The organism is Nocardioides pacificus (assembly GCF_054775955.1).
Genome location: NZ_BAAHCI010000003.1, coordinates 76,808 through 134,478, shown reverse-complemented (window position 1 = coordinate 134,478; position 57,671 = coordinate 76,808). Strand labels below are relative to the sequence as shown.

Genomic DNA, 57,671 nt, shown 5'->3' with positions numbered 1-57,671 from the left:
TCTGCCAGCGCGAGTGCCTCGACGAGTCCTCGCTCGGCGGGGGAGAGGCGCGAGGGGACGAAGAGGACCACGGTGGTTTCGGGTGCCGTCCCCTCGCGCACCGCCTTCGCCGCGAGCCGGGCGATGTCGGCAGGAGTCTGCAGGCCTGCGCACGCCTGGCGGAAGTCGGCGTGGAGCCCCGCAACCTCGGCCGCCCTGGCGCCGGTGCCGGCCAACTCGTCGTGCCGCGCGTGAGCGTCGACCTCGTCTAGCTCTGCCAACAGGGCGGTGATCAGCGAGGCCGTGGCGGGGTGGGCGGCCGCTGCGGCCAGTGACCCGGGTTGGTGCGGTTGACGGCTGACCGCCTGTCGCGCCGCTAACACCCGGGCCGGCTCGGTCAGCGGACGCAGGTGAGCCAGGGCCATGGCACGCCGCGCCAGCCGGTTGGCGACCTGCGGTAGGGAGCCGAAACGCACGTTGGCAGTCGCCGGCTCGGCCAGGGTGCGGCGCAGCGTCACCCCCGCCAAGGCGCTGGGGACGACGACATCCACCGGTCGCAGCGGGTCGTCGCGCTGCAGGTCTGCGACGATGCGACTCAACGCCTCGGTTGCTGACGGTCCGACCTGTGTGACGACAAACTTCGTCATGTCCCCCATGTGGCAACCGTATGTCCTGAGGAGGAGAATTTTCTTGGCCGTCATCCCAGAGCCGAACCAGGCCGCGCCGATCGGCGAGTTCGTGCGCAGGCACCTGCCGCAGATCCTCGAGCTTTGCCGCCGGGAGCCGGGGGAGCTGATCAACCTGCAGGACAAGGCCTACTGCCTGGCGACCTTCAGACAAAGCTACCCCGTATTGCTGGCGAAGGTCTCGAACCAGAAGCCCGCCAAGTATTGGAGCGCGAAATTGTCGGCTCCCTTCTCAGGGGCGGGGTTCTGGGTCACGTCAGAGTGGGTAGCGCCCCTTCACACGGCGCACTTCGTCGCCTACCTGGTGGCGAAGGGCATCGAGCCGCTCGGCGTGGACGAGGACTTCATCGTGTGGGCCCAGGAAACGGTCGACAAGACCGGAACCACGGGCACCGCGCCGGGCGGAGCCCGGTATCGGGCAACTCCCATAGGGACCGTCCAAAACGCTCTTGTCCGCCACCTCCTGGGCAGCCTGTCGTTCGAGACCTTCAGCAAGGCCGACTGGGAGCGGATCAAGGTCGAGGACTTCGCCGGGGGGTGCGCCTACTGCGGTCTGCTCGGGAAGACCGAGATGGACCACGCCGTGCCGATCAGCCGTGTGCGCCAGGGAGAACACCGGCTGGGCAACTTGGTGCCTGCCTGCGCAGCCTGCAACGCCAAGAAGAGCCAGCAGCACTACGTCGCTTTCCTACGCATGAAGTTCCGCGACGACCCGGAGCAAGGAGAAGCACGGATCGCCGCGGTCCAGAGGCACGCTGACAGGTATGGCTACCGGCCGATCGAGGACCGGGAAGGCGTACGCCCCCTGCTCGAGGAGGCCCGCGCTGCGGTGAAGGCACTCGCGGAGGAGTACCGCGTCCGGATCAACAAGCAACTGGGCCACTCGCGTGACGAGTAGTCGCGCCGCCGTACCGCTCACGCGGAGGGCCGGGAAGCGTAGACGCCAAGACCCGCGCGCCGGGACGGGACGCCCCTAGCGTGAGCGGTGTGGAAGAGCGTCTGTTCGAGGGCAGGGTCTCTCTCAAGATCGCGGACGTCGTGCGCGGGACATGGGCGCTGCCTCCGTGGGAGCCCGCCTCGGCTGGCCGCATGCCCTCCGCGGGGCTGCACATCCCGGAGAAGTGGGTGCCGAGCAGGCTATGCCGCTTCATCCCCTACGACCGTGGGTGGGTCGTGCAACTCGGCCGGCCGAGGGCCACGGTGGCCAGCCGCTACATCGGCAAGCACACCTTCGGGTCACGGGCGATGGTGGCGCTGCAGCCCGGGCGCGCGCTGATGTCCTTCCCGGAGCTCGACGACCACCTCTACCTCCACGTCGTCATCGGTGCTGGCGAGGCCGAAGGGCTCGACGTTCTGCAAGACGTGCCGGGACCGCGCGAGGAGGGCCAGCGCACTGCGTACGCCGTCAGCCATGTCGATATCCCGGAGGCGCACCGTCAGGTGCTGGCCGTCGCCTACCTCCACCTGCTGACCCGGCAGCCCAAGCCGACGAACGTCGCCCTATCTGCGAGCCAGCGGCTCGGCAAGAGCGAGCAGGCGGTGAAGAACGTCATCATCAAGACCCGGGACCGGGTCAACCGGGAGCGGTGGCTCGACCTCCGCGACACCGACCACCTCGGCCACTACCTGGTGCGTCTGACCCGCACCATCACCCTCGACGACCTGCCGCCGGGGTTCCTCGAGGGGTTACCCGGGTAACCGGGCCAAATCGGCCCTCTTCGGCACAGTCCTCCTTGTCGATCCGAACGGATCGAGGAGAAGGAGAAGTGATGATGCAGGACCTGCACATCGGCCGCGGTCACACCCGCGGCGCCATGACGGTGTTCCCCCTGTGGAGCGCCACCAGCGGTCCCGGCCGCTACACGCTCTCGACGCGGCAGCTCGAGGTGTCCGAGATGGACGACGGCCCCGACGTGGGCTCGCTGATGGTTGGCAACGTCGGCGACCGACCCGCCCTGGTCCTCGAGGGTCAGCTCTTCGAGGGCGGCTGGCAGCACCGGATGGCCACCCGGCCCATGCTCATCGGCGTCCACCAACGCATCCCTGTCGAGGTCGCCTGCGTCGAGCAGGGACGCTGGTCGGGAGGAAGTCGGCAGGAGACCCGTGGGCGGCGCGCGACGCCGTACATCCGTGAGGCGGTCCGCGGCGACGTCGACGTCCAGGGCGAGGTGTGGACCCGGGTCGCCCGACACACGGCCGGCAGCGACAACCCGACCGGGTCGTTCGTACGGCGTCTCGACGAATCCGACGCCACCAGGAGCGACTGGTCCGACTACCGACTCCTGCCGGGACAGTCCGGCGTTCTGATCGGTGTCGGTGGCCAGCCGTACGTTGCTGAGGTGTTCTCCCATCAGCTCAGCCTCCGTCGCCAACTGCAGCCCATCCTCGAGGCCGCTGCTCTCGACGCCCTGCACGCACCGGTCGAGGCAACGCCCGGCCGTCGCGCGAGGCGCTTCATCGACCGCTTCGGGCGCACGCCCCTCGTGGTCCCGCGTCCGGCTGGGCTGGGGATGGAGCACTCGGGACGGACGCAGTACGTCGACGCCTCGGTCCTGCGTTGGCAGGACGACATCGTCCACACCCGCATGTCCAATGTCCGCCACCCGATGCTGGTGGCGGGATGAAGGGGGAAAGCATGAGCACCGTGCAGGAGTTGTTGCGGCAGGTCCGCGACGGAGAGGGCCAGGCGGAGGAGGTGGCGCCCGAGATCGCGCACCTGGTCCTTGCCGCCGGCGCCCGCAAGGCCGCTGAGGTAGAGGGCCTGACCCGGTCCGAGATCATCCACATGAAGATGGTGGGGATACTCGACGACGACCCCTCCGACACCTTCACCGAGGTGGAAGCGGCGTACTTCAGCGATCAGCTGACGGACGAGCAGTACGCCACCATCCGAAACGCCGTGACTGGGGAGGAATCCCGATGAGGCTGACCAGTGCACAGACTGACCGCGCCTGCGGGGCCCTTCTCGCCTCTGCGGTGGGCGACGCTCTTGGCGCCGGCTACGAGTTCGGCTCCGCGCCGTATGAGGGCTGGCCGGCGATGATCGGCGGTGGGCTCGGTGGATTCGCGCCGGGGGAGTGGACCGATGACACCGCCCAGGCCGTCGCCATCGCCCGTGTTGCCGCCACCGGCGCCGACCTGCGAAGCGAGGAGGCACTCGATGCGATCGCCCAGGGCTTCGCGGACTGGTACGCGGGCCACCCACCGGACGTCGGCATCCAGACCTCCCAGGTGCTGTGGGCCGCCGGGCCGACCCCGACGGGGGTCGAGATGACGGCCGCGGCCAGCGAGCTGCACGCGAGATCGGGCCGGAGCGCCGGCAACGGGTCGCTCATGCGGACCGCACCCGTCGCGCTCGCCCACCTCGACGACCCAGAGGCCTTGGTCGAGGCCGCCATGGCGGTCTCCGCGCTGACCCACCACGACTCGCTGGCTGGGGAGGGCGCCGCGCTGTGGTGCCTGATGATCCGCCACGCCGTCCTCACGGGCGAGATGCCGACCGCCGACGACGTCCTGCCCCACCTCCCGAACGCTGAGCGGTGGGCCGGGATCCTCCGGGAGGCCGAGGAGTTGGACCCGTCGCGCTTCTCAGAGAACGGCTGGGTCGTCGGAGCCCTCCAGGCCGCGTGGTCGGCGATCGTCCACACCCCGGTTCCGGAGACCATGGCGTGCCGACACCTCCAGCAGGCGCTGGCCACCGCGATCGGGATCGGCCACGACACCGACACCGTCGCGGCCATCGCCGGGGCACTGCTCGGGGCCCGCTGGGGAGCCAGCGCCGTGCCCCAGGAGTGGCAGGCTCCGCTGCACGGCTGGGGCGTCCCCGGTCGCCGCGGCGCAGCCGCCCTGGTCTCGATGGCCACGCTCACCGTGCACGGCGGGAGAGCGCCGTGTGGCAGCCAGTGGCCGCAATGCGAGCGGATGGACTACCGCGGCTACGGCGGCGAGGACACCTTCGTGGTCCACCCGCTCGTCGACGGCGTGTGGATCGGCGGGGCCCTGGCGCTCGACGACCTGCCCGAGGAGATCGACGCCGTGGTCAGCCTCTGCCGCATCGGCACCGCGCAGATCCCCGAACACGTCGACAGCCACGCCGTACGGCTCCTCGACACGGTCGCCGACGACAACCCCAACCTGGACTTCGTCATCGACGACGCGGCGCGAACTGCCCTTCGGCTGCGGAGCGAAGGGCGCAAGGTGTACCTGCACTGCGTCGCGAGCCACAGCCGTACGCCGACGGTCGCGGCCTGGGTCGGTGTTCTTGATGGGCACTCGCTGGAGGAGTCGCTGGACGCCGTCCTGGCGGTGCTGCCTTCGGCGCGTCCGCAGCGGTTCCTGGTGGAGGCCCTGAAGAGGATGGCCGGAGCCTCGCCCGGTCAGACCACGTAGACAGATACTCGTGCAGGTCCACGCCAAATAGCGACAGAGAAGGATGAGTACATGGACGACGATGCGGGACCGATGCCCCCGGACCCGAGCATCACTGAGCGTTTGGCCCAGACCCTCGCCGTGCCGGTTGTGGATTTCGTTGACGCGTTCGGAGCCGGATGGTTGCCGTTGCCAGACGAGGGCGCAAACTCAGATGCTCTGCCGGAGGAATGGGGGAGCGCCTTCGGTCCTTGGCACGTGTCCGGGGAGCCGTACCAGCTGACCCTTCGGACACTGGATGACGGAGTGGAACTGGGTGTCCCGGTGGGCTCGTGGGGCGGAAGTCATGGCCTTCGCTGGGAGTCCAGCGACCGCCGCACCGTCAACGGGATGGGTCCTGAGTTCGTTGACGCGGCCCGGCCTGTCATCGCGGCGCTGCTCAAGCGTCGCCGAGCACGGTTTCGATACTGCCGATACTGCCGTCGTCTCACCCCGCCAGAAGAGCGACTCGAGGTGGACGTTTGCTATGGCTGTGGCAGCACCTGGCGAGGAGTCATCTACTAGGCGTGCAATCTGGTATTGAGTTCGCAAAGCGCGAACGTATTGACGAGGTGCTAGAACTTCGGCACGGTGAACGTCCTTCCAACAGCACCTCTTGGCACCACAGATCAATTGTCACCTATTTTGCAGCAGTCCCCAGAGCGGGTCGTCGCGTTTCAGCTTTATGTCCTTTGGGTGGGAGGTGAGGAGACGTTTGAGCACCGAAGAGCCGATCTTGAGCGTGCTGGCCGTGCCCGCCGGCGTGAACCCGTAGGCCAGTAGGGCCCGGCCGGCGGTCGCGTACCGTCGCTCGCGGGACTTGGTCCGCTCGACGCGTTCCTTGTCGATGATGTAGTCGCCTGCCAGTCGGCGGATCTCCTCGGGCAGCTCGGCCAGCGTGTCGACCAGGAGCGCATGCCGCTCCTCGCGACGTGAGGTGAACCCGACCCTGTCCAGCACGGACGGGTGAATGCGCTGGTAGAGGTCGTGGGCGAGCAGCCGCGCCGCGCTGGCACGACGCCGAAGCAGGCGGCTGATCTCCCAGATGATCTCCTGAACGAGGCGCGGATCCGCGCCGGTGCCCAGCTGGTTGTCGACCCATCGCTCCAGGTCGGCGGTGCGCCACTCCGGTCGCACGTCGGGGTGGGCCGCCAGGTGCCTTGCCCACGGCAGTGCGTGGAAGCCGATCGCCTTCCCGATCGTGTACTTGAACGTGTAGTAGGCAGCACCGACGACCGCCTCGCACTCATCCTCGGACAGGTGACCTGCGTGCCGCCGCGCGATCCGGTCGCGGCCGTCCGGGTCCAGGTGGTGGCCGTAGTCCGGGTCGCCGACGATCGCGTCAACCATCGGCCGCAGCCGTTGGGGGACCGGCGTGCCGGAGCTGGAGAAGTCGGTGTACCGGTCGTCATAGGAGTGGCCGATCCGCCCGTAGTACGCATCGATCGCGGAACGGTAGCGGGCCGCGTCCTCTACGAGCATCGCCTGGGTCGGCAGGACCGGTGTCCGTGCCGCCCATTCCTCCCGCATCGCCTCCTCGGGATGGACCAAGAAGTCCGGGCTGCTGACCCGCACGGCGTGAGCGAAGGTCCTCACCTTCCCGTAAAGGCGTTCCTGCAACTCTTCGAGCGCAACCTGGTCCTCGACTGTGATTCCGGCGACCTCCGCGCGTACCTCGACCCCGCCTTCGTCGCACGTGACGACGTAGGTCACCTTGCCCTCGTGGAGGAAGCCCGCCATGAGCATCGGCGGTCCAGGCTTACCGTCCTCCTCGTCGATAGTGGTGCCGTCGTGACGGTCGAGCACCACAGGTGCTCTCGCCGCCTTCGCTTCGGCAATGAACTTTGTTGCGGAAAACCCGGGGACCGGCACCAAGTCCGGATCGTCGGGCCAGTCGTCGGGCGGAGTGTCGAGCATCGGGACCCCGTGCCGGTTGAGCTCGGCAAGGAACCAGTCGGTGTACCCGGACTCAGCCAGACGAGGCGACTCCTCCCGTGCGGGCTGGGCTTCGGGTTCCGGGGCTGATGGCGCAGCGACCGTCTGCTTGGAGCCGCGGCCGACCACCCGCGGGGGAGTGCTGCCGTAGTTCAGCGCGTCGAGAAGCAGCTGGCCTCCGGCATCGGTGGCGAGGACGAACTCGATCTCGCCGCCGAACTTGCAGCCGACGACGATCGCCTCACCCATCACCTTCTCGAACGCGAGCACCTCGATCGCGTCCTCCCAGAGGTCGGCAGGGAGGACGCCCTGGACGTAGACCGGCGCGTCCGGTGATAGCGCTTTCGGGGTCCAGTCGAGGCCGGGGTAGTGCGATGCGATCACGCCGCCGCGGCGCAGCACGTCGAGCAAGGTCATCCGGGTGCCGGCGAACCGCGTCCGTTCGCCGAGGGGGAACCCTTCACGAAGGTTGGCGACGTTCTCGTCCAAGACGTTCCGGACCCATCCGATGTGGCCTGGGGTTCCGAAGCTTGCGGCGGCGTCGGGGTTGAGGCTGTTGTTCACCGGTGGATCGTGACATACGGACCCGACACTGCGGTCAAGTCCCTTGTAGTGGTGTAGCGCTGCGTTCCTTCGCTTGGGTTGGTCAGGCGGTCAGTGCGGGCAGGTCATCAGCTCCGATCTCGGGTTGGGTGGTGGGCACGATGTTGACGCGGCAGCGGGCCAGGACTTCGAGTCCGAGGTAGCGGCGGCCCTCGGCCCATTCGTCGGTCTGCTCGGCCAGTACCGCGCCGACGAGTCGAACAATGGCTTCGCGCGTGGGGAAGATGCCCACCGCGTCGGTGCGGCGCCGGATCTCGCGGTTGAGCCGCTCGGCGGGATTGTTGGACCAGATCTGGGTCCACACGTCCTTAGGGAACGCGGTGAAGGCGAGGATGTCCGCGCGGGCGGTGTCGAGGTGCTCGTGGACCTCGGGCAGTTTCCTCGACGTAGTCCAGCAGTCGGTCGAACTGGGCGCGCACCGCGGGCGCGTCGGGTTGGTCGTAGACCGAGTGCAGCATCGCCTTCACCGCCGGCCACATCGACTTCGGCGTCACCGACATCAGGTTCGCGGCGTAGTGGGTGCGGCAGCGCTGCCAGGACGCGCCAGGCAGGTTCGCAGCGATTGCCTCGACCAGACCCTTGTGGGCGTCGCTGGTGACCAGCCGAACGCCGGACAGGCCACGGGCGACCAGGTCGGCGATGAACTCGTACCATGCCGCGCCGGTCTCGCTGGTGGCCACGCGCATGCCGAGGACCTCGCGGTGCCCGTCGCCGTTGACGCCGGTCGCGACCAAGACGACGGCGTTGATCACTCGACCGCCTTCGCGGACCTTCATCGTGAGCGCGTCAGCGGCCACGAAGGTGAACGGCCCGGCTGTGTCGAGGGGGCGGTGGCGGAACTGCTCGACGTGCTCGTCGAGGTCGGCGGCCATCCGTGAGACCTGTGACTTCGACAGCGAGTCGATGCCGAGGGTCTTGACGAGCTTGTCCATCCGACGCGTGGACACCCCGGCGAGGTAGCAGTCGGCCACGACCGTGATCAACGCCGCCTCTGAGCGCTTGCGGCGCTCGAGGAGCCACTCGGGGAAGTAGGTGCCCTTCCGGAGCTTGGGGATCACCACGTCGATGGTCCCCACGCGGGTGTCGAGGTCGCGGTGGCGGTAGCCGTTGCGCTGCGCGACCCGGCCCGGGGTGGGCCGGCCGTACTCGGCGCCCACGACCGCGTCGGCGTCGGCGGACAACAGCGCGTTGATCATCGTCTGCAGCAGCTGACGCATCAGATCAGGACTCGCCTCGGCGAGGGCTTCACCCAGCAGGCCAGCAGGGTCGACAATGTGTGGTGCGGTCATCGTGATGACTCCGTTCGAGGGTGCTGTGAGAGGTTCACTCGAAGGATCACGCGGTGGCCGCATCTACGTCTTCCGTACACGCCGGTGACGATCTCGGCGACCGCGCTACACCACTATCGGGGACTCAACTGACACTGCACTTCGTTCCCGGCAACCCCCTCCCCGGGTGCGGTGTCTCCGATGGCGTTCAGCGAGATGGATTTGCCACGGACGGTGCTGGGCCCAAGAGCTAACACACCTGAAACAAGAGAGCCGATCATGAAGACACTGCGCGCCGCACCGCGGCCGCGCTGGTCGCACCGCTCGCGCTGGCCGCGTGCAACGGACCGACCCCGCCGGCTGCGCTCGTCCTCGAGACTGGATCCCAGGGGCCCAGGGCCGCTGGTACCGCGACAACTACGCGACTATGCGCGGATGGACGCCGCTTGGAAGGCGAACGAGGACCTGAAGCCCCTCAACTTCGAGCTCACCAACTTGGAGGGTGTGCCGAGGTGGTCGGTGAGCCGGCCACGGATCCGCCGCGCAACCACGGCGACTAGATCGCCTTCGGTGGCGAGATGGACTGGCAGGGGCGCGGCAACCTCCAGCGCGAGGGCGAGCAGCGGCCACGCCGTCGTCAAAGTAGCCATCGAGTTCGTCGCCCCCCCCTCGAGCGCAGCTTGGAAACGAGGTGAACCCCTCACTCCACCGATTGAATCGGTAGCTTCCCGATCCGAGACCGCACTCGGCGGCGCGGCGCACCGATGGCGCTCAGAGGCCGACGTGCCAAACCTGTTAGCGACACCCCTCGAAATCCACCAGGAATCAGGTGTCACGACTCCGTGCAGGAATGGTCCGTCATCACACGAACTTGATAGATGGCTCCGACATTTGCGGCGGCGTGAAGTTCGGCCCGCCGGCGAGGTGTCTCATGGCCGGCTGGAACTGCAGACACGAAAGTGAGCGTTTCGGTGCCGACCATGAAGTCCCATCCCTTGCCAGGCGGCGCCTCCACTAGCTCACTCTCGGTTGCACCTTGGGCGACTAGTTCGGCGCGAAGGCTCCGACGCGCGGCTTGCCAGGACTGCGCAACGTGGAGTGACGCGACACCACGGACGTGAGCGACTGCCCGGACCTTCGCGGACCGTGGGGCGACGGCTTCAAGAGCGTTGGCAGTAGCTTGGGCTGCCGCCTCAAAGTCGTCGAACGTGGGCGTGGGGTGGTGTGGTGGCAGGCTGGTGAACAGGGCTGGGTCGACGATCTCGAGCTCATGGCCAGCCTTGAGCTTGATCGTGACAAGAGAGGCCAAGGAGTCATCGGCGATGTCGAACTCCAGGGTGACGAGCGAGTAATCGTCGTGCTCCCGGTCATCCTCGAGCAGTGCCCCTTGGGTGAGCACATCGCCGAAATCTGCATCCACGATGTCGACGAGGGCCGACAAGAGCGGGTGGCCGGGGGAGAGCAGTTCGGGCGGCGAGAGGGTGGGGGAGTCGCCGTTGAGAGGTTCAAAGGTGACCAAGTCATAGCGCAGCAGGACTCCTGCGCCGGGCGAGTCGCGCACCCGTTCGGGCACGTGCCGGATCTGCCACATGTCGCCGCGGATCGCGACGTCTCCGCGGAGCCGTGACATGGCTGTGAGGGTGAAGTCCCGGATCACAGAAGGTTGGAAGCTCGAAGCACGCGCCAGTTCCATCTCGCGCCTGAGGACGGCCAGCTCGGCTGCCGTCAGAGTGCTGACGGAGGCGGCCCGCTCGCGAACGGCTGACTCGAGGTCGGTGGAGACCCTGCCGAGTGCAGACGCGATCTCGGCTGCGTCCGCCCCCTCCAGTGCCCGCGAGAGAAGCTGGCCCAGGCTCGTGTCCGTCAACACCTGGCCCAGGACGTCAAAGACCTGGTCGCCCAACGCCTCGCGCTGCACCTCGAGCTTGTCGAGGAGCGTCCGGAACACGTCGCCTTCGCGGGTGTCCACCGCGACGAGGTTCCATAGGTGACAGATCTGCCGCTGACCAATGCGGTGAATCCGTCCGAAGCGCTGCTCGAGCCGGTTCGGGTTCCATGGGATGTCGTAGTTGACCATCAGGTGGGCAGTCTGGAGGTTCACGCCCTCACCGGCCGCGTCGGTGGCCAACAGAATTGAGCTGGCGGCTTCCTGTTTGAAACGGATCTGGGCCAGCCGCCGATCCGGCCGGCTAATCGCCCCATGAATGACCTCGATGCCGGTGGTGGGCGGCAGCAACTCATAGAGCCGCTCTTCGAGGTACTCCAAGGTGTCGCGGTGCTCGGTGAAGATGATGATCTTGCGACGGTCGCCGTGCTCGTCATACATCTGCGCGCTAGTCAGCAGACCGGCTAAGGCCTCCCACTTGGCGTCCACGCGGGCGCTCCGCACCCCTTCGGCCTTGTCCACGAGCCGTTCGAGTATGGCGATCTCGGTTTCGAGCTCTTCAAGAGTCCGGGCCGCCGTCGCCACCGACGCGGTGTCGTCCTCGTAGATCTCCGCGTCAGCCGGGCTTAGCTCGTCGACGTCCGGCAACTGGAGCCCCAGGCTCGCCGCGAGGGCGCCGGCGAGCCGGTCGTCAGCATCCCGGACGCGAAGGGCTTCCCCCTGCAGACGATCGCGTCGGCGGGCCAACGAGCGCAGGATCGCTTCGGGGGAGGAGGCCAAGCGTCGCTGGAGGACGAGCAAAGCGAAGCCGACGGTCCGTTTGGTGTCGTCGCCGGAGACCTTGTTCATCTCCTCGCGCACGTACTCGCTAACGTCTTCATAGAGATCATGCTCGAGCCCGGAGAGTCGGTAGGCGACGGTGCTGGCGCGGCGCTCGGGGAAGAGCCGCGAGCCATCGAGATGGACGAGCTGTTCCTTGACGAGGCGGCGCATCAAGCCGGCACTCGTCGCGTCGGTGACGTACTCCTCCCGGCCGGCCTCGCGGAGCAGCGACAGAAACAGCTGGAATTCCGCTTCCTTGCCGTTGTGCGGCGTTGCCGTCATCAGCAGCAGGTTGGGGCACAGGTCGCGCAGACGTTCGCCGAACTCGAAGCGCTTGGACTTGATGAGCTTGTTCCCCCACGTGCGGGCAGTCAGCTTGTGCGCCTCGTCGACCACCGCCAAGTCGTACGTCGAACCGGCGACGAGGTCCATCAGGCGCTGACTCCGCGCGAACTGGTCCAACCGCACGATCAGGTGCGGCAGGTGACGCAGTGGGTCCTCTGTACCCGCGTGTCGCCTGACTAGAGACGGGTCGAAGACCACGAACCGCAGCCCGAACTTTTCGCTCAGCTCGTCCTGCCACTGCTCCGCCAGGCTTCCGGGCACAACGATTAGGCAGCGATGAACCCAGCCGCGGGCCATCGCTTCCTTGATGAACAGGCCCGCCATCACGGTCTTGCCTGCACCCGGGTCGTCCGCTAACAAGAACCTCTGTGGATGGTTGCGGAGCAAGTGGTCGTAGACGGCCTGCACCTGATGTGGAAGCGGCTCCACGTTCGAAGAGGACACAGCAAGGAGCGGCGTGAGCATATGTGCGTGTCGAATTCGCACTGCCTCGATGGCCAGTCGGAAATGCTCGATGTCGGCGTCGAGGGTGGGCGCCGACGAGGCGACCGGTGCCAGCTCGAACAACTCGGCCTCAGACAGCATCCGCGATGCGACGAGGCCGAGGTCGTCGCGATAGCGGATGTAAGCCCCCGCACCCACCCGTGTGACTTCAACGATCTCGGCGACCTCGTTGCGCGTCAAACCATGGACACGTGTTCCCGGCAGCAGTAGCGCGAGAGGATCGCTCACGTGAGCATGCTCCGTTCTTCGGCGGCGGTCGGACTTGAAGGATATAAACGTGCAGAGCCTAGGGGGTTGAATGAGTCAGATCATGGTGGTCACCGGTGTGCATCTTGATCGGGGTTGGCCTGAGCTGGGAAGCGCCTGGGGCAACGCCTTGCGAGGCTGGTCGCGCGACGCGCTTGCGCAGGTAGTCGAGCAGGCGAGCCAGCGCGACCTGGAGGCCATCGTGGTGGTGGGCAACCTGATGGACCGGTCAACGGTGCTCCCGGAGACGGTGGAGTACGCCGCTGCGGTTCTCGGCTCGTTTCCCGGGCACGTCCTCATCGCGCCGGGGCCGCTCGACTGGCACGGTGACGGGGACCCGTATGAGCTCGGCGCCTGGCCCGCCAATATGCATATTTGGACGGACGCCGCCTTCCAGTCCGCGCCAATGATGCCCACGGTGTGGGGCAGCGCCTGGACGTCCCAATCCAGCCGGGCGCCGCGGCCCCCGAGGGAGGGGCTCGAAGAAGGGTTGCGCACCCTCGTGAGGGCTGGGCTGTCCGAGGGTGACCTCGGTGGACTGGTCGCTGGTGATCAGGCTGTCATCAGCGGAACGGCGGAGGGCTCGCAGATGCATGTCGTCGTGGACCTGGTTCGTGAGCCAGGCACCGCCGGGGGCTCGGCGCTTCTTGTGAACACCCGTGATCCCGGCGTCGGCCCTGAGGTCATCGGGTTGCAGGGGCAGCCAGGTTCGCTGGTGGAGCTCGACGTGACCACATTGGAGGTCCAAGAGGAGTTCGAGGCTGTGGTCAAGAGTGCGTGCAGTGGTGACGGACCCGTTCTGCTGCGCTTGTCGGGTGAGCTTCCATCCCAGATTCTCTTGCCCGGCTTCGGGGGTCCCGAGATCGCGCCGGATGTCGTTGTCGACGTGAGTGACCTGGGTTATGGAGCGGAGGTGCCCGATGCCTTGGATCGAAGCACCCGCGCGGAGTTCCTCCGTGCCATGGCCCTGACGCGCGGTGACGAGCGAGAACGCCACCAGACCACCGCGCTGGGCCTCAAGGCTCTGCGCGCGTCCACGACGGGGTCCTGACATGCACCTCAACGAAGTCCGAGCAACCGCTTTCGGTCCCTTCCGCGGCGCATCGCTGCAGTTGGCCCCCGGACTGAACATCGTGCACGGACCAAATGAGTCCGGTAAGTCGAGTTGGTTCGCGGCCATGTACGCCGGACTGGCCGGCCGGCGCAAGGCCCGGGGGCGGGGCACCATCACGCAGGCCGACTTCCGGAACAGGCACAAGCCATGGTCCGGGTCCCAGTGGAGCGCCGGCGTGACGGTGACACTCGACGACGGGCTTGTGCTCGCCCTCGAGCACGACCTCCACAAGGGCGAGTCCCGGGTGGTTGACTCCGCGACCGGCCTTGGCGTGCCGATTCCGGAGCTCGCGAAGCGCCTGGGCATCGACCTGACGACCGAATCGACTCTCGACGGCAGCCGGCTTCTCGGTCTGAACCGCGACTCAGCTCGCGCGACGATCTTCACCGGACAGGCCGATGTGCTGCGCGTGCTGGAGGACGCTGGGGCGCTGCAGGAATTCCTGGAGCGAGCGGCCACCAGCGAGGTCGCCGATGTGACCGCCGAGGGAGCGCTTGCTTGGCTCGCTGAACTGCGCAGTCAACATGTCGGATCCGAACATCTCGGCAGGAAGCCGCTACGGGCCCGCTCCGAGGCGCTCGCGCAGGCCCGAAATCTCAGCGGGGAGCGGCGAGACCAACTCGTCCGTCTCATGGACGTGATCGTCCAGCGACAAGGCATCGCGACCCAGCTGAGGCAGGCGAAGGCTGAAGTCGAGCGCGCCGAACGGATCGAGCGGTGGGCCGACATCCGGACCCTGCAACAGCGCATTCGCCAAGCAGAGACGCTGTCGAGCCAGATGGACTCGTCGGAGAGCGCAGGAACCGAGATCGACGAGGACCGCATTCGCGCTGCGACGATCGCCCTGGGCGCCTACGAATCCGGCACCGATGTGCCCTCACTGCCCGAGGGAGCGACCGCCGCCGAGCTCGAAGGCGAGATCGCGGCACTACCCTCACCGCCCGAAGGAGACCTGGAGCCTCGGAAGGAGATCCTGAACGCACGTGACGCACTGACTCGCGCGGCAACCGCTCTGCGGACACACGTCGACGGTGCTCCGGAGACCGATCTCGCTGTCCCAGTTGTGACCCTCACCGCCGACGAGCTCCGTACGCTTGCCGACACCCTCGAAGCGGACGTCCCTGTGGTCGACCCGCGGATGGCCGATGAGCTTGGGGCGCTGCAGCAGGCGGAGCGGAAGTCGGCGGAGAGCTATCGCGAGGCGCAGGTTGCCTACGAAGCGGCGCTCCGACGCAATGAGGAACGTCGCCGCGTCTACGCCCGGGCGGTCGAGGACCACGTCCGTCTGACCGCGGAGTTCGAGCGCGCGCAGGGCGAGGGCCTCGCTCGACACGGCGAGGCAATGCAAGCCGCCGCCCAGCAAGCGTCCGCGAGGAAGAAGCGCGCCGGCCTTAGCGCAGCAGGTGGCGCCCTGCTGCTCCTCGTGGGCGTCGTGGTTGCTGCAGCCGGTGCTCCCGTCGCCGGCATCGCCCTGGCTCTCGCTGGAGGCGCAGGCCTGATCGCCGGACTCGTGACCGGACGGCGGCCGCGGACACCTGCTCACAGTGCGGCCGGTGCTCTCGATGCACCGGACCGTCCCGCGCCACCGCGCCCACCCGATCTTCCGCAGCTTGAGGACGTCACAGCTCCGGTATCGCCACAGACCAACCCCCGAGCGCTGGACCTGCAGATTGAGCTGAAGGCACAGGAGAACGCTCTCCGTCAGCACCAAGAACTTCGTGCGGCCACTCGAGCTCGGCTACTGAACGAGTCCCTCGAGCCGGAGCCCGACGCCCTGCGTCAACTTGCGCGCGCGATCGACGACGCCGACGCGGCACGGTCACGACGTCGACGCCATGATGACGCAGAGCAATTCCTGCGCCGTGAGCGGGACAACGCCGTACGAGCGCTCGCGGTCGTGCTGGGGGAGGAGGTCGCCCAAGAGAGCACGGACGACGACGTCCTGCGGCTCGAGCGTGCGGTGGAGGTCTACTCCGAGGCTTGTCGACGGCGAGCAGTAACAGCGCAGGAGGCCGCCCGCCGCACCGATCTGACCGCGGCCCTTGCCCAACGTCGGCAGCTTGAGGATGACCGCACGGCCGCGGCGGTGGAGCGCGAACGCCAGGGAACCGCTGTCCTGGACTTCGTCAGAAGTCTCGGCGAGGGCGAGGCGGAATCCTCAGCCGAAACTGCTGCAACTCGACTGCGCGGATGGCTCACGGAGCAACAGCAGGGACGTGCCGAGCACGCGGCGCTCGCGCAGCTCGCGACGCGTCTCGACCAGGTCTTAGAAGGGCGAGCCCTGACGGACTGGCACCAGGACCTGGCCGACCTCATCGAGGCAACCGGCCCTGAGCCCGAGGAACTCCCCGCAGACGTGGAGTCATTTCGAACTCAGGTCACTTCGCGTCACGAGCTCCTGGTCAGCCGAGCGGGTGCTCTGGTTGGCCAGCAGGAGCAGCTGAGTCGCGGACTGGGATCGGTGTCCGAAGCCCTCGAGGACGAAGCAACCGCCGAACGAGCGCTGGCCGAGGTGCAGACGCTGCGAGCCTGCATCGACGCTGCGGTAGCGCAGCTCAACCTGGCCAGAGACCGGGCTCACGCGAACATCGCCCCTGCGCTCGAAGCTAGAGTCCGGCCACTGTTGCCGCGGATCACCGACGGCCGGTATCTGGACGTCATGGTTGATCCTTCCGACCTCGACGTGAAGGTCACCGAGGCCACGGGAGTCGTACGTGAAGCGCGCCTGCTCTCGCAGGGGACCATGGAACAGATCTTCCTGCTGCTCCGCATCGCGCTTGCCCAAGTCCTTGGGAGCGGGCACGAGAAAGCACCACTCATCCTCGATGACGTCACGGTTCAATCGGATCAGGGCCGCACGATCGCCATCCTGAGGATGCTTCACGAACTGAGCGTCGAGTGCCAGGTCGTGTTATTCACGCAAGAGCAGGAAGTCATTGAGTGGGCGAAAGCAAACATGACCAGCCCTCGGGACCGAATAGTCGACCTGGCCGAGCTTGCGGCTTCGTCGAAGTGATCGTTCACCGCGGGTCGCGATGTCCGGCGGCTCGGCGTGCTGGACGCCCGCCGCGTGACTCGGGGGGTGCGGACCGCACACCCAGAAGGGTTGAGGTGACCCGGCGCATCGGCGTCGTGCGCCGCTGTAGGGGCTCTCTCTGGGGCGGTTGTCACCCGTCGAGACGATTGTTGGAGGGCTCGGATTGGGCTCGCTTTGATTCGCAAGGGCCCGCAACCGAGTGACGCCACCATTCCCCGAACCGCAACGCCGCAGGTCTGGCGCGAGTTTGGCTCATGACCGCAGTCGATCGCACAAAATTGCGTCGCGCTCAGGATCATCGGCCTCTTCCCGATGATGCACCACGTCGACTGCGTGACGACGATGGAGCAACCGGTTCTGATCCGCGAGGAGACGGCTGGCGGGGAGCTGTGGCGAAAGTCCGTTCAGTCGCGTCCTGCGCGATGGTGTCTTCCAGCGTCAGGGACGTATTTCGTACGTGCCGCCCCAGCGCGGGCACGCGTTCAAGGGACTGCCCCGACTCTCACGAGCCGGCCACCGAGAAGCGAACGCAGCGCTCTACCGTGCCGTGATCGTGAGGATGCGTTTCCACCAGCCGACCATCGACTACGTCGCTCGCCGCACCACCGAAGGCCCGTCCAAGCGCGACATCCTCCGGTGCCTCAAGCGCTGCCTCGCCCGCGAGGTCTACCAGGCCGTGATGACCGACCACCGCTCCCGCCAAACCGCCACGCGGAAAATTGAGCCAGCGATGTCTTGACCTATAGGGGCGTCTGCGACTTTCGGGAAGCAGGTCCCCGTTTGTGGCCCAGTGACAAGCAGTCCTAGGTGGGAGCGAAACCGGTCCCCGCACTCGGCACCGCCGGAAGCGACCGCTAGCCTCCGGCCGTGCCTGAGCGATCCGTGAACCCTCGGCAATTGGGCGTGCTGAAATGGGTAGTCGCCGGATGCCCAGACGGCGTCATGACAGATAGCACCTACAAGACGACCGCAGTGGCGCTGAAGGGGAGGCGGTTGATCGAGATCAGCCGCAAAGGCGGTATCTGGCGAGCAACCGCCACGCCCGCGGGGCGCTACTTCGCCGAGCACGGCGCGTACCCCGAGAACCACTGGGCAGCCGCGAGCACGGGGCGTTCGACGGTGCCAGGCCACACGCGGCCGCGCCGGGAGGCTTCGGCGTCGACACCGGTGCACCTGTCCAAGGTCACGTCGCCAAAGACGAACCCAAAGACCAATCCCGCTCTACGGCCGGTGGACCAGATGATGGCCGACTTGGTGGAGGCGGGCGGCACGCTGAAGGTCTCAGCGCCCCGAGCCGGCTACTGGGAAGGTCTCGCCGCGTCTGCTACCCGGTACTGCAAGGTGCCTGAGGGCCAACTGGTGCGTGTCGAGCGAGGCGCTACGTGGGATGAACGAGTGCTGCGTCTGGTCGACCAGCCGACTTGGATGACGGCCGTCCTGGAGCGGGTTTCGGTCTCGCAGCACCAGCGCAAGCCGCACCCCGTCGTCGCTCGTCTGCGTGATGACAAGGACCGCCTCAAGATGAACACGGTGGTGCGTTCGCGGGCTCTGCGCATCCTCGACGCGTTGGCCAAGGAGGCAGTCGCGCGTGGACATCAAGTAGCGGCACCCGTGCCTGCGGGCGGCTACCACCATGCCAAGGGGCACTTGAAGATCACCGTGATGGTCGCCGACGAGGAGAGGGACACAACCGAATCGGAGTCAGTAGTCGTTGCCGACTCGCCTCGCCCTCACCAGCAGCGCGTGCACGAGCACCCCTACACGCTGGTCCTCGATGAATCGAACGACCGGGTGCCGCACGTTCCGACGGCGGCCGAGTTGCGCGCCAAGGAGCGGTACTCCTGGAAAACCATCCCCTCCCACGACCAGGTGCCTTCGGGCCGACTGCGCATCAAAGTGGTCGAGGGCTGGAAGGTCAGGCAGCAGACGTTCGCCGACACCAAGACCACGGACCTGACGGAGCGCCTCGCAGAGGTGCTTCAAGAGCTGGAACTGCGCGCGGATGCGGCGGAGCGGCTCCGACGCCAGCGCGAGGAGGAAGCCGCCCAGCGCCGCCACCAATGGGAGCAGATGCGTGACGAGGCTGTGGTCCAAGTGCGCGAACAACACCGCGCTCGCGTGCTCCTCGGACAGCTAGACGCGTGGCGCCGCGCGCGGGAACTCGATGACTACCTGCTTGCGATGACCGAGCTCGTTGCGGCGCAGCCGCCCGCCTCTAGAGGGGAGGCCGCTGACTGGCTCCAATGGGCGAAGGCGTACCGAGAGCGTCTTGACCCACTCGGTACGCCGATAAGAATGCCCGCGGACCCGGCCATCACACCCGAGGTGCTGAAGCCGTTCATGCGCGGCCGGTCGCCGTACGGTCCGTAATGGGCCGACGGCGGTCGACTGTCACTGCTCGCTGACCGCAGAGGACCCAGAGCGACTCGAAGCGACCGAGCGCATCGGCGCCGCACCCTATGAGCGGACCGAGGACCGCGTCACTGAGCGCAACAGCCTCCGGCCGCGGATGTTGACGACCAAGGCCGGCGACGTCGAGTTACGCATCCCCAAGCTGCGCAAGGGGTCGTTCTTCCCGATCATCCTCGAGCCCCGCCGCAGGATCGATCAGGCCTTGTACGCGGTGGTGATGGAGGCCTACGTCCACAGCGTCTCAACCCGCAGCGTCGACGACCTGGTCGAAGCGATGGGCGGCAGCGGGGTTTCAAAGTCAGAGGTCTCGAGGATCTGCGCCGGCCTCGATGAGACCGTCGGCGGTTCCGCACCCGAGTACTCGATCACGTCGAGTTCCCCTACATCTACCTCGACGCGACCTACCTCCACGTGCGCCACAAGCCGGGCAAGGGCGGGCAGGTCGCGTCGATGGCCGTCGTTGTCGCGACCGGTGTCACCGCTGGCGGTGAGCGGGAGATCCTCGGCCTGGACGTCGGCGACAGCGAGGACGAGATCTTTTGGCGCGGGTTCCTCAACTCGCTCAAGCAACGTGGTCTGGGTGGCGTCCAGTTGGTGATCAGCGACCAGCACGCCGGGCTCGTCAAGGCCCTGTCCCGGGCCTTCCAGGGCGTCGCGCACCAGCGGTGCCGGGTCCACTTCGCCCGCAACCTGCTGGCCCACGTTCCAAGGGGCAAGTCGACTACGTGGCCGCCGCGTTCCGGATGATCTTCGCCCAGGCCAAGCCCGACGACATCGACGCTGCGTGTGACAAGACCCGCGACGAGTTCGCCGCCAGGTGGCCCAAGATCGGCCCCTACATGGACGAGGCCAAAGCCGAAGTCCTCGCGTCTACCTCGTTCCCGCGCGAGCACTGGCGCAAGATCTGGTCGACCAACCCGCTGGAGCGAGTCACCAAGGAGATCAAGCGCCGCGGCCGCGTCGTCGGGATCTTCCCCAACCCCGCCAGCGTGATCCGGCTCGTCGGCGCGGTGCTGATGGACATGCACGACGAATGGATCGCCGGCGATCGCCGCTACCTCTCGGAGGGGGTCCATGGCCAAGCTCTACGAGACCAGCGATACTGAGCCGGTCGCCGCCATCGAGAGCAGCGACGTGTAGGCACCGAGGATCACCTCAAAGCCCACCACCCCGCGGGGCTCTGCCGGACGGGGCGGCAGAGCCCACGCCCTCGTCGAAGGAGTGCCAATCGCCGGGTGGCAGGTCGAGCTGCTGCACAAGGCGCTCGACGCGGCGCATTTAGCCTCGATGTCGAAGCGGCAAGCAATGATTGAGGCGACGGTCGGTCGCCCCTGGCATCGCTTCGCGACCTCATCCATCGCGAGGGCATGGACGTGCTGGCACGGCTCGGGGACCGGCGACCGGGGCAAGCCGACCCGGCCCCCGCTTGGGATGAGCGCGACGAGGACACGTGGATCGATCGGCTGTGAGATGGTCTAGTCAGTCCCAGCGCGGGTGCCAGCCGTGAGCGATCTCCAGGACCCTGCCTGCTGCCTTCAACACCCTTTCGAGGCTGAGCCCACGTAGTGGTGGCTCGCCCAGTTCGAAGTACTTCGACAGATGGTCGGGGAGTGGCAGTCCAGGGGCCAATGTCGAGAACACCACCCGAGCGACCGACTCTGCCTCGTGCTCTCTCTGCTCCAAGGGCAGTCGTGAGCGATGGTCCCAGTGATCGTCGAGCCCCTCGCCTTGGTGACCGCAGTAGACGTGTCCGAGCTCGTGGGCCAGGGTGGCCAGCTTCTCAGTGGGCGATTAGGTCGAGTTGAGCTCGATGTCAAGCGGGTGGGTCGGCGCTCGCAAACCGCTTCAGGGCGCTTTCGCAGGACTGACTGAACCACACCGCTCTTGGAGCGGCTGACGCAGCCAGCGAACCTGATGCCCAGAGGGGCATCAGTGATGCGTACGCCGTCGTAGAGCGCGTTGTCGGCGATCCAGTGAGTTGCCGTTCGGGAGTCGATGACGTCGGCCATCGCGTAGGGGTTGTTCATCCATGCCGGCAGCTCTCTCGCCTTGCGGCCAGGCTAAACCTGGGAGCGATCGAGCAGGAACATCACCGGCCCGCCTCGTTGCAGAAGCACGATCGGCTGTTCGCCGGGCCGCACGACGTAGCCGTAGCGCTCTTCCCACTTGTGGGCTGGCATGACCACAGTGGCTGCTGGTCGCTGGAGGCGCATGAGTAGGCAGTTGTAGGGCTTGTACTTGGTGGTGATGCACAGGGTCGCCACGCTGTTGAGCAGCTCGTGGACGCCACTGACCTTGCCAAACTCCAGCACTGCGTCTGCGACGTAGTCGATGGACCGCTTGGCCTCGCTTCGAGGCGGTTGACCTGGGTCGGTGCCCGCCGGTGCGCCCGGCAGCTCGAAGAGGGCGTCGGTCATGCAGCGATCTTGGTGGTTGGGTCGCAAGGTAAAATCGTCTCGGACAAAACTGTGGGGCGCAAGCTGCCTTGACCGCTATTGTCGTCCCGATCTGACAGGATCGTTGGATCGACGCGGAGACTAGGAAACCACTTAGAAGGGCTTGGCGCGGTGAAGGCGGACTCCCCGAACTGGGTCGTGATGGTGAGCCCGCGACACCGGCCAAGGCGGCCGCACTCGATGCCCTTCGAGGGCTGCTGCCCGACAGGGGCGGCGTCAAGGCGTGGGTTGATTTGACCTTCCTGGAACTCAGCAATAGGTGCATCACGCGCGACCGCGGACCGCGAATCGTCGTGCTAGCCGGTCCTTCCAGGTCACCCACATCGACTGGAAACGACGCCGGTGCCAGATCGAGCCAGTCGACGCGCGCGCCGCTATGCGCTGAAGCGATCCGGGCACCCTGTCGTTCGAATTGTGTCAGGCGGAGCGGCAGGTGCTGCTGGGACAGCACCCGCAGGTCAGGCTGTCCAAGCGCGCCCTGACGGCCTGGCCCAGCTTCGTGATGACCGCGGACACACCGTCAGCGGCCGCGGACTGGTGGTGCAGCTTTCCGGCGACGACGGGACCTGGTGGACCCACGCAGGGAGCCGGGCCAAAGCAGCCCTGCAGGCTGCCTTGCAGGGCTCTTCGATCCCACGCAGCGCATAGACAACCACCAGCCGCGCCTGCTGGGTGAGCGCGCGCAACGGGCGTTGGCCGACGCGCCGCCCGAGGTGCTTGCGGTCGCCGATGTCGAGGTCGCACCCGCGGCGCTCGAAGGGTTGAAGTTCCCTGAGGTGCTCCCACGCGAGCTCGCATTGAAGACGTTGGCCGAGCGTTCGGATGATCCTGAGGGAGCACATGCCTCGTTGCTCCCCGGGTGTCGGTTCGTTAAGCGATGTGCTCGTCGCCGGGACTCAAGGTGGCTGGCGCGGATCAGTTGGTTTGCTGACCGGCAGCGGATGCGAGGAATGTCGACGTCTCATGCCCGCCGCCGGACGTTTGTGCCCGACAAGGGTCATCCGCCACCGCCGACGCGGGTGTGTCGGCGGGCCCTCCTAGAGTGTTGACTTGGTAAGGGACCGCTGGGCGCCGAGCCCGCGGTGCTGGACGAGGGGAGCAGACATGGGGACTGGTCGCGAGCACGACGTCGAGCTGAAGGATCGCGTTGGCCGGCTGATGGCCTTCCTGCGCGAGCTGGTGGCGTCGCGAAGCAGGCCGGTCCTCTCGCTGCAGTCCCACCCCGGCTACTACTGGCTGGCCGGGGCGCTCGGTTTCGCCCAGATCGATCCGCTCGCAGCGGCTGGTCAGGCGGTGCTTCGCGCCCCGCGCATCTCCCTCGACCCCGCCCCCGAACTTCCCGCGCAGCTGCACGGCTGGATTGACCTGCGCGACCGCGACGACAGCTCCCTCGAGCAGCCGCCCCTGAAGCCGACCGGACCGGACCCTGCTGGCGGCCCGGAGCGGGTCGAGGCGGACGCGGTACCGGGGCTGCACTCGGCTTACCACGCCTGGGCCGGCGGCTGGCGACGGTGGGCCGAGGTCGACCGGTTGCGTCGGCCGCAGCATGAGCTGCACCGGAGCCTAGCCACGATGCGCCAGCAGCTCCTCGACCAGCCCGAGTCCTACGAGCTCGTCGTCGCTAGCGGCCTGCTCGAGGTCTCCAGCCGCGACGGTGCCGAAGCGATCTCGACCCACCTCGTCACCCAGGCCGCCACCGTCGAGCAGGACCCCGAGACTGGCGACTTGTTGTGCGTCTTCGCATCCGACGCCACCATCAGTCTCGAGGACTCCCAGCTCCTAACCGGCCATCCGGTCTTTGACCCCAGCGGCACCTCCTACCTCCGCGACCGTCTCACCGAGTCGGTGGCGAGCGCGCTCGATCCGGAGGTCCTGGGCTTCCTCAAGGAGTGGGCCGGTCGCGCGGCGACCATCGCCGTCGACGTAGGTGACGACACCGCGCGGATGTCGATGCCGCGGCTCCGCCCCGCCCCGGCGCTGGTCCTGCGCAAGCGCGGTGCGTTCGCGCTCCTCAACTACTACGACCAGATGATCCACGCGGCGGAGCGACCCGACGAGCCCGTCCCGCTCGGGATCGCGCAGCTCGTCGAGGCGATCGAGCCGGAGGACCGGCTCACCTGGCTCGAGCGCACTGGCGCCGCCGCGGCCGCCGATCTCGCCCACGACCCGCTCTTCCCGCTGCCGGCCAACGAGGAGCAGGCCCAGATCATTACTCGCCTCGGCGGCGACAGCGGCGTGGTCGTCGAAGGCCCCCCCGGCACCGGCAAGACCCACACCATCGCTAACCTGATGTCCTCCTTGCTCGCCAGCGGCCAGCGGATCCTCGTCACCAGCGAGAAGGCCCAGGCCCTGCGCGTGATCCGCGAGAAGCTGCCCGAGGAGATGCAGGAACTCTGCGTCTCTATCACCGACGTCGCACGCGGCGGCTCGGCCGAGCTCAGCCGCAGCGTCGCGAGCCTGGCCGCGCGCAAGTCCGGTTTCAACCCTGCCGCGGATGAGCGCACCGTGCGCGACCTCGACCAGAAACGCCGCGAGCTCAAGCAACGTCGCGCCTCAACCCTTGAGGCGATCCGCGCACTGCGCGAGAGCGAGACCTACCAGCACCCCGAGATCGCCTCCGGGTACGCCGGCACGGCCGCCACCATTGCCCGAGCCGTGACCGAGCGCCGGCCCGAGCTCGGCTGGGTGCCGATCCCCGTTGAGGGAGACCTGCCGCTTACGGCCGCACAGCTGCACGAGCTAGTCCAGCTCCAGGCGCGCCTCACGCCGGCTCACGCCACCCGCCGTGGCCAGACGTTTCCTTCCGCCAATGCGCTGCCCAGCGCCGGCGCCGTCCGCGACCTCGCGGGCCAGGTCGCGGCAGGCAACACCGCCGCGCGCGGCGTCGACGAGCGAGTGCGCGAGCTGATCGACCGGTCCGAGATGGACCTGCTCGACCTGGTCGCCCTCCTGCGCGACACCGAGGACGTCCTCGCCCGGGTCCGCGTCGTCCGAGACCCCTGGCCGCGCAACCTTGCCGACACCGTCCTGTCCCGGCGCGACCCCTACCTGTGGTCGCGAGCCGCCGAGCACGCGACGTACGTCAACGGCGCAGTCGTGGCCGACCAGCACCTCGGGCTCACCCGCATCGACGGGCTCGACGCCCCGACCGACGACGCGCGCCGGGCATTCAACGCCCTGGCCGACCACCTGCAGGCTGGCGGCACGCTTAAGAAGATGTTCAAGTCCGATGCGCAGAAAGCAGCTGAGCCCTGGCTCGCCACGGTGCAGGTCGACGGACAGCCTGTCGCCACAGCCGCGCAGGCGCGCCAGGTCCAGGCTCACCTCGACGTCTATGCCAACGCGCGTGCGCTCCAGCAGCTGCTGGCGCCCCTCGAGGTCCCGGTGCCGACCGATGGGCCGCGCGCCGTCCTGGTCTCCCAGCTGCTGGCGGTGCGCGAGGGGCTCGCCGCCGTCGAGGCCGTCGTCGCCGCGGTCGATCGGCTCGCCGAGGCGCTGGGCTCCAGTCACCGAGCCCTTCCGGCCTCGACCGCCGAGGTCGAGCGGCTGTGCGCTGACGCCTCCGCGCTGATCGCGACCCACTCCGCGGGGCTGGCGACAGCGGAGCTGGGGCGACTGGCCGAGATGGTCGATGCCGTGGTGCCCTACGGCGGTGCCGCGCCCGAGCTCGCCCGGTTGTCGGCCGCGTTGCGGGAAGCCGACGCCGACGCATACGACGTTGGCTTGGCAGCGCTGGAGGAGGGGAACCGACTCCACACCGAGGCGATGCGGCATGCCGAGCTGCGCGGCCGGCTGCTCGGCGTCTCGGTCGGCCTGGTCCGCCTGGTCGAGGCCGGCGGGGATGAGGAAACCTGGGCGCGGCGCATCGACGCCTGGCCCGAGGCGTGGGCGTGGGGTTGCGCGGCGACGTGGGTCGAGCGGATGAGCGACCCCGACCGCGACGCGGACCTCAACGACAACTTGGCCCAGCTCGACGCTGACCTCGGCCAGGTCACCGCTGAACTAGCCGCGGCCAAGGCCTGGCAGGCCGCACTCATGCGGATGACCGCCTCCCAGGTGCAGGCGCTGCAGGCCTACCGCGACAACCTCACCAACGTAGGCATGGGTACCGGCAAGTACGCCGAGCGCTACCGTCAGGCGGCGCGCTCCGCGATGGAGACCGCGCAGGGCGCGGTGCCGGCTTGGGTGATGCCGCTCCAGCAGGTTCTGGCCAGCATCCCGGCCCAGCAGAACGCGTTCGACGTCGTCATCGTCGACGAGGCCTCGCAAGCCGACATCACCAGCCTGTTCCTGCTCTACCTCGCGCCGCGGGTGATCGTCGTCGGCGACGACAAGCAGTGTACGCCCAGCGAGGTTAGCGCCGGAAGCCTCGACAAGGTCTTCGACCGCCTCGACTCTTACCTGCACGATGTGCCGGCTCACCTGCGGGCGACGCTGACTCCACGGTCGAGCATCTTCTCGATGCTGCGCACGCGCTTCGGTCAGGTCGTGCGGCTGCGCGAGCACTTCCGCTGCATGCCGGAGATCATCACGTGGTCGAGCCAGATGTTCTACCGCGATGCTCCGCTCGTGCCGATGCGCCAGTTCGGGGCCGACCGCCTTCCGCCGCTGCGCACGACCTACGTGGCCGGCGGCTACAGCGAGGGCAGGTACGCCCGCCTTCACAACCCGGTGGAGGCCGAAGCGATAGTCGAGACGATCGAGGCGTGCCTGGCCGATCCCGCTTATGACGACAAGACCTTTGGCGTGGTGGTCCTGCAGGGCCAGTCGCAGGTCGACGTCATCCGCAACGCGCTCATCAACCGCATCCCCGGCGAGGTCATGGAGGAGCGACGCCTGCGGGTCGGGACACCGCCGGACTTCCAGGGCGACGAGCGCCACATTGTGCTGCTGTCCATGGTGGTCGGTCCCGAGCAGCGCTTCGCGACGCTGACGAAGAACGAGTACCAGCGGCGCTTCAACGTGGCCGCCTCGAGGGCCCAGGACCAGCTGTGGCTCTTCCACTCCGTGACGCCCGACCGGCTGTCCAACGCAGACCTGCGGCACTCGTTGCTGACCTACATGCAGGCCGCGCACTCGGGCGCCACCTTGCCGGTGCCCGAGGGAGTCACTCGCGACCGCCGACACCGGGCGTTCGACAGCCTCTTCGAGCAGCGAGTCTTCCTCGATCTCGTTGGCGCCGGCTATCACGTCACACCGCAGGTGGAGGTCAACCACCGCCGGATAGACCTCGTCGTCACCGGCCGCGGCAGCAAGCTCGCGGTCGAGTGCGACGGCGACGCCTGGCACTCCTCGCCTGAGCAGGTGCAGAGCGACCTCGACCGCGAGCTCGAGCTGCGCCGGTGCGGGTGGACCTTTTGGCGGGTGCGCGAGTCGGAGTACTACCTCGACAGCCAGCGGGCGCTCAGCACACTCTGGACCACCCTCGACGAGCTCGGCATCGGCCCCTTCCAAGCCGACGACGAGCTCGGAGCGCAGGGCGCGGCGTCGAACAACGACGTCTGGACCCCTGGGCCCCTGCCCGACGACGAGTCGCCGCTTGGCGAGGAGGAGCTGCTCGAGCCCGCCCCGGCGATCGGACCAACCAAGGGTTCCGCGGTGACGCAGGCACCCGCGGTGTCCGTCGGGGCGTTCGTCCAGCCGGAGGCGTCCGCCGCGCTCGTGGTGACCAGGGAGGTCCAGGTGGGCGCCCGGCAGCCGGACTTCCGGCGTACGTCTGCCCAGGACCCGGCCTCCGGGCGCGCGACCGTCCTGGAGCTGGCGGCGCAAGGACCTATCTCCAATGGCGACGTCAGAGAGGCGACCGGCCTCGAAGGCAACCGGGTGCTCGAGCTGCTTCGGGGACTGATGGCCGAAGGCGTGCTCTACCGCACGGGAGCGAAGCGGGGCACCCGCTATCACCTGGCCGACGGGGCACCGGTCCCGACGACGGCAAGGGAGGTCGTCGTCCCCACTGACCCTGAGCCGTCCGCGCGTGAGGCTGGTTCGATGCACAGGGCCGAGGACACCGACGAGCGGCCGAGCGAGGACTACCTCGACGACCTCCCAGCGGTGCAGTGGATCGAGGCCGACAAGGCGGACGAGCCCGTGTACGCCTCGGACGACGCCTCCGAACCCACGGCCGAGACGATGACCGGCTTGTCGGTGATCAGCCGCTGGCTCACTGACCTGACCGAGCGGCAGCTCGGCATCCTCCAGTTGCGCACTGTCGCCGGGGAGCCCTGGACGCTCGACGAGCTCGGCGAGCATCACGGCGTGACGCGTGAGCGCATTCGCCAGATCGAGTCCAAACTGATCGCGGACGCGCGGGCCCTGCTCGCCCGGGGCCCCCAGGCAGAACTACTCCAGACTGCCGTGTCCGATTTCCAGGACGAGTGCGGTGCGCTCGCACCCCTGCCGGACAGCCTGGGCGCCCTGGGGCTAACCCAGCGGGTGCTCGTGTGGCTGGCCGGCTACGTCGTCGACGACGGCTGCGTACGCCGGCAGGCGTTCGAGCTGCCGACCGCGGGCGAGGTGCCGCTCCTGGGCGACGGCCCGGTGCTCGACCGCGACCAGCTCCTCCAAACACTGCGCCAGCGAGGCGTCCATGACGACCACCTCGACGGGGCGGTCGCCCGCATCCCCGGAGTGCAGGCCGTGGACGGTGCTCTCGTCCTGTGGCCGCGGAGCGCGGTCGAGCGTTGTCTCGCGGTGCTGACGGTGCAGGGTGAGCCGATGAGCGTCGAGCAGCTGATCGAGGCGGTGGGTGAGAACCTCTCGATCCGCAGCGTCCGTCAGCGTCTCTACGAGGACCCGCGCGTGGTCCGGGCCAGCCGCAACACCGTCGGGCTCGCCGCCTGGGGCGGTTCCGTCTACACCTCGGTCGCCAACCTGATGCGACGTGCGCTCGCCGACGGGCCGCGCACGGTCTCGGACCTAGGGGCCGTCCTGGCCGAGGAGTACGACGTATCGCCGAGCAGCGTGGCGACGTACTCCCGAGCACCGGCCTTCGTGGTCGAGGGCGCCGTCGTGCGGCTGCGTGGCGACGGGGAGCCCTACCCGGTGCGCAACCGGCCGGCGGAGGTCCCCGGGCTCTACCTCCAGGACGACGACACCCTGATCTGGCACCAAACCGTGGACGCCGAGATCCTGCGCGGCAGCGGTCGGCCGGTGCCGCAGGAGGTCGCCGCCCACCTCGGCGTCTCGCCCGGTGACCAGCTCGACCTGCACCATCCGTTGCGCACCGTGGCCCTGACCTGGCCGCACGAGAGTCACGTCGGACCACACCTCGGCTCCATCAAGGCGCTCGTGGACGACCTGGGGCTGCAGGCCGGCGACATCGCGCGACTCCGCTTCACGCGCAGTGGACCGGCCCTGGTGGTCGAAGGCGTCACGCAGGCGCGGCTCGGTGAGTCCCCAGTGGAGACCGTCGCCCGGCTGACCGGCCTACCGCCGGCCAAGAGCGCGTCTCGGAGGATCCTCGCCGGAGCGGTCGGGTGCGATACGAGTGCTCTGGTCGGTGTGCTCAGGTTGCGGGGCGACCACGGTGTCGCCGAAGCGGTGACCTTCTTGCCGTCTTGAGCAAAGCGCCGAGATGGACGAACGCGCCTCGTGAGCGGCCGACTCACCTACGTTGTTAGGCGTGCCCCCGATCAAGCGACCCGGGATCTTCTGTGTCGAGGCCGAATGGGACAGCGACCTAACAAGGCGGGCCTCGGTCCGACACGGGTCGGACGAAGCTGTGCGAGGAGAGACCGCCACCGACCCGTTGCTTAGCAGCGACCCAACGAGCCGGCTCTGGCGATCTAGTGTCAATCTCAGTGGGACCAACCTACGCTGATCGTCGTGTCGGACGACTTCGCAGTCCGCATGGATGTGCCGACCCGTCCATCCCGAGTCCGCGCCAGATCCGGATCCGAGTTCCAGCCCCTGGCTTCGGCACGCTTTCGCGCAAGCTCGGCGAGCCGGCCGGAAGCGGCCTGCTGATATCGCATCGCAGCGGCACTAGTGGAATGACCGCCTAGTGCCATGAGCTCGGCGAGAGTCGCGCCGTGACGCGCGGCTTCCGTGAGGGCGCCGTGACGAAGGTCGTGGAAGCGGAGGTCCTCGCGGCCGGCGAGGCGACGGGCCTCGTACCACCCCCAGCCTCTGGTGTCGGGCTTGCCGCGACGCTTCTTGGAGACCTTGCCGTAGAAGGCGCTGGGGGAGAGGTGCCCCCCGTTGGCACCGGGGAACATCAGGCCCTGGAGACCAGGGGCCGCGTGGTGCTTCTTGTGCTCGATGACGGCATCGAGGATGTCGGGTGGGATGGGGACGTCACGGATCCCGGCCTCGCTCTTGGGCGCCTTCGCGACGACGCCAGCTGACTTCGAGCGGACCACTCCGCGGCGCACATGGATGACAGCATTCTTCACGTCCACATCCATACGTCGCAGCTCGGCCAGCTCACCGAATCTCAAAGCGCACCCGTCGGCCAGGAGGACCATCAGTCGGTGCTTCTCGGGCATGTGCTGGGCGATGGTGATGGTCTCGGCCACCGTGGCGGGCCGGATCTTGCGTTTGCTGCCGGCTGAGCCGCCGCCGGAGATCCCGCAGGGGTTGAAGGGGATGAGGGGCATACCTTTGTTCTTGGTGGGATCAGCGGCGGTGCGCATGATGGCGCGCAGCAGCGAATAGCCGTGGGCCTGGTAGGTAGGCCGGTCAGCGGCCGCGGTGTCGTACCAGTCGGCGACGGCCTCGGGGGAGATGTCCTTGAGATAGACGCTGCCGAACGTCGGAAGGATGAGGCGGTCCAGCAGGTCCTGATAGTGGTCGCGGGTCCGGTCGGCCAGCGGCTGTCCCTTGACCTTTCGGCCGGCCAGCCAACCAGGCGCGTACTCGCCGAGAGTGACCGGCTTGACCGATGCTCGCGCATGACGGATGGCTGGGGGCGTCCACGTGCCTGCGGACAGTAGTCGCCGTTCGTCGACAAGCCACGCTTCCGCATCGCCCCTTGTGACGAACGTGTAAGGAGCGTTGTGGCGCAGTCGCGTACCGGCGTTGCTGACCCGCCCGATGGGATCGGTATAGCGCGCTTGGTAGCGCCCGCTCGCCAACCGCATGATCTGGCCGAACTGCCGACGATCAGCCACCTGTGGCACCCCGCTTTCGTAGTCCCTACGTAGTCCTCAGATGACCTTTCGTAGTCCTTGGAGACCACGTGTGTCCACTCCCGAGAATCTGCAAAACCGCAGGTCAGAAGGGTAAAACGCCGCTCATGAGGCAGGCAAGCGAAGCCCCAGAAATCAGGTTCGAACCCAGTATCGCCCCCCCACGAGAGGCCCCCGGCCAGCGGAGACGCCGACCGGGGGCCTTCTTCGTGCCCCTACGTCGCGACTCGATCGCGAGACGGGCGACGCCCAATGCGTCACAATGGACGCCAAGTTGGCGTCGTCTTCGGCAAGAGACGGAATGAGTCGGCTTCCCTCCCTCGCTGGAGGGTGGGTCGGCAGGACCAGGAGCGGGCGTGCCCACATGAACGGTGAGCTCCAGGGCGTGACAGCAGACGCGTGCGCGGCGATGCACATCGGTGAGGTCGCCGCCCGAACGGAGTTGTCCCTGCGCAGCCTGCGTCATTGGGAGGAAGTGGGACTCATCACGCCCTCGGGGCGCACGGACGGTGGGTTTCGCCTCTACACCGAGGACGACGTGGACAAGATCCTGGTCATCCGCCGGATGAAGCCGCTCGGCTTCTCCCTCGCGGAGATGAAGGCGGTGATGCTCGACATCGAGGCACTGCGCCGCCCCGATGTCGATCGCGAGGCGCGCGAGGCCGCCCGGGAACGCGTCGACGCCATCCTTGGCGGCGCCCACGAGCGCCGCGCGAGACTCGCACGGCACCTGGAGATGGCTGACGAGTTCATCGATCTGCTGGGTCGCGAGCTGTCCTGACGCCAGCCCCCGCCTTCCTGAGGCAGCGCTGCGGCATACCCGGAATCGGGGACGGCTCGTCGACGAGTCTTCCGTTGCGGAAGGGTTCGACCTAGCGTGCGGTCCCATGAGCACAAGCACGAACGCCACCCGGACGATCAGGCGCCTGTTCCCGGAGGCGGTGAAGTCTCAGGTGCGTCGCCATGTGCTGCACCGCCGGCAGACCCGCCAGCCGCTGGTGCCGCTGCCGGAGCTCGAGGCGGCCTTCGTCGAAGCGCTCCAACTGCTCGGTGCCGGCCCCTCGCAGCCGGTCGGCGACTACGTCGAGTTCGGGGTGTGCCGCGGCGACTCGATGGTGTGCATGGCCAACGCCTCCCGTGCGGTCGGAGTCGAACAGATGCGGCTGGTGGGCTTCGACAGCTTCGAGGGCCTGCCCGACGAGGTCGCCGAGGAGGACAACGGCGTGTGGCAGCCGGGGCAGTTCCGCTTCTCCGAGAGGGCGGCGCGGCAGAACCTGCGCCGCAGCGGCGTCGCGATGGGCCGCGTCGAGCTCGTGAAGGGGTGGTTCGACCAGACCGCGACCCCCGAGCTCGCCGCCCGGACCGGGCTTGAGCAGGTCGCTGTGGCGATGATCGACTGCGACGCCTACAGCAGTGCCCGCACCGCCCTGCAGTTCCTCGCCCCGCTCCTGGCCGACCGGGCGGTGCTGTTCTTCGACGACTGGCACAGCAACGGACTGGCCGAGACCGGCCAGGGCGAGCGGCGCGCCTTCGAGGAGCTGATGAGCGCGAGTCCCGAGCTGAGCGAGGTCGCTCGGCTCGAGACCTACGCGGCGGCTGCCGAGGTCGTGCTCGTCGAGCGACGGTGACCCCTCGGGCTGCGCCGCGTGCTGTCGCGGGCCTGGCGCTGGCTGCGACCACGGCCTGCGCCTTCGCGAACGGGGACCCACGACGGAACGCGTCGCACACCGCCGCCCGCGAGGGTGCTCCACGAGTGCGGCCCAATGCTCGGCCGCAGGTATGCGGACGCGGCGAATGTCCTGTTCTTCGTCGGTGGCGATGACGACCATCACGTTCCGCTCCTGGGGCAGGGCGCCTCGGATGGCCCTCCGGAGCCCTCGGAATCGTGTACGGCGGGCCGCGGGCGGTGTGGAACGTCGGGTCGAGACCGACGGCGAGCTGCCGCGCCAGGACACCGAGCGGTTCGACCCCAAGACGGCCGGCCGGTCGGCGATCCGGTGCCCTTCGAGGGCGCGGGAAGCCCGACCTCTCCTGTGCCTGTGCTCGCGGACGTCCTCATCGTCCTGACCTCGCGGGCATCGGGGGAGGCCGTCGTCGCTGCTCCGGGCGACGGGCACCGCTACGCTTGCGCCAGCGCCCCATCCCACGAGCTCACGCCCGAGCTCGGGGCACAGGCCCGGGGCCACGAGTGCGGAGGGTGTTGCGTGAGTGACTACGACGTTCGGATGCTGATGCTGAGCACCGAGAACCTCGACGACTCGATCGACTTCTACACCGAGGGCCTCGGAATGTCGCTGAAGTTCCGCGACGGGGCACACTTCGCCGCACTCGACGGCGGTTCGCTCACGCTGGCACTGGCCACTGCGGTCGATCACCCCCTGCCCGGGAAGGTCGTCCCGGGTATCAAGACCGCGGACGTGGACGCGGCCGTGATCGCGGTCGAGAAGGCCGGCGGCGCCGTCATCCGGGCGGCCTACAACGACGCCCACGAGCGACGCGCGGTCGTCTACGACAACCAGGGCAACGCCCTCGTCTTCTACTCGCCGCTGCCTCGCTGACTGGGCCGTACGGCGTGTCTCCCCGGCCCGATACGATCACCGGGTCCGCACGACCGTCGTACGAAAGGCCCATCACGTGTCCGAGATCAAGGTCACCGTCCTCAGCGCAGACGAGAGCTCTGAGCCCTCGACGTCTGGACGAGCGGTGACGGAGCGGACGCTCGAGGCCGGCACCAAGGCGTGGGAGCTCTTCGCCGACGACACCGCGGTGATCGCCGCCCGGGTCGACGGTGAGCTGCGCGACCTGGCCCACGAGCTCGCCGACGGCGCCGAGGTCGAGGCCGTCGCGATCGACTCCGCCGACGGGCGCGACATCCTGCGCCACTCGACCGCCCACGTGATGGCCCAGGCCGTCCAGGAGCTCTTCCCCGACGCCAAGCTCGGCATCGGTCCACCGGTCGAGAACGGCTTCTACTACGACTTCGACGTCGAGACGCCCTTCGTGCCCGAGGACCTCGTCAAGATCGAGTCCCGGATGCGCAAGATCATCAAGGAGGGGCAGAAGTTCTCCCGCCGGGTGGTCTCCGACGCCGACGCGCTCAACGAGCTGGTCGACGAGCCCTACAAGCTCGAGCTGATCGGGCTCAAGGGCGCCGGGCACTCCGAGGACGCCGCCGAGGGCGCCTCCGTCGAGGTCGGTGCCGGCGAGCTGACGATCTACGACAACCTCAACCGCAAGGGCGAGATCGCCTGGAAGGACCTCTGCCGCGGTCCGCACCTGCCGACCACCAAGCGGATCCCCGCCTTCAAGCTGATGCGCTCGGCCGCGGCCTACTGGCGCGGCAACGAGAAGAACAAGCAGCTGCAGCGCATCTACGGCACCGCGTGGGAGTCCAAGGAGGCCCTCGAGGAGCACCTGCACCGCATCGAGGAGGCCGAGCGCCGCGACCACCGCAAGCTCGGGCGCGAGCTCGACCTGTTCAGCTTCCCCGACGAGATCGGCTCCGGTCTGGTGGTCTTCCACCCCAAGGGCGGCGTGATCAAGCGGGTGATGGAGGACTACGTCCGCCAGCGCCACATCGAGGAGGGCTTCGACTACGTCGGCACCCCCCACATCTCCAAGGGCGCCCTGTTCGAGACCTCGGGCCACCTGCCCTACTACGAGGACACGATGTTCCCGGCGATGGAGCTGGAGAACAGCAAGTACTACCTCAAGGCCATGAACTGCCCGATGCACAACCTGATCTTCCGCTCGCGCGGGCGCTCCTACCGTGAGCTGCCGCTGCGCTTCTTCGAGTTCGGGACCGTCTACCGCTACGAGAAGTCGGGCGTGGTCCACGGGCTCACCCGGGTGCGCGGCCTGACCCAGGACGACTCGCACTCCTACTGCACGCCCGAGCAGGCGCCTGACGAGATCAAGCACCTGCTCGACTTCGTGCTCGGACTGCTCAAGGACTTCGGCCTCGACGACTTCTACCTCGAGCTGTCGACGCGCGACGCCGACTCCGACAAGTTCATCGGCTCCGACGAGGAGTGGGCCGAGGCGACCCGGGTCCTCGAGACCGCTGCCACCGAGACCGGTCTCGAGCTCGTCGCCGACCCCGGCGGCGCAGCGTTCTACGGCCCCAAGATCTCCGTGCAGTGCCGCGACGCCATCGGTCGCACCTGGCAGATGTCGACGATCCAGTACGACTTCAACCAGCCCGCCCGCTTCGGTCTGGAGTTCCAGGGCTCCGATGGCTCGCGTCAGCAGCCGGTGATGATTCACTCCGCGAAGTTCGGCTCCCTCGAGCGGTTCTTCGGGGTCCTCGTCGAGCACTACGCCGGCGCCTTCCCGCCCTGGCTCGCGCCGGTCCAGGTGCAGGCGATCCCGGTCGCCGAGGTGCACGCGGACTACCTGTACGACGTGGCGAAGCGGATGCGCGCCATGGGCCTGCGCGTCGAGGTCGACGACTCCGACGACCGGATGCAGAAGAAGATCCGCAACGCGCAGCTGCAGAAGGTGCCGTTCATGATGATCGCCGGCCACGACGACATCGCCGCGGGCGCGGTCTCGTTCCGCTATCGCGACGGGCGCCAGGACAACGGCGTCCCGATCGACGAGGCCATCGAGCGGGTGCTGGCCGCGGTCGCCGCGCGCGAGCAGGTCTAAGGCCTCGGAGATCGCGGGCGTCGCCCTGAGGCAGCGCAGCGCGGCCGTCGTCCTGACGGCCGCGCTGAGCGCTGCCCTGCTGGTGGGCTGTGGCCCGCAGCAGACGGTCGACCATCCCGATGCCGGCCGCGTGCCGGAGCGGCCCGGCGCCACCTCGGTCGTCGAGCCGATTCACGACGACCAGACCGCCCAGCTGCAGGCCCTCGCCGAGCTGGCTGAGCAGGCCGCAGCCGAGCTGCCGCCGCCGCAGAAGCCGCAGCCTCGGCCCGCCGGCGAGCCGGTGCTCGGCGCCGACATCAGCTGGCCACAGTGCCCGCCCGGGATGGGCATCCCCGAGCGCCGCACCCTCGGGATGCCGATGCCGGTCCCCGAGGCGGAGTACGTCGTGCTCGGGCTCACCAACGGACCCGGCTTCACCGACAACCCCTGCCTGGCCGACCAGGTGGCCTGGGTGCGCGAGCGGGGCCTGATGGCCGCGGCGTACGCCGTCGTGAGCTGGCCCGGCATGGCCGCGGTCGCCGAGCACGCGCAGACCGGGCCCTACGACGGCGCGACGGAGCTCGGAGCGCTGGCCAACACCGGCTATCACCAGGCCCTCTATGCCGTCGCTGTGATGCGACGGGCGGGCCTGCGCTCCCCTTTGGTCTGGGTCGACGTCGAGCCCGTCAAGGACTTCGAGTGGAGCGCCGATCCCGTTGCCAACGCGGCGGTCGTCGAGGGCTCGGTCAAGGGCTACCGCGCCGCCGGCTACGACGTCGGCGTCTATTCCACGGCCTACCTCTGGGCCGAGATCGTCGACGACCTCACCCTGGGCCTGCCCGAGTGGCGCGCCGCCGGTGAGACCTCCGCCGAGGAGGCCCTCAGCCGCTGCGCTCCCGAGGACACCATCCAGGGCGGTGACGCCGTACTCGGGCAGTGGCTGGAGGACCGGCGCGACCACAACCTCACCTGCCCCGGCGTCGAGGCCGAACTCGGACGGTGGTTCCACCAGTACTGAGCGCCCGTCCTAGGGTGAGGCCATGAGCCAGTCTCAGGAATCGCTGCACCAGGACGGCATCGGGGGACCCGACGAGCTCGACCGGCTGTGGACGCCGCACCGGATGGCCTACATCCGCGGCGAGAACAAGCCGGCCGGCTCGTCAGCCGAGGAGTGCCCGTTCTGCCGGATCCCGACGCTCGGCGACGAGGAGGGGCTGGTCGTCGCGCGCGGGGAGCTGTCCTACGTCGTGCTGAACCTCTATCCGTATGCGCCGGGACACCTGATGGTGTGCCCCTATCGGCACATCGCCGACTACACCGAGACGAGCGACGCCGAGGCTGCCGAGATCGCCGACCTGACCCGGCAGGCGATGCGGGTGATCCGATCGGTCTCGGGAGCGCAGGGGTTCAACATCGGGATGAACCAGGGGGCGATCGCGGGGGCCGGGATCTCGGCTCACCTGCACCAGCACGTGGTGCCGCGGTGGTCGGGCGACCAGAACTTCATGCCGATCATCGGGCGCACGAAGACGCTGCCGGAGCTGCTGACGGAGACTCGGGCGTTGTTTGCTTCGGCCTGGGGGTAGGGGTCTCGACGTCGGTTGCTAGCGCAACCTGCTCGACCAGCGAAGGGGGCTGCTCGACCAGCGAGGGGCTACTTCTTGCCCTTGAGGGCGGCCTTCTCCATGGCGGTGGCGTTCGCGGCGCTGTCGCGCTTGTCGGAGCGCTTCTCCTTGATGGACTTGCTGGACTTCTTGGACATGCCCTGGCGGGGCGACTTGTCGGCCATGGTGGCTCCTGGGTTGGAAGCCTGAGTGGCTCCATGGGGTGACCGTACGCCCCCTCGACGAACTTCGTCGCCGACCGGCTAACCTGCTCCCGCCATGCTGGACAGATTCCGCGCCTTCTGGACGAAGGTCATCACCCCCGTCGCCCGCCTCCTGACCAGGCTGGGCGTCAGCCCCGACGCCGTGACGCTGGTCGGCACGATCGGGGTCTGCGTCGGCGCGCTCGCGTTCTTCCCCCAAGGGAGACTGCTCGGCGGGGTGCTGTTCATCACCGCGTTCGTGTTCAGCGACATGCTCGACGGGACGATGGCGCGGCTGAGCGGTCGCTCGAGCAAGTTCGGTGCCTTCCTCGACTCCACGCTCGACCGGATCGGCGACGCGGCGATCTTCGGCGGGCTGGCGCTCTACTTCGCCGGCCCGGGGGACTCGCGTCTGTATCTGTGGCTCTCCCTGATCTGCCTGGCCATGGGCTCCTTCACCTCGTATGCCCGCGCCCGCGCCGAGTCGCTGGGCTTCGAGGCCAAGGTCGGCATCGCCGAGCGAGCCGACCGGCTGGTGCTGATCCTCGTGATGACCGGCCTGGGGGCGATCTTCGACCTGCCCGTGCTGATGTACGTCGCGCTGTGGCTGCTGGCCTTCGCGAGCACGATCACGGTGGCCCAACGGATCTGGGTGGTGCGTCAGCAGGCGATGGCGCAAGACGCGTCGTCCGCCACCTGAGACGACCGTTACGCTCAGCGCATGTCAACTGATTCCCCCGCAAGCTCCACCGCCGGCGCCCCCACGTCCGGCACCTCGACCGTCAAGCGCGGCATGGCCGAGATGCTCAAGGGCGGCGTCATCATGGACGTCGTCACCGCCGAGCAGGCCAAGATCGCCGAGGACGCCGGCGCCGTCGCCGTGATGGCCCTCGAACGGGTCCCCGCCGACATCCGCGCCCAGGGCGGCGTCTCCCGGATGAGCGACCCCGACATGATCGACTCGATCATCGAGGCCGTCTCGATCCCGGTGATGGCCAAGGCCCGGATCGGTCACTTCGCCGAGGCCCAGGTCCTGCAGAGCCTCGGTGTCGACTACATCGACGAGTCCGAGGTCCTCACCCCGGCCGACTATGCCAACCACATCGACAAGTGGAAGTTCACCGTCCCCTTCGTGTGCGGCGCCACCAACCTCGGGGAGGCCCTGCGCCGGATCACCGAGGGCGCGGCGATGATCCGCTCCAAGGGCGAGGCCGGCACCGGCGACGTCTCCAACGCGGTCATGCACATGCGCACCATCCGCGCCGAGCTGCGTCGTCTCGCCTCCATGGAGGCCGACGAGCTGTACGTCGCGGCCAAGGAGCTCCAGGCGCCCTACCAGCTGGTCCGCGAGGTCGCCGAGGCCGGCAAGCTGCCCGTCGTCCTCTTCACCGCCGGCGGCATCGCCACCCCGGCCGACGCCGCGATGATGATGCAGCTCGGCGCCGAGGGTGTCTTCGTCGGCTCCGGCATCTTCAAGTCCGGCAACCCCGAGCAGCGCGCCGAGGCGATCGTGAAGGCCACCACCTTCTTCGACGACCACGACGTGGTCGCCAAGGTCTCGCGCGGCCTCGGCGAGGCGATGGTCGGCATCAACGTCGACGAGCTCCCGCAGCCGCACCGCCTCTCCGAGCGCGGCTGGTGACCTCGCAGCAGAGCCGGACCGAGGAGGAGCTGCGCGAGCACGTGCGGCTCCAGGTCCGGTCGGCCCTGCTGCCACCCGACGAGCTGCTGGCCGACTCGATCACGGTCATCGACGCCGCTTTCCCGCACCTCGAGGCCTCCGTGCTGGCACGGGCCTGGATCGCGGGGGAGCGGCGTGCGCTCGCCACCGACGCTGCGTCGTGGCCCGAGCAGACCGGCCACGACCGGTTGCGGGCGGCGCTCGCCGAGTGTGAGCAGCACCGGGTGCGCGTGCTGGTCGGCGCCTCGATCGAGGAGGCCCGGGCCGAGACCGAGCGGATCCTCGCCGCCGGCGCCACGCTGCGCGGCCTGCTGCGCTTCGGGCAGCTCGACGTGTGGCGTGCGGTGGACGAGCCGCTGCTGATCGGCGAGCTGCGCCACGCCACCGGTCATCTGGCCGTCGAGGGCGACGCCCTCGCCGGACCCGTCTCGCTGTGTCTGCGCAACCACGGGCTGGCCCCGCGCGTGGTCGATGGGCGCTTCGAGGTCGCCGTCCGCTGGCAGCCCCGCCCCTGATCGACCCGCCCCTGATCGACCCGCCCCTGATCGTCTCCTCCGTCCCCCCTTCCTGGAGTCACTGATGTCTTCCCCCACCATCGGGGTCTTCGCCCTGCAGGGCGACGTGCGCGAGCACCTGCAGGCCCTCGGCTCGCTGGGCGCCACCGCGATCGGCGTACGACGTGTGTCCGAGCTCGAGCGCTGCGACGGCTTCGTGCTGCCCGGCGGCGAGTCGACGGTGATGGCCAAGCTGGCCCGGACCTTCGACCTCTTCGACCCGCTCCAGCAGCGGATCAAGGACGGCATGCCCACCTTCGGCACCTGCGCCGGGATGATCATGCTCGCCGACCGGATCCGCGGCGGCGCCGCCGGCCAGGAGACCCTCGGTGGGCTCGACGTGACCGTGCGCCGCAACGCCTTCGGCCGGCAGGTCGACTCCTTCGAGGGCGACCTCGACGTCGTCGGTCTGGACGACCCGGTGCACGCGGTCTTCATCCGGGCGCCGTGGGTCGAGGAGACCGGACCCGAGGTCGAGGTGCTTGCGCGCACCCACGACCACGCGGTCGCCGTACGCCAAGGGGCCCTGATGGCCACCTCCTTCCACCCCGAGGTCGGCGGCGACCACCGGATGCACCGGCTGTTCGTGGACCTGGTCCGCTTGGCCTGAGCCGCCGACAAGGTTCATCGGCTGTTCCCTCGCCGCTCGACGGTTCCTGGCCGCCTGGTGATCCGGCGTGGGAAGCCTGACCCGAATGGCCCGACAGAGCTGGATGGACGGCATCCGGGGTGCGTGTGTCCTCGCGGTGGTGCTGCTTCACGCCGAGCTCGTCGTCGCCGGCGTCGCCGACCGGCCGGTGCCGACGCCGCTGACGATCCTCAACACCGAGCTCGAGCCCTGTCGGATGCCGCTGCTGGTGCTGCTGTCCGGTCTGCTGCTGCCGCGCTCGCTGGCCAAGGGCGCCCGGCACCACGTCGAGGGCAAGCTCCGCGCGCTGGCCTGGCCGTACGCCGTGTGGGCCGCGCTCGACGGGCTGCACCTGACGGTCCACGTGCTGCGGAGCGGGGGAGGGGTGCCGTGGGACTTCCTCGGCCGGCTCGCCTACGACCCGCCGACCTACCTGTGGTTCCTGGCCTACCTCTTCGTGTTCCATCTGCTCGCGACGCCACTGCCGGCCACCGTGCGGACCCTCGCCGGCCCCTGCCTGGTGCTGGCCGCGGACTTGCTCGAGCCCGGGCTGCTGAGCGATCCCGAGCTGCACCGTTTCGTGTCCCTGCTGGGGTGGTTCCTCGTCGGCGACCTGCTGGCCCGGCTCGTGGGTCCGCGGGTGCCGGTGGAGCTGGCATCGGCGGTGGGGCGCGTGCGCTGGGGAGTGCTGGCGTCGGTGGGACGCTCCTCGGTCGTCTACTACGCCTGCCACCTGCTGGTCAGCCTGCTGGTGGTCGAGCTGCTGGTGGCGTGCGGCGTGAGGGCTCCGCTCCCGCTGCTGGCCGCGGCGATCGGCTGCCCGCTGCTGGCCGGAGCCGGACTGGTGCGAGCCCGGCGTCACCGGGCCGTCGACCTGCTGTTCCGGCTGCCCCGCCCCACGTCGGCGGGCACAGGTAGGATCGTCGCGGCCCGACAGGGCCTTCGTTGACGGCGTCGCCTGCGCAGCTGCTGAGAGCGCGACGCCCGCGCACCTAGTCCGAGTAGAAGAGGGACGTATGTCTGGCCACTCCAAATGGGCGACGACCAAGCACAAGAAGGCCGCGATCGACGCCAAGCGCGGCAAGATGTTCGCCAAGCTCATCAAGAACATCGAGGTCGCGGCCCGGATGGGCGGCGGCGACATCGGCGGCAACCCCACCCTCTACGACGCCATCCAGAAGGCCAAGAAGTCGTCGGTCCCCAACGACAACATCGACCGCGCGGTCAAGCGCGGCTCGGGCGCCGAGGCCGGTGGCGCGGACTATTCCACGATCATGTACGAGGGCTACGGCCCCAGCGGTGTCGCGATGCTCATCGAGTGTCTGACCGACAACAAGAACCGCGCGGCCATGGAGGTCCGCACCGCGATGACCCGCAACGGCGCGTCGCTCGCCGACCCCGGCTCGGTCTCGTTCCTCTTCCACCGCAAGGGCGTCGTCGTCGTGCCCGCCGAGCAGGACGGCAAGACGGTCACCGAGGACGATCTGCTCGAGGCCACCCTGGAGGCCGGCGCGGACACCATCAACGACCTCGGCGACGCCTTCGAGGTGATCTCGGAGGCCACCGACCTGGTCGCGGTGCGCACCGCCCTGCAGGCGGCCGGCATCGACTACGACTCCGCCGACGCGTCGTTCGTGCCCGACCTGCAGGTCGAGCTCGACAAGGACGCCGCCGCGAAGATGTTCCGCCTCGTCGACGTCCTCGAGGACCTCGACGACGTGCAGAACATCTTCGCCAACCACGACGTGTCCGACGAGGTCATGGCGGCGCTCGAGGAGGAGTGAGCATCGACCGTCCGGCACGGCGCGCGGCCCGCGTGTCCTGCGCCGTACGGCGTGGGCGGCGGGATAGCGTTCCTCCGAACAGGTGTTCGGACGGAAGGTTGCTCATGCGTGTCCTCGGGATCGATCCCGGACTCACCCGGTGCGGGATGGGCGTCGTCGACGGCGAGGTCGGCCGCCCCCTGACGATGGTGGACGTCAACGTGCTGCGCACCTCGGCCTCCGAGCCGGTGCCGATCCGGCTGGTCACGATCGAGAAGGGCGTCGACGCCTGGCTCGACGAGTACCAGCCCGACGCGGTCGCCATCGAGCGGGTCTTCGCCCGCTCCGACGTCAGCACGGTGATGGGCACCGCGCAGGCCAGCGGTATCGCGATGGTGTGCGCCGCCCGCCGCGGGCTGCCGGTCGCGCTGCACACCCCCAGCGAGGTGAAGGCCGCGGTCTCCGGCAGCGGCCGCGCCGACAAGGCCCAGGTGGGCGCGATGGTGACGCGCATCCTGCGGCTCTCGGCGCCACCGAAGCCGGCCGACGCCGCCGACGCGCTGGCGCTGGCCATCACCCACATCTGGCGCGGAGGCGCGCAGGCCCGGATCGATGCAGCCGTCGCTGCCGCAGGGAGGAAGAGATGATCGCGTTCGTGCGCGGCGAGGTCGCCGCCGTCACCCTCAACAGCGCCGTCGTGGAGGTGGGTGGAGTCGGTCTCGAGCTGATGTGCACCCCCGGCACGCTCGCGACGCTGCGCACCGGCCAGCAGGCGATGCTGCCCACCAGCATGGTCGTGCGCGAGGACTCGCTGACGCTCTTCGGCTTCCTCGACGCCGAGGAGAAGACGGTCTTCGAGCTCGTCCAGACCGCGTCGGGCGTCGGGCCCAAGCTGGCGCAGGCGATCATCGCCGTGCTCAGCCCCGACGACCTGCGCCGGGCCATCGGCACCGAGGACGTCAAGACCCTCACCCGCGTCCCCGGCGTCGGCCAGAAGGGCGCCCAGCGGATCATCCTCGAGCTCAAGGACAGGATCGGCCCGCCCACCGGCGGAGTGGCCCGGCCCGGCGCGGCGCCCGCCGCCCCCGCCTGGCGCGAGCAGGTGCACGAGGCGCTCGTGGGCCTGGGCTGGTCGGCCAAGGAGGCCGAGAAGGCCGTCGACGCGGTCGCCCCCGACGCGGGCGACGCCCCGGACATCGGCGCGCTGCTGCGCGCGGCGCTGCGCACGCTGAGCAAGGCCTGAGATGAACTACGACGACGACACCGACGAGCTGGGCGTCGACGAGCTGGCGGCGATCGAGCAGGCCCACCTGCGCTCGCTGACCGCCGCCGAGGCCGAGGGCGACGAGCGAGCCGTCGAGGCTGCCCTGCGTCCGCGCAGCCTCGACGAGGTGGTGGGCCAGACGCGGGTCCGCGAGCAGCTCGGACTGGTCCTCGAGGCCGCCCGCCAGCGGGGTCGCGCCCCCGACCACGTGCTGCTCTCGGGGCCGCCCGGGCTCGGCAAGACCACGCTCGCGATGATCATCGCCGGCGAGATGTCGACCCCCCTGCGCCTGACCAGCGGGCCCGCCATCACCCACGCCGGCGACCTGGCGGCGATCCTGTCGGGCATGAACGAGGGTGACGTCCTCTTCGTCGACGAGATCCACCGGATGTCGCGCCCGGCCGAGGAGATGCTCTACATGGCGATGGAGGACTTCCGGGTCGACGTCGTCATCGGCAAGGGACCCGGAGCGACGGCGATCCCGCTCGAGATCCCGCCGTTCACGCTCGTCGGAGCCACCACGCGCGCGGGACTGCTGCCCGGCCCGCTGCGCGACCGGTTCGGGTTCACCGCCCACCTCGAGTTCTACGAGCCCCACGAGCTCGACCAGATCGTGCACCGCTCCGCCGGCCTGCTCGGCGTGGAGCTCACCGACGAGGGCTCCGCGGAGATCGCGTCCCGCTCGCGGGGCACGCCGCGGATCGCCAACCGGCTGCTGCGCCGGGTGCGCGACTTCGCCCAGGTCCGCGCCGACGGCGTGGTGACGCTGCCGATCGCGCACGCCGCGCTGGACCTCTACGAGGTCGACCAGTGCGGTCTCGACCGGCTCGACCGCGGCGTCATCGACGTCCTGTGCCGGCGCTTCGGCGGGGGACCGGTCGGCGTCTCCACCCTTGCCGTCGCAGTCGGCGAGGAGCGCGAGACGGTCGAGGAGGTCGCCGAGCCGTTCCTGGTGCGGATGGGCTTCCTGGCCCGCACGCCGCGCGGGCGGATCGCCACCCCCGCGGCCTGGCAGCACCTCGGGCTCACAGCGCCGCCCTCGGCCTATCCGTTCGGGGACGAGCCCCTCTTCGAGGAGTGAGGGCGGCCCGGCCTCGCCCGTCACTCGCGGTGCCCGGGGCGCTCGTCGTACGCCTGGACGACTAGACTCGACCCCCTGAGCGCTGCACCTGCGGCGGTCATCTGCTCACCTGCTGTGCGTCCGAAAGGCTGTTTCGTGGAGTTCCTGCCCATCATCGCCATCGCGGTGATCTTCTGGCTGCTGGTCATCCGGCCGGCCTCGCGTCGACAGAAGCAGCTCAGCAAGATGCAGAGCGCCCTCACCACCGGTGAGAGCGTGATGCTCTCCTCGGGCATCTTCGGCACGGTCGTCGGCTCCGATGCCCCCGATCGGCTGCGTGTCGAGCTCGCCCCCGGCGTGGTCGTCGAGGTGGCTCGCGGCGCCGTGGCCAGCGTGATCCCCGACCCGGTCGACGAGGTCGACGACGACATGGCGAGCGACGCCGTGGCCGAGCGACCCGACGAGGGCCCCGACCTGCGCAAGGAGCTGTGAGCGCACCGTGAGCCCCAGCGACGTCCTCCTGCGCGCCTCCGACGCGATGGCGCGCTTCGTGCCGGACGTTCCCGACTTCCCCGAGCCGGGCGTCGTCTTCAAGGACATCACCCCCCTGCTCGCCGACCACGAGGCGTTCACGTCCGTGATCGAGGCGCTGGCCCAGGCCGGTCGCGACGACCAGGGCCGCACCGTGGTCGACAAGGTGCTCGGCATGGAGGCGCGCGGCTTCATCCTCGGCGCCCCGGTGGCGCTCGCCCTGGGAGCGGGGTTCGTGCCCGTCCGCAAGGCCGGCAAGCTGCCCCGTGAGACGCACGCGGTCTCCTACGCACTCGAGTACGGCGAGGCGACGCTCGAGATCCACTGCGACGCGATCGCCCCGGGCGAGCGGGTCCTGCTCGTCGACGACGTGCTCGCGACCGGCGGCACCCTCGCCGCGACCCAGGACCTGGTGCAGGCCTGCGGTGGCGAGGTCCACGCGATCGCGGTGCTGATGGAGCTCACCTTCCTCCCCGGGCGCGCCGCTCTCCGCGACGTCGCGATGACGGTCGTGACGTCGGTCTGACGGGCCTTTCGCCGGGCCCTAGACTGTGCCAATGACCGAGGATGGCGCCGTTCCCCCGCTGCGGGAGCGTGCGCCCGAGGCGACCAGCACCTCCGCACGGAGCATGCGCGCACGACTGGCCCGGATCGGCACGCGCTCCCAGGTCGGCAACCCCGTCCTCGATCCGCTCTTCCGCGCCGTACGCAACAACCACCCGAAGGCCGACCTGGCGCTCCTCGAGCGCGCCTACCTGGTCGCCGAGAAGATGCACGGCACCCAGACCCGCAAGAGCGGCGACCCCTACATCACCCACCCGCTCGCGGTGACGACGATCCTGGCCGACATCGGCATGACCGAGCCGACGCTCGTCGCCGCGCTGCTGCACGACACGGTCGAGGACACGCCCTACACCCTCGACGCCCTGCGCGAAGACTTCGGCGACGAGGTCGCGCGCCTGGTCGACGGCGTGACCAAGCTGGACAAGGTCAAGTACGGCGACTCCGCCCAGGCCGAGACGATCCGCAAGATGATCGTCGCGATGTCGCGCGACATCCGGGTGCTGGTCATCAAGCTCGCCGACCGGCTGCACAACATGCGGACCCTGCGCTACGTCAAGCAGGAGACCCAGGAGCGCAAGGCCCGCGAGACCCTCGACATCTATGCGCCGCTGGCCCACCGCCTCGGCATGAACACCCTCAAGTGGGAGCTCGAGGACCTCGCGTTCGCGACGTTGCACCCGAAGATCTACGACGAGATCGTCCGGATGGTCGCCGAGCGTGCCCCGTCGCGCGACCAGTTCCTCGCCGAGGTGATCGCGCAGGTCGAGGCCGACCTCAAGGAGGCCCGGGTCAAGGCGCGGGTCACCGGTCGGCCGAAGCACTACTACTCGATCTACCAGAAGATGATCGTCGGTGGTCGCGAGTTCACCGACATCTACGACCTGGTCGGCATCCGGATCCTCGTCGAGGAGGACCGCGACTGCTACTCCGCCCTCGGTGTCCTGCACGCCCGGTGGAACCCGGTGCTCGGCCGGTTCAAGGACTACATCGCGCTGCCGAAGTTCAACATGTACCAGTCCCTGCACACGACGGTGATCGGTCCCCAGGGCAAGCCCGTGGAGCTGCAGATCCGCACCTTCGCGATGCACCGGCGTGCGGAGTACGGCGTGGCGGCGCACTGGAAGTACAAGGAGAACACCCGCAGCGGCGTCGACACCGAGCAGCGCGGCGACATCGATGACATGACCTGGGTGCGCCAGCTCCTCGACTGGCAGAGCGAGGTCGAGGACCCGGGCGAGTTCCTGGAGTCGCTGCGCTTCGAGATCAACCGGGCCGAGGTCTACGTCTTCACCCCCCGGGGCGACGTGATCGCGCTGCCACTGGGCGCCACGCCGGTCGACTTCGCCTACGCCGTCCACACCGAGGTCGGGCACCGCACCATCGGCGCGCGCGTCAACGGACGCCTCGTGCCGCTGGAGTCGACGCTCGAGAACGGCGACGTTATCGAGGTCTTCACCTCCAAGTCCGACAGTGCCGCACCCTCGCGCGACTGGCTGACCTTCGTGAAGTCGCCGCGGGCGCGCTCCAAGATCCGCGCGTGGTTCACCAAGGAGCGCCGCGAGGAGGCCATCGACCGGGGCAAGGAGCAGATCGCCCGGATGATGCGCAAGGAGGGCCTGCCTCTCAAGCGACTCCTCTCGCACGACACGCTCAGCGTCGCCGCCGCCCACTTCAAGCTCGCCGACGTCACCGCTCTCTACGCCGCCGTGGGTGAGGGCAACCTCAGCGCCCAGGCCGTCGTACGGCACGTCCTGGAGGTGCACGGCGGGCCCGCCGGTGCCGCCGAGGACCTCGCCGAGGGCATCAACATCACCCACCGCCGCTCGCGGTCCAAGGCGAGCACGCCGGGCGACTCCGGCGTCATCGTCAAGGGTGCGGCCGACGTGTGGGTCAAGGTCGCCAAGTGCTGCACGCCGGTGCCGCCCGACCCGATCCTGGGCTTTGTCACCAAGGGCGGGGGAGTGTCGGTCCACCGCCGCGACTGCACCAACGCCTCGTCGCTGAACAACCAGCCCGAGCGGCTGCTCGACGTCGAGTGGGCGCCCACCGCGCTGTCGACGTTCCTGGTCAACATCCAGGTCGAGGCCCTCGACCGCGCGCGCCTGCTCTCCGACATCACGATGGCGCTCTCCGACGTCCACGTGAACATCCTCAGCGCCCAGCTCAGCACCACCCGCGACCGCGTCGCCAAGAGCCGGTTCACCTTCGAGATGGCCGACGCCAAGCACCTCGACTCCGTGCTGCGCGCCGTCCGCACCGTCCCCGGCGTCTTCGACGCCTACCGCGTCACCCAGTAGCCCCCGCAGGTCGAGCAGGTTGCGCAGCAACCGACGTCGAGACCACCACCCCGCTGGTCGAGCAGGTTGCGCAGCAACCGACGTCGAGACCTACCCGCGCCGAGGTCCCGCCTCACCCCACCCCCAAGCCAGCTCCGGCAACGCGCCGTACCTCCCTTCGATCAGTGCCAGCCGCTTGGCCCGACTCCAGTTCTGGATCTGCTTCTCGCGGGCGAAGGCGAGGGCGACGTTCTCGTGCTCCTCGTGCCAGACGAGCCTGACCGGGCGGCGAGTGCGGGTGTACGACGCACCGAGGCCGGTCTGGTGGTGGTGGAGGCGGCGTTCGAGGTCGCGGGTGCTGCCGACGTAGAAGGAGCCGTCGGAGCACTCGAGCATGTAGGTGAAGGGCACCGGTTGAGGGTTGCGCGCGGTCGGCTCGGTCGGCAAGGGGCCCTGTTGGGGGCTGTGGATAGGCGGTAGGTCTCGACGTCGGTTGCTGCGCAACCTGCTCGACCGACGGGGGTGGTGGTCTCGACGTCGGTCGCTAGCGCGACCTGCTCGACCGACGGGGGTGGTGGTCTCGACGTCGGTCGCTAGCGCGACCTGCTCGACCGGCGGGGGTGGTGGTCTCGACGTCGGTCGCTAGCGCGACCTGCTCGACCGGCGGGGGTGGTGGTCTCGACGTCGGTTGCTGCGCGACCTGCTCGACCAGCGACGCGGTGGGGAGTTTGTTGAAATCGGGGCGCTGAAGGGGGTGGGTCGGCACAATGTGAGGTCGCCGACGCCTGTCGGCCCTACTGAGGGGTCCTCCTGTGCGTGTGCGTGCTCTTGCTGCCGCTGTCCTGAGCTCGGCTGTGGCGTCGTTCGTGCTGGCGGTGCCGGCGCAGTCGGTCGCTGAGGCCCCGACCGTGAAGGCGCCTGCTGCGGTGAAGCAGGCGGGGGATGCGCACTCGGACGTGCACACGGACGCGCCCTGGGTGAAGAAGAGCCAGGGCAAGGAGACCCGGGCCAAGGTGAAGCGTCGCGCGGCTGCCTTCGGGCAGTTTCACGGCACGGCCGAGGGGCCCCGTCCTGCGGGGAGCTCGCGCCTTCCCCAGCTGGGCGCCCACGTGCGTCCCTCCTGCTCGGACGGGAACAGGAAGAAGGACTGGTATCGCGTCCAGGCGCTCTTCGCCGTCGAGGAGGGCACGAAGTCCCGGCGCGCCGAGCTCATGCCGAAGATGCTCAACGACCTCGCCAACGCCGACGACACCTTCGCCGCGTCGGCGCTCAAGACCGGTGGGGGGCGCAGGGTCCGCTGGGTGCATGACCGGCGGTGCATCCCGATGATGCCCGAGGTGACGGTCCCGGCCGGGAGCTTCGAGAGCGGCTACGTGGCAACAGCGACCGCCGTGATCGAGGCGGGCTATGACCGTCCCGACCGCAAGTACGTGATCTTCACCGGCGCTGAGGCCGCGTGCGCTGGCAACAAGGCGATCGACTCCTCCAAGCACGGGAACCGCAACGACGGCGAGATGCCGGCCTACGCCCTGATCGACACCACCTGCTTCGGCGAGGCGGCAGATCACGTCATCGTGACTCACGAGATCGCGCACACGCTGGGTGCCGTCCAGCCCGATGCTCCACACGCGAGCGTCGCCGGTCACTGCACCGACGAGTTCGACGCGATGTGCTACGCCGACGCGGACGACGTCGAGATGCGCGAGTTCTGCCCGGAGGGCGAGGAGCTGCTCTTCGACTGCAACAACGACGACTACTTCAACACCAGGCCGCCCGCCGGCTCCTACCTGGCGACGCACTGGAACATGGCCCGCTCACCGTTCCTCGATGTCGTGCCCAGGCTGACGGCCCCCCGTACGACGCTGCACCTCTCGCGACGCCGGGCCCCGGTCGGAGCATCGGTCACCGCGACGGCCACGACCAAGGGCCCGCGCGCGTCGTACACCTGGAGCTTCGCTCCGGGCTGCACCGCCTCCGACTCCCGCGGTCGCCGGGTCACCTTCACCTGCGACTCCTTCGTTCGGGAGCCGGCGGTCCGATTGACGGCGGTCGGCAGGACCGGCCTGTCACGCACGCTCGCCGGCCGGGTCTCGTTCCTCACCGGCGCCGCACCGAGCGTGGAGATCGCGCCGCTCGAGAACGCCTGGGCCGACTACGCCGAGCCACTGGAGGCGCGCACGACCGGGGACATCACCGGTTATCACTGGGCCGTGACCCGCGGACAGTGCATGCTGCGAGACGCGACGCGCCCCAACCCGGAGGTCACCTGCGTGGCCCAGACCGGGAAGATCACCCTCCGGCTGACGATCCGCACGGCCGACGGGCGCGCTGCGACCGACACCATGACCTTCTTCCTGGTGGACCCGCCCTTCGAGTCCATCCCGACGCGACTGACCGTCTGGACCGACACGTTCAACGCGATGCAGAGCGGTGAGGTCGTGCTGAACGCTCGGGCCACGCGAGCGGATCCTGAGGGGGAGCCGCTGCTGGGCACCCCGCGAGTCTCGCTCTGGGTGTGGTGGGACGGCAGCGAGGACTGGGAGGAGGTGGGCTCCGCGCTGACCAACCGCAACGGACGGGTCAGTCTCGGGGTCAGCATGCCTCGTGCCGGTACCTTCGCCTGGGTGCTCGAGGAGTCCGGCCCGTATGAGGAGTCCGTCTCACCGGAGGTGTTCGTCCGGGCGCCCACCAGGATCAGGGGATGGGAGACCGAGCAGGGGACTGCCGGCGCCCGGCTCACCGTCAGTGCCTCGGGTGAGCCGGTGGCAGGGAAGCGGGTCTGGCTGATCGCGAAGTTCGGGTCGCTGGCGGGGACGGCTGTGGATGTGGCCGTGACGGACGCCGATGGGGTGGCGGTGTTCACGGACACGGTGAACGGGCCGGTGTACCGGGTGGAGTTCATCGGGGATGAGACGCGTGCGGGCGTGAGGAGTGCGGAGATCCCGATCGGGTGAGGGTGGGGTCTCGACGTCGGTTGCTGCGCAACCTGCTCGACCAGCGAACGGGTGCGCAACCTGCTCGACCAGCGAACGGGTGCGCAACCTGCTCGACCAGCGAACGGGTGCGCAACCTGCTCGACCGGCGAACGGGTGCGCAGCCCCTGGGTCAGCCGCTGAACTCCTCGGCGGCCTTGCGAGCCATGTCGAGGAAGGCCTGGCGGGAGGCGAGGTTCTCCTCGAGGTCCTTGACCTTCTTCGCGTCGCCCTTGGTGCGGGCAGCCTCGAGCTGGGTCTCGACGTCGGCGATGGCCTTCTCGAGCTTGCTGACCATGTCGTCGGCGCGGGCGGACTTCTCGGGGTTCGAGCGCTTCCACTGCTCGTCCTCGATGTTGCGGATGGCCGTCTCGACCTTCCGCATCCGGGCCTCGAGGTCCTTGATCCGGTCGCGGGGGACCTTGCCGGCGGCGTCCCAGCGGTCGGCGAGGTCACGGAAGGTGCGCTTCGCGGCCTCGACGTCGGTGACGGGGAGCAGCGCCTCGGCCTCGACCAGGATCTCCTCCTTGACCTCGGCGTTGGCTGCGAACTCGCGGTCCATCTCGGCGTTCGTGGCGTCGCGGGCGCCGAAGAACGCGTCCTGCGCGCCCCGGAACCGCTTCCACAGCGCCTCGTCCTCGTCACGCTGGGCGGGGCCGGCGGCCTTCCACTCGCGCATCAGGTCGCGGAACCGGCCGGCCGTGGGTCCCCACTCGGTGGAGGTGGCCAGGGCCTCGGCCTCCGTGGCGAGGCGCTCCTTGATCGCCTTGGCGGCGTCGCGCTTCTCGTGCTGCTCGGCGAAGTGGGACTTGCGGCGACGGGTGTACGCCGTACGCGCGGTGGAGAAGCGGCGCCACAGGGTGTCGTCCGAGGCGCGGTCCAGACGCGGCAGCGCCTTCCACTCGTCGAGCAGCTCGCGCAGCCGGTTGGCACCGTTGCGCCAGTCGTTGCCGGTCGCGAGCTTCTCGGCCTGCGCGACGATGCGCTCCTTGTCCACCTTGGAGGCGGCGAGCTTCTCCGCCTTCTCGGCCTTGCGCGCCTCACGCTGGGTCTCGATGACCGCGCCCTGCGCGTCGAGCCGAGCGGCCAGGCCCTCGAGGTCGCCGACCGCGTTGGCCCCGATGACCTGCTCGCGGACCTTCTTGACCGACTCGGTCGCCTCCTCCGGCGTCATCACGGCGGAGCCGATCCTCTTCTCCAGCAGCTCGACCTCGAAGGCCAGGGCGGCGTACCGCTCGGTGAAGAACTTCAGTGCCTCTTCGGGGGTGCCCTCGGGGTACTGCCCCACGGACCGCTCACCGTCCGAGGTGCGCACGTAGACGGTGCCGTCCTCGGCAACTCGTCCCCACTCTTGACCCGTCACTGGTGATCCTCTTCGCTTGGCCGAACGCTGGCAGGCGCCCATGCTAGCGATCGTCGCTCGAACGTGTCGGTCATCGGCCCCCTCAGCGCTCCGCTCCTTGGTCGCGCGGGGGTCCCCAGAACCGATGCGACGGAACCTGGGCGTGCTCGGTACCCTGCGTGAGTGCTGATCGCTGGGTTTCCTGCCGGTCCCTGGGGGACGAACTGCTACGTCGTCTCGACCGGGGCGGGCAACGAGTGTGTCGTCATCGATCCGGGCAAGGACTCGGCATCCGGCGTCGACCAGGTGGTCCGCGAGCACCGGCTCAAGCCCATCGCGGTCCTGGTGACGCACGGCCACATCGACCACATGTGGTCGGTGGCCCCGGTCGCCGGCACGTACGACGCCACGGCCTGGATCCACCCCCGCGACCGGCACCTGCTCACCGACCCGATGGCCGGCATGTCGCGGGAGAGCACGCAGATGCTGCTCGGCGGCGACTACACCTGGGCCGAGCCCGACGACGTGCGCGAGCTCGCCGACGCCCAGAGCCTGGAGATCGCCGGCCTGACCTTCGTCGTCGACCACACCCCCGGGCACACCGAGGGGTCGGTCACCTTCCGCACGCCGTACGGCGCGGCGGCGGGCCAGGCGGACATCTCCGAGCTGATGTTCTCCGGCGACCTGCTCTTCGCCGGCTCGATCGGTCGCACCGACCTGCCGGGCGGGGACCATCCCACGATGCTGCGCAGCCTGACCGACAAGGTGCTGCCGCTGGCCGACGACATCGTCGTGCTGCCCGGGCACGGGGAGCAGACGTCCATCGGTCGCGAACGCGCCACCAACCCCTACCTGCGCGAGCTCATCGAGTCGCCCGGCGACGCCGGGTCCGCGGGCCGAATCACCCGAGGTCTCTAGATCACATGAAGTCCAAGCTCGCGGCACCCAAGGGCGTGCCCGAATACCTCCCGCCCGCCTCCGGCGCGTGGCTGGCGATCCAGGCGGCCCTGTCGGCACCCGCGATCAACGCCGGCTACGGCTACATCGAGCTGCCGATCTTCGAGGACACCGCGCTCTACGTGCGCGGCGTGGGGGAGTCCACCGACGTGGTCTCCAAGGAGATGTACACCTTCGAGGACCGCGGCGGGCGCTCGCTCACCCTGCGTCCCGAGGGCACGGCCGGCGTCATGCGCAGCGTGATCGAGCACAGCCTCGACCGCGGCCAGCTGCCGGTGAAGCTCTGGTACGCCGGCCAGTTCTTCCGCGCCGAGCGTCCCCAGCACGGCCGCTACCGCCAGCTCCAGCAGTTCGGCATCGAGGCCATCGGCTCCGACGACCCGGCGCTGGACGCCGAGGTGATCGCGATCGCCGACGACGGCTATCGCTCTCTCGGGCTGACCGGCTATCGCACCGAGCTCACCTCGCTGGGCTGCCGCGAGTGCCGTCCGGCCTACCGCGAGCGGCTCACCGGCTTCCTCGCCGGGCTCGACCTCGACGAGGCGACGCGCGAGCGCTCGGTGCTCAACCCGCTGCGCGTCCTCGACGACAAGCGCCCCGAGGTGCAGGCCCAGCTCGGTGACGCCCCGCTCATGCTCGACCACCTGTGCGCCGACTGCGCCGAGCACTTCGGTGAGGTCCGCGGGCTGCTCGACGCCGCCGGCACGTCGTACACGCTGAGCCCGCGGCTGGTCCGCGGCCTCGACTACTACACGCGCACGACGTTCGAGTTCGTCCACGACGGCCTCGGTGCCCAGTCCGGGATCGGCGGCGGCGGACGCTACGACGGCCTGATGGCCGAGCTCGGCGGCCAGGAGCTCTCCGGCATCGGCTTCGGACTCGGGCTGGACCGCACCTTCCTCGCCTGCGAGGCGGAGGGCTTGTCGGTCGGGCCCGCCCGCGCCCTCGACGCGTACGTCGTACCGCTGGGCGCCGCCCGCTCCCGCGCGGCCCTGCTCGCCACCGAGCTGCGTCGGGCCGGCGTCCGCACCGACCAGTCCTTCGGTGGACGCGGTCTCAAGGGTGCGATGAAGGCAGCGGACAAGTCCGGCGCCGCCTACGTCGTCGTGATCGGCGAGCGCGACCTGGAGCAGGGCAGCGCCCAGCTCAAGCACATGGACACCGGCGAGCAGCACAGCGTCGCGCTCGACGAGCTCGTGCCGACGCTGGCGCGGCTGGTCTCGACAGGCTCGTCAGGCTCGACAAACGACAGCGAAGAATCCACCACCACCAAGGAGCAACTCTCGTGATCCGCACCCATGACGCCGGCGCCCTGCGCGCCGAGCACGTCGGCCAGACCGTCACCCTCGCCGGGTGGGTGGGCCGCAGGCGCGATCACGGTGGCGTGGCGTTCCTCGACCTGCGTGAGGCCAGCGGCATCGTCCAGGTCGTCGTCCGCGACGAGGCCGTCGCGCACGCGCTGCGCAACGAGTACTGCCTGAAGATCACCGGCACCGTCTCCCTGCGTCCCGAGGGCAACGCCAACCCCAACCTGCCCAGCGGCGAGATCGAGGTCATCGCGGACGCCGACGGGGGAGTCGAGGTGCTCAGCGCCTCCGCACCGCTGCCGTTCCCGATCGACGACCACGTCGACGTCGGCGAGGAGGCCCGCCTCAAGCACCGCTACCTCGACCTGCGTCGTACCGGCCCGGGCAACGCGCTGCGCCTGCGCAGCAAGGTCAACCGGGCCGCTCGCGACGTGCTGGACCGCCACGAGTTCGTGGAGATCGAGACGCCGACCCTGACCCGCTCCACGCCCGAGGGCGCCCGCGACTTCCTGGTGCCGGCCCGCCTGCGCCCCGGCAGCTGGTACGCCCTGCCGCAGAGCCCGCAGCTGTTCAAGCAGCTGCTGATGGTCGCCGGCATGGAGCGCTACTACCAGATCGCCCGCTGCTACCGCGACGAGGACTTCCGCGCCGACCGTCAGCCGGAGTTCACCCAGCTCGACATCGAGATGAGCTTCGTCGAGCAGGACGACGTCCTGGCGCTGGCCGAGGAGATCCTGGTCGCGCTGTGGAGCCTGATCGGGCACGAGGTGCCCACGCCGCTGCCGCGGATGACCTACGCCGAGGCGATGGCGCGCTTCGGCTCCGACAAGCCCGACCTGCGCATGGGCCAGGAGCTCGTCGACTGCACCGAGTTCTTCAGCGACACCACCTTCCGGGTCTTCCAGGCGCCCTACGTCGGCGCGGTCGTGATGCCCGGCGGCGCGAGCCAGCCCCGCAAGAAGCTCGACGCCTGGCAGGAGTGGGCCAAGCAGCGCGGTGCCAAGGGGCTCGCCTACGTCCTCGTGGGCGAGGACGGCACCCTCGGTGGTCCCGTGGCCAAGAACCTCACCGACGCCGAGCGCGACGGCCTGGCCGGCCACGTCGGTGCCGAGCCCGGCGACTGCATCTTCTTCGGCGCCGGCGGGGTCAAGTCCAGCCGGGCTCTCCTCGGCGCCGCACGACTCGAGATCGGCCGCCGCCTGGGGCTCATCGACGAGTCCGCATGGAGCTTCCTGTGGGTCGTCGACGCGCCGCTCTTCGAGCCTGCCGACGAGGCCACCGCCGCCGGTGACGTCGCCGTGGGCAGCGGTGCATGGACCGCGGTGCACCATGCCTTCACCTCACCCAAGGACCTCGAGACCTTCGACTCCTCGCCCGGTGACGCGCTGGCCTGGGCCTACGACATCGTCTGCAACGGCAACGAGATCGGCGGCGGCTCGATCCGTATCCACCGCGAGGACATCCAGAAGCGCGTCTTCGAGGTGATGGGCATCTCCGAGGCCGAGGCCGACGAGAAGTTCGGCTTCCTCCTCGACGCCTTCGCGTTCGGCGCGCCGCCGCACGGCGGCATCGCCTTCGGCTGGGACCGCATCGTGTCGCTGCTGGCCGGGGCGGACTCGATCCGCGAGGTGATCGCCTTCCCGAAGTCCGGTGGCGGCTACGACCCGCTCACCGCAGCGCCCGCGCCGATCACGCCGGAACAGCGCAAGGAAGCCGGTGTGGACGCCAAGGCGGTGCAGGAAGTCCCGTCCGAGGGCTGACGCACAGAATGCCCCGCGACGGGTGCCGTGTCCGGATCGTTACGCGTGGGTGATCGATCGGGAGTGCCAGTTTCACATAGAGTCCCGTCCAGCGCTCGGACATCGGGCTCATTGATTTGCCAGTTGAAGGAGGACATACATGCGACGCGTTTCCCGTTCCATGGCTGTCGTCGCGGTTTCTGCCTTGACGCTCGTTGCGTCGGCGTGCGGATCGGGCGACGACGACGACACGAGCAACGGCAGCGGCAGCGGCAGCAGCACCGGCGGCGAGATCACCGTCCGTGGCTGCAACCCGGAGAACCCGCTCGTCCCGCAGAACACCGCCGAGACCTGTGGCGGTGACGTCCTCGACGTCACCACGGCCAAGCTGATCCACTACAACGTGGAGAACGCCGAGCCCGAGATGGACATCGCGGAGTCCATCGAGACCGAGGACAACCAGACGTTCACGGTCACGATCAAGGACGACTACAAGTTCTCCGACGGCACGCCGGTCACGGCTGCCAGCTTCGTCGACGCCTGGAACTACGCGGCCTACGGCCCGAACGGCTACCAGGCCAACTACTTCTTCGAGCCCTTCGAGGGCTACGCGGACATGCAGTGCAGCGACGACGAGTGCAAGAAGGAGCCGGCCGCCAAGGAGCTCTCGGGCCTCGAGGTCGTCGACGACACGTCCTTCACGATCAAGACCACCGAGAAGGTCTCGAACCTTCCCGTGCGTCTCGGCTACACCGCGTTCGCCCCCCTCCCGGAGTCCTTCTTCGAGGACCCCGAGGCGTTCGGTGACGCCCCCGTGTCCGCCGGCCCCTACAAGGTCGACACCTGGGACAAGAACCAGCAGATCGTCGTGAGCCGCAACCCGGAGTACTCCGGTGACAACGCGGGCAAGGTCGACAAGATCACGTTCCGGATCTTCACCGACCCGAACGCGGCCTACAACGAGGTCACCGGCGGCGGCATCGACGTCACCAACGAGATCCCCACCGACGTCCTCACCGACGACCAGTGGCTGGCGGACCTGGACGACCGCGGCGCGACCCGCGAGGTCGGCGTGATCCAGCTGCTCGGCATGAACCCCGACGTGGACAAGGACCTGGCCAACCCGGGCGTCCGCAAGGCCATCTCGATGGCCATCGACCGCCAGACGATCATCGACCAGATCTTCGCCGGCACCCGTGAGCCGGCCACCGGCTGGGTCTCGCCCGTCGTCGACGGCTACAAGGCCGACCAGTGCGGCGAGGCGTGTGTCTACGACCCCGAGGCGGCCAAGGCCACCCTCGAGGAGGCCGGCGGCTACAACGGCGACGGCCTGACGATCACGGTCAACGGCGACGGCGACCACGGTCCGTGGTCCGAGGCTGCCTGCAACTCGATCAGCCAGGCTCTCGACATCGAGTGCACGGTCAAGAAGACCGTCGACTTCGCGACGTTCCTCACCGACCTCGACGAGCGCAAGACCACGGGCATGTTCCGCTCGGGTTGGCAGATGGACTACCCGTCCATCGAGAACTTCCTGGTCCCGCTGTACGGCAAGGGCGCGGCGTCGAACTACTACGACTTCGACGACGCCGACTTCAACCGCCTGACCACCGAGGCGGCTGCGGCCCCCACCCTGGAGGAGGCGAACACCCTCTACCAGGAGGCGGAGCTGCGTCTGGCCGAGGACATGCGCGTCATCCCGCTGTGGTACTCCACGGCGAACGTCGGCTGGTCGGACAAGGTCAACGAGGTTGCCATCAACTCGTTCGG

At 69.0% G+C, this 57,671-nt stretch carries 41 protein-coding genes and 3 pseudogenes (1 of these 44 cut by a window edge); 34 read left to right on the top strand and 10 right to left on the bottom strand.

Going from position 1 to position 57,671, the window contains the following annotated elements; translation table 11 throughout:
• Positions 1-635, bottom strand: the 5' portion of a protein-coding gene (locus ACYU7L_RS01100; RefSeq protein ID WP_460793338.1) for a PD-(D/E)XK nuclease family protein. 2,593 nt of this gene lie to the left of the window's left edge; 635 of the gene's 3,228 nt are visible here — the first part of the coding sequence; the start codon lies at positions 633-635; its stop codon lies off the left edge, out of view.
• Between the two features lie 34 nt (positions 636-669).
• Between ACYU7L_RS01100 and ACYU7L_RS01095 the strand changes: the two genes are divergently transcribed.
• The 5 genes from ACYU7L_RS01095 to ACYU7L_RS01075 all read left to right on the top strand — a co-directional run bounded on the left by ACYU7L_RS01095 (position 670) and on the right by ACYU7L_RS01075 (position 5,054).
• On the top strand, positions 670-1,563 hold the full coding sequence (locus tag ACYU7L_RS01095) for an HNH endonuclease (protein WP_460793337.1): 894 nt from the start codon (positions 670-672) through the stop codon (positions 1,561-1,563).
• An 89-nt stretch (positions 1,564-1,652) separates the two neighbouring features.
• On the top strand, positions 1,653-2,363 hold the full coding sequence (locus tag ACYU7L_RS01090; protein WP_460793336.1) for a hypothetical protein: 711 nt from the start codon (positions 1,653-1,655) through the stop codon (positions 2,361-2,363).
• 71 nt (positions 2,364-2,434) lie between these two features.
• A complete protein-coding gene (locus ACYU7L_RS01085) occupies positions 2,435-3,289 on the top strand; it encodes an ARPP-1 family domain-containing protein (protein WP_460793335.1) in 855 nt (284 codons plus the stop codon).
• Between the two features lie 11 nt (positions 3,290-3,300).
• Positions 3,301-3,588, top strand: coding sequence for a hypothetical protein (locus ACYU7L_RS01080; protein ID WP_460793334.1), 288 nt, complete (start codon positions 3,301-3,303; stop codon positions 3,586-3,588).
• Positions 3,585-5,054 carry an ADP-ribosylglycohydrolase family protein gene (locus tag ACYU7L_RS01075; RefSeq protein WP_460793333.1) on the top strand — a complete coding sequence of 490 codons (1,470 nt, stop codon included), beginning with the start codon at positions 3,585-3,587 and terminating at the stop codon, positions 5,052-5,054. The genes ACYU7L_RS01080 and ACYU7L_RS01075 overlap by 4 nt, the downstream gene beginning before the upstream one ends.
• Before the next feature lie 654 nt (positions 5,055-5,708).
• Here ACYU7L_RS01075 and ACYU7L_RS01070 read toward each other — a convergent pair.
• From ACYU7L_RS01070 to ACYU7L_RS01060, 3 genes and pseudogenes are all read right to left on the bottom strand, one after another.
• Positions 5,709-7,571 carry a hypothetical protein gene (locus ACYU7L_RS01070; protein WP_460793332.1) on the bottom strand — a complete coding sequence of 621 codons (1,863 nt, stop codon included), beginning with the start codon at positions 7,569-7,571 and terminating at the stop codon, positions 5,709-5,711.
• Positions 7,572-7,653: 82 nt separating this feature from the next.
• A pseudogene (locus ACYU7L_RS01065) lies at positions 7,654-8,899 on the bottom strand (IS256 family transposase).
• A gap of 811 nt (positions 8,900-9,710) precedes the next feature.
• A complete protein-coding gene (locus ACYU7L_RS01060) occupies positions 9,711-12,662 on the bottom strand; it encodes a helicase-related protein (RefSeq protein WP_460793331.1) in 2,952 nt (983 codons plus the stop codon).
• Between the two features lie 70 nt (positions 12,663-12,732).
• Here ACYU7L_RS01060 and ACYU7L_RS01055 point away from each other — a divergent pair, with 70 nt between their 5' ends.
• From ACYU7L_RS01055 to ACYU7L_RS01035, 5 genes and pseudogenes are all read left to right on the top strand, one after another.
• Positions 12,733-13,731 (top strand): hypothetical protein, encoded by a 999-nt coding sequence (locus ACYU7L_RS01055; RefSeq protein ID WP_460793330.1) that lies wholly within the window; start codon positions 12,733-12,735, stop codon positions 13,729-13,731.
• A gap of 1 nt (position 13,732) precedes the next feature.
• The gene (locus ACYU7L_RS01050; protein ID WP_460793329.1) at positions 13,733-16,810 is read left to right on the top strand and encodes an AAA family ATPase; all 3,078 of its coding nucleotides are present in this window, start codon (positions 13,733-13,735) and stop codon (positions 16,808-16,810) included.
• Positions 16,811-17,384: 574 nt separating this feature from the next.
• The gene (locus tag ACYU7L_RS01045) at positions 17,385-17,570 is read left to right on the top strand and encodes a hypothetical protein (protein WP_460793328.1); all 186 of its coding nucleotides are present in this window, start codon (positions 17,385-17,387) and stop codon (positions 17,568-17,570) included.
• A 128-nt stretch (positions 17,571-17,698) separates the two neighbouring features.
• A complete protein-coding gene (locus ACYU7L_RS01040; RefSeq protein WP_460793327.1) occupies positions 17,699-19,201 on the top strand; it encodes a hypothetical protein in 1,503 nt (500 codons plus the stop codon).
• Between the two features lie 55 nt (positions 19,202-19,256).
• Positions 19,257-20,383 (top strand): annotated as a pseudogene (locus tag ACYU7L_RS01035) (IS256 family transposase); the annotation flags it as partial.
• 339 nt (positions 20,384-20,722) lie between these two features.
• Here ACYU7L_RS01035 and ACYU7L_RS01030 read toward each other — a convergent pair.
• Both ACYU7L_RS01030 and ACYU7L_RS01025 read right to left on the bottom strand, forming a co-directional pair.
• A pseudogene (locus tag ACYU7L_RS01030) lies at positions 20,723-21,022 on the bottom strand (hypothetical protein); the annotation flags it as partial.
• A gap of 281 nt (positions 21,023-21,303) precedes the next feature.
• A complete protein-coding gene (locus ACYU7L_RS01025) occupies positions 21,304-21,660 on the bottom strand; it encodes a hypothetical protein (RefSeq protein WP_460793326.1) in 357 nt (118 codons plus the stop codon).
• 1,143 nt (positions 21,661-22,803) lie between these two features.
• On the opposite strand from ACYU7L_RS01025, the gene ACYU7L_RS01020 reads away from it, so the two are divergent.
• Complete coding sequence (locus tag ACYU7L_RS01020; RefSeq protein WP_460793325.1) at positions 22,804-29,259, top strand: AAA domain-containing protein; 6,456 nt, start codon at positions 22,804-22,806, stop codon at positions 29,257-29,259.
• Positions 29,260-29,495: 236 nt separating this feature from the next.
• On the opposite strand, the gene ACYU7L_RS01015 is transcribed toward ACYU7L_RS01020, so the two are convergent.
• Positions 29,496-30,809 (bottom strand): tyrosine-type recombinase/integrase, encoded by a 1,314-nt coding sequence (locus tag ACYU7L_RS01015; RefSeq protein WP_460793324.1) that lies wholly within the window; start codon positions 30,807-30,809, stop codon positions 29,496-29,498.
• Positions 30,810-31,191: 382 nt separating this feature from the next.
• On the opposite strand from ACYU7L_RS01015, the gene ACYU7L_RS01010 reads away from it, so the two are divergent.
• The 6 genes from ACYU7L_RS01010 to ACYU7L_RS00985 all read left to right on the top strand — a co-directional run bounded on the left by ACYU7L_RS01010 (position 31,192) and on the right by ACYU7L_RS00985 (position 37,042).
• Positions 31,192-31,608 (top strand): MerR family transcriptional regulator, encoded by a 417-nt coding sequence (locus tag ACYU7L_RS01010; RefSeq protein ID WP_460793323.1) that lies wholly within the window; start codon positions 31,192-31,194, stop codon positions 31,606-31,608.
• Positions 31,609-31,714: 106 nt separating this feature from the next.
• A complete protein-coding gene (locus ACYU7L_RS01005) occupies positions 31,715-32,455 on the top strand; it encodes a TylF/MycF/NovP-related O-methyltransferase (protein ID WP_460793321.1) in 741 nt (246 codons plus the stop codon).
• A 576-nt stretch (positions 32,456-33,031) separates the two neighbouring features.
• Positions 33,032-33,385, top strand: coding sequence for a VOC family protein (locus ACYU7L_RS01000; protein WP_460793319.1), 354 nt, complete (start codon positions 33,032-33,034; stop codon positions 33,383-33,385).
• A gap of 76 nt (positions 33,386-33,461) precedes the next feature.
• The gene (gene thrS, locus ACYU7L_RS00995; protein WP_460793317.1) at positions 33,462-35,477 is read left to right on the top strand and encodes a threonine--tRNA ligase; all 2,016 of its coding nucleotides are present in this window, start codon (positions 33,462-33,464) and stop codon (positions 35,475-35,477) included.
• An 82-nt stretch (positions 35,478-35,559) separates the two neighbouring features.
• Positions 35,560-36,474, top strand: coding sequence for a hypothetical protein (locus ACYU7L_RS00990; protein ID WP_460793315.1), 915 nt, complete (start codon positions 35,560-35,562; stop codon positions 36,472-36,474).
• Positions 36,475-36,496: 22 nt separating this feature from the next.
• Positions 36,497-37,042, top strand: a complete 546-nt coding sequence (locus ACYU7L_RS00985) for an HIT family protein (protein WP_460793313.1) — start codon at positions 36,497-36,499, stop codon at positions 37,040-37,042.
• Between the two features lie 68 nt (positions 37,043-37,110).
• Here ACYU7L_RS00985 and ACYU7L_RS00980 read toward each other — a convergent pair whose 3' ends face one another.
• Positions 37,111-37,245: a hypothetical protein gene (locus ACYU7L_RS00980; RefSeq protein ID WP_460793311.1), complete on the bottom strand. Its 135-nt coding sequence runs from the start codon at positions 37,243-37,245 to the stop codon at positions 37,111-37,113.
• 94 nt (positions 37,246-37,339) lie between these two features.
• Here ACYU7L_RS00980 and pgsA point away from each other — a divergent pair, with 94 nt between their 5' ends.
• The 12 genes from pgsA to ACYU7L_RS00920 all read left to right on the top strand — a co-directional run bounded on the left by pgsA (position 37,340) and on the right by ACYU7L_RS00920 (position 47,605).
• Positions 37,340-37,963 (top strand): phosphatidylinositol phosphate synthase, encoded by a 624-nt coding sequence (gene pgsA / locus ACYU7L_RS00975; RefSeq protein ID WP_460793308.1) that lies wholly within the window; start codon positions 37,340-37,342, stop codon positions 37,961-37,963.
• A 21-nt stretch (positions 37,964-37,984) separates the two neighbouring features.
• Entirely contained in the window at positions 37,985-38,905 is a 921-nt protein-coding gene (gene pdxS / locus ACYU7L_RS00970; RefSeq protein WP_460793306.1) for a pyridoxal 5'-phosphate synthase lyase subunit PdxS, read from the top strand.
• Positions 38,902-39,459, top strand: coding sequence for a DUF6891 domain-containing protein (locus tag ACYU7L_RS00965; RefSeq protein WP_460793304.1), 558 nt, complete (start codon positions 38,902-38,904; stop codon positions 39,457-39,459). The genes pdxS and ACYU7L_RS00965 overlap by 4 nt, the downstream gene beginning before the upstream one ends.
• 64 nt (positions 39,460-39,523) lie before the next feature.
• A complete protein-coding gene (gene pdxT, locus ACYU7L_RS00960; protein WP_460793302.1) occupies positions 39,524-40,108 on the top strand; it encodes a pyridoxal 5'-phosphate synthase glutaminase subunit PdxT in 585 nt (194 codons plus the stop codon).
• Between the two features lie 85 nt (positions 40,109-40,193).
• Positions 40,194-41,075, top strand: coding sequence for an acyltransferase family protein (locus ACYU7L_RS00955; protein WP_460793301.1), 882 nt, complete (start codon positions 40,194-40,196; stop codon positions 41,073-41,075).
• Positions 41,076-41,142: 67 nt separating this feature from the next.
• Positions 41,143-41,910: a YebC/PmpR family DNA-binding transcriptional regulator gene (locus ACYU7L_RS00950; protein WP_460793299.1), complete on the top strand. Its 768-nt coding sequence runs from the start codon at positions 41,143-41,145 to the stop codon at positions 41,908-41,910.
• A 104-nt stretch (positions 41,911-42,014) separates the two neighbouring features.
• Entirely contained in the window at positions 42,015-42,536 is a 522-nt protein-coding gene (gene ruvC, locus ACYU7L_RS00945) for a crossover junction endodeoxyribonuclease RuvC (protein ID WP_460793297.1), read from the top strand.
• Positions 42,533-43,132: a Holliday junction branch migration protein RuvA gene (gene ruvA, locus ACYU7L_RS00940; RefSeq protein ID WP_460793295.1), complete on the top strand. Its 600-nt coding sequence runs from the start codon at positions 42,533-42,535 to the stop codon at positions 43,130-43,132. The genes ruvC and ruvA overlap by 4 nt, the downstream gene beginning before the upstream one ends.
• Before the next feature lies 1 nt (position 43,133).
• Positions 43,134-44,234 carry a Holliday junction branch migration DNA helicase RuvB gene (gene ruvB / locus ACYU7L_RS00935; protein WP_460793293.1) on the top strand — a complete coding sequence of 367 codons (1,101 nt, stop codon included), beginning with the start codon at positions 43,134-43,136 and terminating at the stop codon, positions 44,232-44,234.
• Positions 44,235-44,369: 135 nt separating this feature from the next.
• Complete coding sequence (gene yajC, locus ACYU7L_RS00930) at positions 44,370-44,705, top strand: preprotein translocase subunit YajC (RefSeq protein WP_460793290.1); 336 nt, start codon at positions 44,370-44,372, stop codon at positions 44,703-44,705.
• Positions 44,706-44,751: 46 nt separating this feature from the next.
• Positions 44,752-45,270: an adenine phosphoribosyltransferase gene (locus tag ACYU7L_RS00925; protein WP_460793344.1), complete on the top strand. Its 519-nt coding sequence runs from the start codon at positions 44,752-44,754 to the stop codon at positions 45,268-45,270.
• Between the two features lie 103 nt (positions 45,271-45,373).
• A complete protein-coding gene (locus tag ACYU7L_RS00920) occupies positions 45,374-47,605 on the top strand; it encodes a RelA/SpoT family protein (protein WP_460793343.1) in 2,232 nt (743 codons plus the stop codon).
• A 90-nt stretch (positions 47,606-47,695) separates the two neighbouring features.
• Here ACYU7L_RS00920 and ACYU7L_RS00915 read toward each other — a convergent pair whose 3' ends face one another.
• The gene (locus ACYU7L_RS00915; protein ID WP_460793288.1) at positions 47,696-47,995 is read right to left on the bottom strand and encodes a GIY-YIG nuclease family protein; all 300 of its coding nucleotides are present in this window, start codon (positions 47,993-47,995) and stop codon (positions 47,696-47,698) included.
• Positions 47,996-48,396: 401 nt separating this feature from the next.
• Here ACYU7L_RS00915 and ACYU7L_RS00910 point away from each other — a divergent pair, with 401 nt between their 5' ends.
• Positions 48,397-50,538: a hypothetical protein gene (locus tag ACYU7L_RS00910; RefSeq protein ID WP_460793286.1), complete on the top strand. Its 2,142-nt coding sequence runs from the start codon at positions 48,397-48,399 to the stop codon at positions 50,536-50,538.
• A gap of 151 nt (positions 50,539-50,689) precedes the next feature.
• Here the strand turns inward: ACYU7L_RS00910 and ACYU7L_RS00905 are convergent, their stop codons facing one another.
• Positions 50,690-51,919 carry a DUF349 domain-containing protein gene (locus ACYU7L_RS00905; RefSeq protein WP_460793284.1) on the bottom strand — a complete coding sequence of 410 codons (1,230 nt, stop codon included), beginning with the start codon at positions 51,917-51,919 and terminating at the stop codon, positions 50,690-50,692.
• A gap of 162 nt (positions 51,920-52,081) precedes the next feature.
• On the opposite strand from ACYU7L_RS00905, the gene ACYU7L_RS00900 reads away from it, so the two are divergent.
• The 4 genes from ACYU7L_RS00900 to ACYU7L_RS00885 all read left to right on the top strand — a co-directional run.
• A complete protein-coding gene (locus ACYU7L_RS00900; protein WP_460793282.1) occupies positions 52,082-52,816 on the top strand; it encodes an MBL fold metallo-hydrolase in 735 nt (244 codons plus the stop codon).
• A gap of 5 nt (positions 52,817-52,821) precedes the next feature.
• Positions 52,822-54,144 carry a histidine--tRNA ligase gene (gene hisS / locus ACYU7L_RS00895; RefSeq protein ID WP_460793281.1) on the top strand — a complete coding sequence of 441 codons (1,323 nt, stop codon included), beginning with the start codon at positions 52,822-52,824 and terminating at the stop codon, positions 54,142-54,144.
• Positions 54,141-55,922 carry an aspartate--tRNA ligase gene (aspS, locus tag ACYU7L_RS00890; RefSeq protein WP_460793280.1) on the top strand — a complete coding sequence of 594 codons (1,782 nt, stop codon included), beginning with the start codon at positions 54,141-54,143 and terminating at the stop codon, positions 55,920-55,922. Before hisS ends, aspS begins: the two co-directional genes overlap by 4 nt.
• A 139-nt stretch (positions 55,923-56,061) precedes the next feature.
• Positions 56,062-57,671: peptide ABC transporter substrate-binding protein (locus ACYU7L_RS00885; RefSeq protein ID WP_460793279.1), on the top strand; the 1,610-nt coding region annotated here is incomplete at its 3' end.

Coding starts and splice junctions, on each gene's coding strand:
- ACYU7L_RS01085 (WP_460793335.1), top strand. CDS start 2,435: ATGATGCAGGACCTGCACATCGGCCGCGGTCACACCCGCGGCGCCATG.
- ACYU7L_RS01080 (WP_460793334.1), top strand. CDS start 3,301: ATGAGCACCGTGCAGGAGTTGTTGCGGCAGGTCCGCGACGGAGAGGGC.
- ACYU7L_RS01075 (WP_460793333.1), top strand. CDS start 3,585: ATGAGGCTGACCAGTGCACAGACTGACCGCGCCTGCGGGGCCCTTCTC.
- ACYU7L_RS01055 (WP_460793330.1), top strand. CDS start 12,733: ATGAGTCAGATCATGGTGGTCACCGGTGTGCATCTTGATCGGGGTTGG.
- ACYU7L_RS01050 (WP_460793329.1), top strand. CDS start 13,733: ATGCACCTCAACGAAGTCCGAGCAACCGCTTTCGGTCCCTTCCGCGGC.
- ACYU7L_RS01025 (WP_460793326.1), bottom strand. CDS start 21,660: ATGACCGACGCCCTCTTCGAGCTGCCGGGCGCACCGGCGGGCACCGAC.
- ACYU7L_RS01020 (WP_460793325.1), top strand. CDS start 22,804: ATGGGGACTGGTCGCGAGCACGACGTCGAGCTGAAGGATCGCGTTGGC.
- ACYU7L_RS01010 (WP_460793323.1), top strand. CDS start 31,192: ATGAACGGTGAGCTCCAGGGCGTGACAGCAGACGCGTGCGCGGCGATG.
- ACYU7L_RS01005 (WP_460793321.1), top strand. CDS start 31,715: ATGAGCACAAGCACGAACGCCACCCGGACGATCAGGCGCCTGTTCCCG.
- ACYU7L_RS00985 (WP_460793313.1), top strand. CDS start 36,497: ATGAGCCAGTCTCAGGAATCGCTGCACCAGGACGGCATCGGGGGACCC.
- ACYU7L_RS00980 (WP_460793311.1), bottom strand. CDS start 37,245: ATGGCCGACAAGTCGCCCCGCCAGGGCATGTCCAAGAAGTCCAGCAAG.
- pgsA (WP_460793308.1), top strand. CDS start 37,340: ATGCTGGACAGATTCCGCGCCTTCTGGACGAAGGTCATCACCCCCGTC.
- pdxS (WP_460793306.1), top strand. CDS start 37,985: ATGTCAACTGATTCCCCCGCAAGCTCCACCGCCGGCGCCCCCACGTCC.
- pdxT (WP_460793302.1), top strand. CDS start 39,524: ATGTCTTCCCCCACCATCGGGGTCTTCGCCCTGCAGGGCGACGTGCGC.
- ACYU7L_RS00955 (WP_460793301.1), top strand. CDS start 40,194: ATGGCCCGACAGAGCTGGATGGACGGCATCCGGGGTGCGTGTGTCCTC.
- ACYU7L_RS00950 (WP_460793299.1), top strand. CDS start 41,143: ATGTCTGGCCACTCCAAATGGGCGACGACCAAGCACAAGAAGGCCGCG.
- ruvC (WP_460793297.1), top strand. CDS start 42,015: ATGCGTGTCCTCGGGATCGATCCCGGACTCACCCGGTGCGGGATGGGC.
- ruvA (WP_460793295.1), top strand. CDS start 42,533: ATGATCGCGTTCGTGCGCGGCGAGGTCGCCGCCGTCACCCTCAACAGC.
- ruvB (WP_460793293.1), top strand. CDS start 43,134: ATGAACTACGACGACGACACCGACGAGCTGGGCGTCGACGAGCTGGCG.
- ACYU7L_RS00925 (WP_460793344.1), top strand. CDS start 44,752: ATGGCGCGCTTCGTGCCGGACGTTCCCGACTTCCCCGAGCCGGGCGTC.
- ACYU7L_RS00920 (WP_460793343.1), top strand. CDS start 45,374: ATGCGCGCACGACTGGCCCGGATCGGCACGCGCTCCCAGGTCGGCAAC.
- hisS (WP_460793281.1), top strand. CDS start 52,822: ATGAAGTCCAAGCTCGCGGCACCCAAGGGCGTGCCCGAATACCTCCCG.